A 55738-nucleotide genomic window follows, 5' to 3' on the forward strand; every position below is an offset into this window, starting at 1 on the left:
GGGGCGGGGCTGGTCGGCACGGCGGCGGCGGCCCGGGCCGTACGCGCGGCCGGCCGCCGGCGGCCGGGCACCAGCTCGGGCGGGCGCCCGGCGGCCACGTCCTCCACCCAGCCGACGAGCAGCGTGACCACCCCGACCAGGGCGAAGACCAGCACCACCCGGACGGCCAGTCCGAGCGGGTCCCGGGGGCCCCAGCCGACCAGGCCGACCAGCGGGGTGAGCGCCACCACGAAGGACATGTGCCAGAGGTAGACGGTGAGCGCCCGCCGGTTCACCACGGTCACCAGCCGGCCGAACGCGGCGGAGCGGTCCACCCAGGCGACGGCGGCCGGGGCCCGGCCGATCACGACGAGGATGAACGCCGCCGACCAGAGCGCGTTACCGAGCGGGATGTCGTTGAGGTCGAACCCGCGTGGGCCGGGGTGGGTGAGGATCCAGGCCGCCCCCGCCCCGCCGAGCAGCACCGCGGCCGGCACCACCACCCGGTTGGCGAGCCGGCGCAGCATCCCGTCGTGGTGGGCGAAGCCGAGCAGCCAGGCGCCGAAGTAGAGCCCGAAGTGCCGCAGCGCGGTGGACGCGGCCGGCAGGACGCCCAGCTCGATCGCGGCGAGCAGGGCGTACGGGGCCAGCAGAGTGGGCAGCGGGGCGCGCCGGAACAGCCAGAGCGCCGCCGGTGAGGCGAGCACGAACCAGAGGTAGTCGCGCAGGTACCAGATCGGGCTGAGCGCCATCGCCCCCCAGTAGTTGGCCGGCGGGTCGGCGATCGGGAAGAGCCAGAGCAGCACCTTCGAGGTCGGCGCGAGACCGGTGAGCAGCATGGCCGGCACGAAGACGGCGGCCACCACCCAGAGCGAGGGCAGCAGGCGACGCAGGCGGCGCAGCACCGCGGGCGGTCCGGACCGGTCCAGGGAGGCCGCCATCAGCGACCCGGCGAGGGCGAACATGATCGACATCGCCGGGAAGATCAGCGTCAGGGCGGCCAGTCCGGTGACGTGGTAGACGACGACGCGGACGATGGCCAGGAAGCGGAGCAGATCGAGGTATCGGTTACGCATCAGGCGGCATCTGTGTCGGGGGCGGGGAGGGTCGGTCCTCCCTACCCTCCGGCCCGACCTGGGGAAACCGTCACGCGGCCGGACGGGAAGTGAAACTTCCCATATGTCGGCCGGGCGAGCGCCCGAGGCTCAGCGGGCCTCGCCGAGCGGCCGGGTACAGAAGGACCCGCCGAGCAGCCCGGAGGCTCTCCGCTCGTCCTCGCTGGGCAGGTCCGCGCCGGCGTGCGCCTCGGCGTCGTCCCGCGGGTCGTACCCGATCTCCCGCCCCTCGGTCAGCGACCACCACCGCCGGGTGTTGGCGCTGACCCCCCAGATCACCCGGAAGCCGGTGACCCCGGTGGTCAGGCAGGCGGTGACCAGCCGCACGCAGTCGTCCGGGGAGAGCCACATGTCCAGACCACGCCGGCCGGGCGGGTCCGGGAAGCAGGCGCCGATCCGCAGGGCGAACACGGTCATCCCGAACCGGTCGGCGTAGAGGCTGCCGAGCGACTCCACGGCGGCCTTGCTCCAGCCGTAGTAGGTGTCCGGCCGGGGGAAGGCGTCGGCCGGGACGCCGTCGGGCCCGCGCGGGGCGGGCACGCCACCGGCAGGTCCGTCGGCCGCCGTCGGCCCCGCGGCCTCGTCGCGGTAGAAGCCGACCGCGTGGTTGGACGAGGCCAGGATCACCCGGGGTACGCCGGCGACCCGCGCCGCCTCCAGCAGGGTACGGGTCCCCTCGACGTTGACCCGCAGGATCTTCTCCCAGCTGTCCTCGCCGCTGAGGGCGGCCAGGTGCAGCACCGCGTCCACCCCAGCGCAGGCCCGGCCGACCGCCTCGGCGTCGCCCAGCCCGGCCCGGACGATCTCCACCGGCTCATCCGGCCCGGCCGGCTCCTGCTCCCGCTCGTCCAGCAGCCGCAGCGCCAGCCCCGGGCCCGCCAGCCGGGGCCGCAGCATCCGGCCGATCCGGCCGGCTGCGCCGGTGACCAGCACCCGGCGGGACGGGGTGTCCCCCGCCCGCGCGGACGCCGGTCCGGCCGCCATCAGAAGCCGAGCTTGCGCAACTGCTTCGGGTCCCGCTGCCAGTCCTTCGCCACCCGGACGTGCAGGTCGAGATAGACCCGGGTGCCGAGGAGCTCCTCGATCTCCTTGCGCGCCCGGGTGCCGACGTCCTTGAGCCGGCTGGCCCGGTGACCGAGCACGATCGCCTTCTGACTGGGCCGCTCGACGTAGAGGTCGGCGTAGATCTTCATGACCTGACCCTCGGGCATCATCTCCTCCACCACCACGGCGATGGAGTGCGGCAGCTCGTCCCGGACCCCCTCCAGGGCGGCCTCCCGGATCAGCTCGGCGACCATCACCTGCTCCGGGTCCTCAGTGAGCATGTCGTCCGGGTAGAGCTGCGGCGACGGCGGCAGGTAGCCGGTCATCACGTCGACCAGGATGTCCACCTGGTGCCCGGAGACCGCGCTCACCGGCACCACGGCGGCGAACTCGCCCAGCTCACTGACCGCGAGCAGCTGCTCGGCGAGCCGCTTCTTGTCGACCAGGTCGGTCTTGGTCACCACGGCGAGCACGGTGGCCTTCAGCTCGGCCAGCTCGCCGCTGATGAACCGGTCGCCCCGGCCCACCGGCTCGTCCGCCGGGATGCAGAGGCCGATCACGTCGACCTCCGACCAGGTCGACCGGACCAGGTCGTTGAGGCGCTCGCCGAGCAGCGTCCGGGGGCGGTGCAGGCCGGGGGTGTCGACCAGCACGAGCTGCGAGTCGGGGCGGTGCAGCACCGCCCGGATCACGTGCCGGGTGGTCTGCGGCTTGTTCGAGGTGATCGCGATCTTCTGCCCGACGATCGCGTTGGTCAGCGTCGACTTGCCCGCGTTGGGTCGCCCGACGAAGCAGGCGAAGCCCGCCCGGTACGGCCGCTCCCCGGTGCCGGTCACTCGACCACCGTGCCGAGGACGGTGCCGTCGGGGGCGGCCACGTGGATCGGCGCGTCCACCGCGAGGTCGCGCACCGCCGCGTGCCCGGCGCCGTCCAGCGTCGACGCCTCGGTCACCACCACGGCCGCCTCCAGGCGGCTCGCCCCGGCCGCGACGGCGGAGGCGACCGCGAGCTGCAACGCGGTGATGGTCAGCGAGGGCAGCGACACGCTCGCCGCGGCGTACGTCCGGCCGTCCTGGTCGCGGACCGCCGCACCCTCGACGGCGCCGACCCGGCCCCGGGCCCCTCGCGCCAGGACGACCAGCTTGCCGTCCTCCGCGCTCAGCTCGGCCGGGTCGGACGGGGTGGGCCGGGCGGCCGGCACGACGGGTGTATCAGGCATCGGCGGGTTGCCTCTCCTCGGTTCTGGTCTGGTTGTCACGGTCCTCGGCGGGGCCGGGGCGGGACGACTCGTCGCCCGACTCCACCCGGCTCACCAGCACGGTGTCTATCCGGTTGCGCCGGCCGGTGGTGCCCTCCGCCAGCAGGCGCAGGCCGGCCACGTCGGCGTACGCGCCGGGGATCGGCACCCGGCCCAGGTACTGGGCCAGCAGGCCGCCGACGGTCTCCACCTCGTCGGTGGGGAGTTCGGTGTCGAACAGCTCGCCCAGGTTCTCCACCGGAAGCCGGGCGGTGACCCGCACCGCGCCGTCCTCCAGGTGTTCCACCGGCGGGCGTTCGACATCGTACTCGTCGGTGATCTCGCCGACGATCTCCTCCAGGATGTCCTCGATGGTGACCAGGCCGCCCGTGCCGCCGTACTCGTCGACGACGATGACCAGGTGGTTGCGGGCCGCCTGCATCTCCGACAGCAGGTCGTCGACCGGCTTGGACTCGGGCACGAAGGTGGCCGGGCGCATCAGCTGGGCGACCGGCAGCTCCTCGGCGCGCGGGTCGCCGCCCTGGGTACGCCGGATCAGGTCCTTGAGGTAGAGCACGCCGAGCACGTCGTCGACGCTCTCGCCGATCACCGGGATCCGGGAGAAACCGGAGCGCAGGAAGAGCGCGAGCGCCTGGGAGAGGGTCTTGCTCTCCTCTATCCACACCATCTCGGTACGCGGCACCATCACCTCGCGGGCGATGGTGTCACCGAGGGCGAAGACCGAGTGGATCATCTGCCGCTCGCCGTGCTCCACGACGCCGCGCTGCTCGGCCAGGTCGACCAGCTCGCGCAGCTCGACCTGGCTGGCGAACGGCCCCTCGCGGAAGCCGCGCCCCGGGGTGACCGCGTTGCCGATCAGGATCAGCAGCGAGGCGAGCGGGTTGAGCGCCCGGCCCAGCCAGCGGACCAGCGGCGCGACCGACCGGCCCACCGCGTACGCGTGCTGCCGGCCGATGGTGCGTGGTGCCACGCCGACCACGACGAAGCTGACCACGGTCATCGCGCCGGCGGTGACCAGGGCGGCCCGCCAGCCGGCGCCGAAGCTGTCCACCGCGACCAGCGCCACCAGGGTGGTGGCGGTCAGCTCGGCGAGCAGCCGGAGCAGGAGCAGCAGGTTGAGGTGGCGCACCACGTCGCCGGCGACGACCTGGAGGGTACGCGCGCCGCGCACCCCGTCCCGGGCCAGCTCGGCGGCCCGGGCCGGGGAGACGGCGGCGAGCGCCGCCTCGGTCATCGCGATGAGGCCGGCGAGCACCACCAGCCCCGCCGCGAAGAAGATGAGCTGGATGTCGGGCAGGCCGGCGGTCGGGCCGGCCGCGAGTATGTCCATCACCGGGACCGGGTCGACCGCCAGCTGGCCAGCAGTCGGGCCTGGAGCGCGAACATCTCCCGCTCCTCCTCCGGCTCGGCGTGGTCGTAGCCGAGCAGGTGCAGCACACCGTGCACGGTGAGCAGGTGCAGCTCGTCGGCGGCGGAGTGGCCGGCCGCGGCGGCCTGCTTGGCGGCCACCTCCGGGCAGAGCACGATGTCACCGAGCAGGGCCGGCTCGCCGCCGGACGGGGAGCTCTCCCCCGGACCGTGGTCGACGCTGCCCTCGTCCATGGGGAAGGCGAGCACGTCGGTCGGCCCGTCCCCGCCCATCCAGCGGTGGTTGAGCTCGGTCATGTAGTCGATGTCGACCAGCAGCACGGAGAGCTCGGCGAGGGGGTTGACCCCCATCTCGTCGAGAGCGTGGCGGGCCACGGCGAGCACGGCGTCGGTGTCGACCTCGACACCGGACTCGTTGGCGATCTCGATGGACAACTGTCTTCCTCTGGTTTAGCGGCGCCGGCCGGCCCGGCCGCCCTGGGCGGTCCGCCCGGGCACGGCGTGCACGCTCTGCGCCTGCTGGTTCTCCCGCTCGTCCCAGCGGGCGTACGCGTCGACGATCTCCCCCACCAGCTTGTGCCGGACCACGTCCGCGCTCGAGAGCTGGGCGAAGTGCACGTCCTCGACGTTCTCCAGGATCTCCCGGACGACCCGCAGGCCGCTGGTCGTCCCACCGGGGAGGTCCACCTGGGTGACGTCACCGGTCACCACGATCTTGGAACCGAAGCCGAGCCGGGTGAGGAACATCTTCATCTGCTCGGGCGTGGTGTTCTGCGCCTCGTCCAGGATGATGAACGCGTCGTTGAGGGTACGGCCCCGCATGTAGGCCAGCGGCGCCACCTCGATCGTGCCGGCGGCCATCAGCTTCGGGATGGACTCCGGGTCGAGCATGTCGTGCAGTGCGTCGTAGAGCGGACGCAGGTAGGGGTCGATCTTCTCGTTCAGGGTGCCGGGCAGGAAGCCCAGCCGCTCCCCCGCCTCGACCGCGGGCCGGGTGAGGATGATCCGGTTGACCTGCTTGGCCTGGAGCGCCTGGACGGCCTTCGCCATCGCCAGGTAGGTCTTGCCGGTGCCGGCGGGGCCGATGCCGAAGACGATGGTGTTCTCGTCGATGGCGTCGACGTAGCGCTTCTGCCCGAGCGTCTTGGGGCGGATGGTGCGCCCGCGCCGGGAGAGGATGTTGAGTGTCAGGACCTCGGCGGGCCGCTCGGCGCTGCCCTGCTCGAGCATGCCGACGGTACGCCGGACGGCGTCAGTGGTCAGGGTCTCGCCTTTCTCGATCAGTTCGAGCAGCTCGCTGAAGAGGCGCTCGGCGAGAGCGTTGTCCGCGGGCGCGCCGGTGATGGTGATCTCGTTGCCGCGCACGTGCACGTCACTGTTGACCGAGCGTTCGACGAGTCGCAGGATCTCGTCGCCCGCGCCGAGCAGGTTGACCATGATCTTCGAGTCGGGGACCGTGATCCTGGTCTGCACCCGGGGCGGGCCGGGAGGTGGGGTGCCGGTCATAGATCGGGCCCGTCGGGCCCTGTGCCACCTGCTTCCGATCTCGGCGCCGCGCCCTGCCGGGGCGGCGTGCGGACGATACGGCCATCGTATCCGTTCAACACCGACGGCACCGCGCCCATTTCCCCGGCCCGGACCGCCCGGCACGGGCCGGACGCAACGGTCGGGACGGCGCTTTCCGGCGTACCGGGGACGGCCCGCGCGTCAGGTGCGGAAGTCGTACCGGTCGAAGGTCTCCTGGTGCCGGGTGAACCGGTAGGTCGCCCAGTGCAGCCCGACCACCGTCCCGGCCGGGTCCCGGGTCAGCCGGAGCAGCTCGCCCACCTCGCGGCCGGAGACCGTGCGGAACACATCCGAGGTGTCCGGCAGCGGCGCGAAGATCGCCGGCGGCTTCCCCGCCGGGTCGCCGGCGCCCCGGGCCCGCAGCGTCCCGTCGTGCCAGGAGAAGACGTACTCGAAGCCCTCGCCCCACCAACGCCCCAGCATGCCGCGCAGCGGCCCCGGCGCGGGCTCGCCCGGACGCCACGGCGCGACATCCGCCGGGTCGTGCTCGGCGGACGCGGCGAGCAGCTGGTGCGGCAGCTCGAAGACCTCCGCGGCCGTCCCCGACGAGCCGAGCACCGCGCAGCCCATCGCGCCGGCCGTGCCGTCGCCGCCGCGCCGCCCGTAGGCCGCGGCCAGGAAGCCCGGCATCGCGCCGTCGTGCCCGACGTGCACCACCCGGTCCGGGAACGGCAGCAGGATCAGGCCGAGGCCGAAGCCGGCCGCCCAGACCGTCTCGTCGGTGGGGGTCAGCGGCCAGCGCATCTCGTCCAGGGTGGCCGGGGCGAGCACCGCGCCGGCCGGGTCCAGCGCCGCCGGGTCGGCCAGGAACGCCGCCCACCGGGCCATGTCCGTCGCGGTGCTCCAGAGCTGGGCGGCCGGGCCCACCGCGCCGAAGTCGGTCGGCGGCTCCGGGTGCGCCTCGTCGGAGTACGCGTCCACGAGGAAGCCGGTCGCCGCGTCCGGCCCCGGCGTCACCGAGGTGTGGGCCAGCCCGAGCGGGCCGAGCACCCGCTCGGCGAGCACCTCCGCCCAGGTTCCCCCGCGCAACTGGCCGACCAGCCGGCCGAGCAGCGCCATCCCCAGGTTGGAGTAGTGGTAGCGGCGGCCGGTCGGCAGCACCTTCTCCACCCGGGCCAGGTCGGCGACCAGCTCGTCGACGGCCGGGGCGCGCAGGCTGTCCCAGACGTCCCCGTACGGCTCCCGTTGCAGGCCGGCGGTGTGCGAGAGCAGCCGGCGCACGGTCAGGTCGCCGTGCGCCGGCAGGTCGAGGTGCCGGTCGAGCGGGTCGTCCAGGTCCAGCAGCCCGTCGTCGCGGCACTGCATCACCAGCACGGAGGTGAACGTCTTGGTCACCGAACCGATCCGGAAGCGGGTGCCCGGACCGAGGTCGGTGTCGTTGCCGGTGCCGCCGACCTCGCAGGTCCACAGCGGCCGGTCGGCGCGGTGCAGGGCCACCGCGAGCGCCGGCACCCGGGCCTGCGCCTGGACCCGGCGGACCAGCCGGCCGAGCCGGTCGTCCGCTCCCGTCATGCCAGGTCCCGGGCCAGCATCGGGCCCAGCGGGGCACCGCCGAGCAGGTGCGCGTGGACGTGGAAGACCTCCTGGCCGCCGTACCTGCCGGTGTTGAACATCAGCCGGAAGCCGTCGCCGAGCAGCCCCTCGTCCTCGGCCACGGCGGCGGCCGTGGCCAGCACCTCGCCGGCCAGCGCCGGGTCGCCCTGCGCGAGCGTGGCCACGTCGGCGTAGTGCTCCTTGGTGATCACCAGGACGTGCACCGGGGCCTTCGGGCCGATGTCGCGGAAGGCGAGCGTGGTGGCGGTTTCCCGGACGATGGTGGCCGGGATCTCCCCGGCGACGATGCGGCAGAACAGGCAGTCGGATCCCATCGGGGCATGGTAAGGCGCGTCGGGCCGCTGGGGCATGATGTGCCCCGTGACTTCACGGGCGGTACTGGTGACGGGGGCCTCGCGGGGCATCGGGCGGGCGGTGGCCCGGGCGTTCGCCGCGGGCGGGGACCGGGTGGCGATCCACCACCGCGACTCGGCGGAGCTGGCCGAGCGGCTGCGGACGGAACTGCCCGGCGAGGGCCACGTCGTGGTCCGCGCCGACCTGGCCGACCCCGACGGGGTACGGGCCATGGTCGACGAGGCGGCCGAGCTGCTCGGCGGGTTGGACGTGCTGGTCAACAACGCCGGCGTGTTCGGCCCGGCGGACCCACCGCACCCGGTCTTCGAAAGCTCCTACGACCAGTGGCGGCAGCGCTGGCGCGAGGTCCTGGACACCAACCTGTTCGGGGCGGCGAACGTCTCCTGGTGCGCCGCCCAGCACATGCGCGACCGGGGCGGCCGGATCGTCAACGTCTCCTCCCGGGGAGCGTTCCGGGGCGAGCCGGCCAACCCCGCCTACGGAGCCAGCAAGGCGGGGTTGAACGCGATGGGGCAGTCCCTCGCGGTGGCGCTGGCGCCGTACGGCATCGCGGTGGCGACCGTCGCCCCCGGCTTCGTCGAGACCGACATGACCAACGAGCACCTGAAGTCGCCGCGCGGCGACGCCGTCCGGGCGCAGAGCCCGTTCGGCCGGGTCGCCCGCCCGGAGGAGATCGCCGCCGCGGTGCACTGGCTCGCCTCCCCGGCGGCCGAGTGGGCCTCCGGCACCGTCGTCGACCTCAACGGCGCCTCCTACCTGCGCACCTGAGCTGCACCGTTCAGCAAACTGCCAGCCGACCGGACGTGGCTGAACGACGCCCGGCGCGGTAACTGCCCAGGGCATGAACGACATCCCCACCCCGCTGGACCTCTCCGCCGACTACCGGGTGGACGCCGGGCACGACGACGACCCGGTGCTGCTGCGACCCGACGGCACCCCGGTGGACACCTGGCGCGAGGACTACCCGTACGACGAGCGGATGCCCCGCGACGAGTACGACCACCACAAGCGGCTGCTCCAGATCGAGCTGCTCAAGCTCCAGGACTGGGTCAAGGAGTCCGGCGAGCGGCTGGTGATCCTCTTCGAGGGGCGGGACGCGGCCGGCAAGGGCGGCACCATCAAGCGCTTCATGGAGCACCTCAACCCGCGCGGCGCGAAGGTGGTGGCGCTGGTCAAGCCGAACGAGCGGGAGGCCGGCCAGTGGTACTTCCAGCGCTGGCTGGCGCACCTGCCGGCGGCCGGCGAGATCGTGCTCTTCGACCGGTCCTGGTACAACCGGGCCGGCGTGGAGCGGGTGATGGGCTTCTGCACCCGCAACGAGTACCTGGAGTTCCTGCGCCAGGCCCCCGAGCTGGAACGGATGCTGGTCCGCTCCGGCATCCGGCTGGTCAAGTTCTGGTTCTCGGTGTCGCAGAACGAGCAGCGCACCCGCTTCGCCGTCCGCCAGGTCGACCCGGTACGGCAGTGGAAGCTCTCCCCGATGGACCTCGCCTCGCTGGACCGCTGGGACGAGTACACCGAGGCGAAGGAGGCGATGTTCTTCTGGACCGACACCGCCGACGCGCCGTGGACGGTGGTGAAGAGCAACGACAAGAAGCGGGCCCGGCTGGAGGCGATGCGGCACGTGCTGAGCCGCTTCGACTACACCGACAAGGACCCGGGCGTGGTCGGCGTGCCCGACCCGCTGATCGTCGGCCCGGCCGGCCTGGACCTGCGTCCGGAGGAGGAGCCGGTGCCGGTCTTCCCCCGGCCCTGAGCTTGTCGCCTACCAGCGTCCGAGGCGGGTGGCGAGCACGCTGAGCGCGGCGACCCCGGCGGTCGAGGTGCGCAGCACCGACGGACCCAGCCGGACCGGCCGGGCGCCCGCCTCGACGAACGCGGTCAGCTCCACCGGGGCGATGCCGCCCTCCGGCCCGACCACCAGCACGATCTCCCCGGTGCCGGGCAGCTCGGCCGTGGTCAGCCGCTCCTCGGCCTCCTCGTGCAGCACGAACGCCGTACCCGCGCCGGCGATCCGGCGGGCCACCGTGCCGGTCGACTCGTCCGGGGCGCCGGCCACCACCGGCAGCCAGGCCCGGCGGGCCTGCTTGGCCGCCTCCCGGGCGGTCGCCGCCCACTTCTCCCGGGCCCGTACGCCCCGGTCACCGCGCCACTGGGTGACCGAGCGGGACGCCGCCCAGGGCACGATCTCGTCCACCCCGACCTCGGTCATCGCCTGCACGGCCAGCTCGCCCCGGTCCCCCTTGGCGATGCCCTGCACCACGACGACCCGGGGCACCGGCGCGTCGACGTACCCCCGGGAGGTGACCCGGAGGTCGAGGACGCCCCGGCCGACGGCGGCGACCTCCGCGGCGGCCGTGCCGCCCCGGCCGTCGGCCAGCAGCAGCTCCTCGCCGACGCGCAGCCGCTGCACGTTCGCGGCGTGGTGCCCCTCCGGCCCGTCCAGGGTCAGCGAGTCGCCGGTGGGCAGCGCCTCGACCAGGAACAGCGGCGCCGACACCTCAGGCGTGCCCGTTGAAGGCGTCGCGCATCCGGGAGAAGAAACCGCCCTGCTTGGTCAGCTCGGCGACCTCCTCGCCCCGGGTCTTGGCGAAGTCGCGGAGCATCTTCTCCTGGTCGGCATCGAGCTTGGTGGGGGTCCGCACGTCGAGGTGGACGTACAGGTCACCGCGACCGGTGCCACGCAGGTGCGGTACGCCCCGGGCGCGCAGCCGCAGGGTGCTGCCCGGCTGGGTGCCGGCCTTGACGTCCACCGTCTCCTCGCTGTCGAGGGTCTTGATGGTCAGCCGGGTGCCGAGCGCGGCGGCGGTCATCGGCACCGTGACCCGGCAGTGCAGGTCGTCGCCCTTGCGGGAGTAGACGTCGTGCGTCCGCTCGTGGATCTCCACGTAGAGGTCGCCGGCGGTGCCACCGCCCGGGCCGACCTCGCCCTGCTGGGCCAGCCGGATCCGCATGCCGTCCTCGACCCCGGCGGGGATCTTGACGGTCAGCGAGCGGCGGGTGCGGACCCGGCCGTCACCGGCGCAGGTCGGGCAGGGGTGCGGGATGGTGGTGCCGTAGCCCTGGCAGACGGTGCAGGGGCGGGCGGAGACCACCTGGCCGAGGAAGGTCCGCTGGACCGACTGCACCTCGCCCCGGCCACCGCACGCCTCGCAGGTGGCCAGGTGGGTGCCGGCCGCGGTGCCCGCGCCCGAGCAGGTGGTGCAGAGCACGGCGGTGTCGACCGTGATCGGCGCCTCGACGCCGAAGGCCGTCTCGTGCAGGTCGAGTTCCAGCCGCAGGATCGCGTCGGCGCCCGGCCGGGTACGCGGCCGCGGACCCCGGGCGCCACCGCCGGCGCCGCCGAAGAAGGCGTCCATGATGTCCTGGAAGCCGACGAACGGCCCCGCCCCACCGGGCCCCCCAGGTCCACCGGCACCCCCGCCGCCCGGGGCGAGCGGGTCACCGCCCAGGTCGACGATCTGCCGTTTCCGGTCGTCCGAGAGGACCTCGTACGCGGCGTTGATGTCCTTGAACTTCTCCTGTGCCTCCGGGTCCGGATTGACGTCCGGGTGGAACTGCCGCGCCAGCTTGCGGTAGGCGCGCTTGATCTCGTCGTCGGAGGCCTCCCGGCTCACGCCGAGAATGCCGTAGTAGTCCCTGGCCACTGCGTTCGATGTCCTCATGTTCGTCTCGCGTTGCGCCGGTCGTCGGCCGGAGCCGGCCGCCGGCCCCTGCCTGGGTCAGTTCTGGGCCAGCAGCTCGCCCACGTAGCGTGCCACGGCCCTCACCGTGGCGATGGTGCCGGGGTAGTCCATCCGGGTGGGGCCCAACACGCCGAGCCCACCGAGCGCGGTCGCCCCCGGCCCGTACCCGGTGCTGACTACCGAGGCGGCCCGCAGGTTGTCGATCTCGTTCTCGTCGCCGATCAGCACTCGGGTGGTGGTGGACTCCGCCTCGCCGATCAGCTTGAGCATCACCACCTCCTCCTCCAGGGCCTCCAGGATGGGTCGCAGCGAGCCCTGGAAGTCGAGCAGGCCGCCCCGGGTGAGGTTGGCGGTGCCGGCCAGCGCGATCCGCTCCTCGTGCCGCTCGACCAGCGTCTCCAGCAGCACGGTCGACAGCGTGGTCATCGCCCCGCGCAGGTGCGGCGCGGCCTCCTCGACCAGTGCCTGGACCAGCGGCGGGGTCTCCGACAGCCGGCTGCCGACCAGCTTCTCGTTGACCAGCCGGCGCAGGTCGGTGACGTCCTCGGCGGGGATCGGCGTGGGCAGCTCGACCAGCCGCTGTTCGACCCGGCCGGTGTCGGCGATCATGACGAGCATCAGCCGGGTGGTGGAGATCGGCACCAGCTCCAGGTGCCGCACCGAGGAGCGGGCCAGCGAGGGGTACTGCACCACGGCCACCTGCCGGGTCAGCTGCGCCAGCAGCCGAACGGTGCGGTGCACCACGTCGTCGAGGTCGACCGCACCGACCAGGAAGCGCTCGATGGCCCGGCGCTCGGCCGGACTGAGCGGCTTGACCCGGGAGAGCCGGTCGACGAAGAGCCGGTAGCCGCGGTCGGTGGGCACCCGGCCGGCACTGGTGTGCGGCTGCCGGATGTAGCCCTCCTCCTCCAGCACGGCCATGTCGTTGCGGACCGTCGCCGGGGAGACGCCCAGCTGGTGCCGCTCGACGAGCGCACGGCTGCCGACCGGCTCCTGCGTGGCCACGTAGTCCTCGACGATCGCGCGCAGGACGGCCAGTTTGCGGTCGTCGAGACCCATCTCCCCACCTCCTGACGCACGTCGGCCCGGGCGGCTGCGCGCCGGGCGAGTGCTCTGGCACTCGTCTGTAGCGAGTGCCAGTCTACGTCGGCGGCCCCACTGACGCGATGATCAGCGGCGGACCGTCGGTGCGGCACCAGGGCCGATCAGCCGGACATCCCGGGCGATGTCGCTCTGGTGCCCCCTTGCCACCAGCCCCTACCGTGACGTCCATGACTGAACCACCTCGCCCTCCGGGCGCGGGCGACCCCGGCGCCCAGCCGGACCCGACCGCCCCCTCGGGCTCGTCGTACGAGCCCCCCACCGCACCACTGTCCGGAGCGGGCGGCTACCCCCCGCCCGGCGGCTATCCGCCACCTCCCGGGGGCCAGCCGCCGTCGGGCGGCTACCCCCCGCCCGGCGGTTACTCCGCACCCGGCGTCGGCTATCCGACCGGCGGCGCGTACGGCGCCCCGAGCGGCGGCTGGGCCAACAACGAGGACAAGACCTGGGCGCTGATCGCGCACTTCGGCGGCGCCGCGGCGATGTTCGTCAGCGGCGGTGTGCTCGGCTGGCTTCCCCCGCTGGTCGCCATGCTGGCCCGCGGCAACCAGTCGCCGGCCGTGCGGCAGCACGCCGTCGCGGCGCTCAACTTCCAGCTGCTCTGGTCGATCATCGGCCTGGTCGGCTGGATCCTGAGCTGCATCCTGATCGGGTTCGTCGCCGTCGGCGCGGCCGTCATCCTCGGCGTGGTCTTCGGCATCCTCGCCGGCGTCAAGGCCAACGAGGGCGAGCTCTACCGCTACCCGATGAGCATCAGCATGATCAAGTGAGCCGCCGGCCGGCCTCCGGGCCGGCCGGACGCTCCGCCCGCTCAGGGCAGCAGGTCGCGGACCACCGCGTCGGCGAGCAGCCGCCCGCGCAGGGTGAGCACCGCCCGCCCGGCGGCGAACTGCGCCGGAGCCAGCAGGCCGTCGGCGAGCGCCCGCTCGGCGCCCGCCCGGCCGGGCCCGTCCAGGGCGGCCAGCGGCAGCCCGGAGGCGAGCCGCAGCCGCAGCATCACGTCCTCCATGTGCGCCTCGTCGGGCGTCAGCAGCTCCCGGGCCAGGCCGGGTGACTCCCCCGCCGCAAGGCGCTTCGCGTACGCCGAGGGGTGCTTGACGTTCCACCAGCGCACCCCGCCGACGTGGCTGTGCGCGCCGGGGCCGAGCCCCCACCAGTCGGCGCCGGTCCAGTAGAGCAGGTTGTGCCGGCACCGGGCCGCCTCGGAACGGGCCCAGTTGGAGACCTCGTACCAGGAGAAACCGGCCGCGTCGAGGGCGGCCTCCGCGGCCAGGTAGCGGTCCGCCGCCACGTCGTCGGAGGGGTACGGCAGCTCGCCCCGACGCATCCGGGCGGCCAGCCGGGTGCCGTCCTCCACGATCAGGGCGTACGCGCTGACGTGATCCACCCCGGCCGCCACCACCCGCTCCAGCGAGGCGGCGAAGTCGTCGGCGCTCTCCCCCGGCGTGCCGTAGATCAGGTCCAGGTTGACGTGGTCGAACCCGGCGTCGCGGGCCTCCAGGGCGGCGGCGGTGGCCCGGCCGGCGCTGTGCTTGCGGTCGAGGATCGCCAGCACCCCCGGCGCGGCGGACTGCATGCCCAGCGAGATCCGGGTGTACCCGGCCGCCCGCAGCGTCCGCAGCGACTCGGGGGTGACCGACTCCGGGTTGGCCTCGGTGCTGACCTCCGCGTCGGCGGCCAGCCCCCAGGTCCGGTCGATGCCGTCCAGGATCCGCGCCAGGTCGTCGGCGGGGAGCAGGGTCGGGGTGCCGCCCCCGACGAAGACGGTGTCCACCCGCGGCGGCGGGGTGTCACCGAGCACCCGGGCGGCCAACGCCAGCTCGGCCAGCACGGTGTCGGCGTACGACTCGCGGTCGGCGCCCCCGCCCAGCTCCGCCGCCGTGTAGGTGTTGAAGTCGCAGTAGCCGCAGCGGCTGGCACAGAACGGGACGTGCACGTACACCCCGAAACCGCGCGCGCCGACCGAGGTCAGGGCGGCGGCGGGCAGCGAGCCGTCGACGGGGACGGTCTCGCCTTCTGGAAGGACGCCGGGCATGGCCACTAGTGTGCCCGGCATGACCTCTCCCGACGCGCTCGTGCGGGTCTCCACGGCCCGCGGGGTGACCACCCTCACCCTGGACAGCCCGCACAACCGCAACGCGCTCTCCACTCCCCTGATGACCGAGCTGCTGGCCGGGCTCGCCGACGCGGTCGCCGACGACACGGTCCGGGCGGTCGTGCTGGACCACACCGGCCCGGTCTTCTGCTCCGGGGCGGACCTGAAGGAGACCGCGGCCGCGTACGCCAGCGGCAGGGTGCCGGCCGGGATGCTCGGTGACGTGCTCGCGGCGGTCTGGGAGTGCCCGAAGCCGGTGCTCGCGAAGGTGGCCGGGCCGGCCCGGGCCGGCGGGCTGGGCCTGATCGCGGCGGCCGACCTGGCGGTCTGCGCCGAGGAGGCGACATTCGCCTTCACCGAGGTACGGATCGGGGTGATCCCGGCGGTCATCTCGGCCACCGTGCTCCCCCGGCTGCACCCCCGGGCCGCCGCCGAGCTGTACCTGACCGGGGACACCTTCGACGGTCGGCGGGCCGCCGAGATCGGCCTGGTGACCGCCGCGGTGCCGGCGGACGACCTGACCGCCGCCGTGGAGCGCTACTGCGCGTCGCTGGTACGCGGCGCCCCGGGGGCGTTGGCCGGGGCGAAGGAGCTGCTGCGCCGGCCGGCCGCGACCGACCTGCGCGCCGAGATCGCCGACCTGGCCGCCCTGTCCACCGGCTACTTCCTCTCCGAGGAGGGCCGCGAGGGCGTGCTCGCCTTTCGGGAAAAGCGATTAGCTCGATGGGTGGCCGCTCTGGGCGGTGGGCAGGCAGAGAACGCGAGGTAGTCGGAACTGGTCGCCCACGGTGACTGGTGCTTCGGGCGGTATTCCGGCCAGCCCAGGGAATGTGAACCGGTCGGCCGACCCGGCTCGCGTCTTCCGGGACGTACGCTTGGCGAACTGTCGAAAGGGAGGTGCGGGTGCGAACTCGGGCATTCGTGACAGCCGGTGTGGTCGTGGCGGTGGTCGCCCTGCTCGGGGTGTTCGTCGTCGTCCGCCAACTCGGCGGGCAGCTTCGGCTCCCGGTGGCCAGTCGCACCTGCACCGTCCAGGCCGACGGCACCGTCATCCTGGACGCCGACCAGATGGCGAACGCCGCGACCATCGCCGCGATCGGCATGCAGCGGCAGATGCCCGAGCGGGCGGTCGTGGTCGCCCTGGCCACCGCATACCAGGAGTCCGGCCTGCGCAACCTGCCCGACGGTGACCGGGACTCGATCGGCCTGTTCCAGCAGCGCCCGAGCCAGGGTTGGGGCACCCCCGAGGAGATCCGCAACGAGCGGTACGCGGCGGACCGGTTCTACGCCGCGCTGAAGAAGGTGCGCGGCTGGCAGGACATGGAGGTCACCGAGGCCGCCCAGGCGGTGCAGCGCTCGGCGTTCCCCACCGCCTACCAGAAGTGGGCGGACGAGTCGCAGGTGCTGACCCGGGCCCTGCTCGGCGACGCGACCGGCGCGGTGGCCTGCACGGTGGGCCGGACGCCGGCGATGCGCGGCGCGGCGGCCGCGGCCGCGCTCACCCGGGGCCTGACCCTCGACTGGGGCCTGCCGGCCGCCGCGACGGCGGCCGAGCTGACCGGGCTGACCGTGCCGGCGGCCGACGACCGCGACGGCTGGCGGTACGCGCACTGGCTGGTCTCCCACGCCACCGACCACGGGGTGAAGCGGGTCCGCTTCGGCGATCTGGAGTGGACCGCCCGGGGCGGCAACTGGGCCAGGGTGGCCGATGGCCGGCCGACCGGCGGCCGGGTGCTGGCGGAGGTCTTCGCCGCCGAGCAGTGAGGCGCCGGCCCGGTCAGTGGGTGTCGGCGAGCCGGCGGCGGATTCGGTCCCGCAGCGGCTCGGGCAGCTCGGGCGCGGCGAGCAGCCGGGGCAGCAGCTCCGGCTCCAGGCTCATCGCCCGGAACACCTCGCCGATGGTCACCCCGTGCGCGGGGCGGTCCACCACCTCGACCGGGTCACCCGCGCCGACCTCGCCCTCGCGCAGCACCCGCAGGTAGGCCCCCGGCGCCGCCCGAACGGTGAACCGCTTGATCAGGTCGGGTACGCCCCAGAAGCCGGCGAAGGTGGTGCACGGGGTGCGGGGCTTGGTCACCTGGAGCACCGCGGAGCCGACCGCCCACTGCTCGCCGATCACCGCGCCGGTGATGTCGATCGCCCAGGTGGTGAGGTTCTCGCCGAAGCCGCCGGGGCGGATGCCGGTGTCCAGTTCGGCCGCCCACCACTGGGCGTCCTCCTCGGCGTAGGCGTAGACCGCCTGGTCGGGGCCGCCGTGGTGGGCCCGCTCGCCGATGAAGTCGCCCTCCACGCCGTCGACCCGCAGCAGCACCGGCCCGTCCACCGGCCGCTTGTCGATGCCGGTGCGGCCGCTCGCGTCGCCCGCCCACTCCGCCTCGGTCACCACGCCGAGGTTCACCGCCGCCACCCTGCCAGTCATGGCGGTGAGCCTAGCCGCGGGCGAAGATCCGCGACAGCGACCGGGCTCAGCCCTTGACCGCGCCGGCGACCAGGCCGGAGACCATCCGGCGCTGCACCAGCAGGAAGAAGATGACCACCGGCAGGGTGAACAGCGTCGAGGCGGCCATCACCGAGCCCCAGGCGGTGTCGTCGCGGCCGAAGAAGAAGGTCATCGCCACCGGCAGGGTGTACCGGTTCTGGTCGTTGACGAAGGTCAGCGCGAAGATCAGCTCGTTCCAGGCGGTGATGAACGAGAAGATGCTCGTCGCCACCAGGCCGGGGGCGACCAGCGGGAAGAGGATCCGCCGGAACGTCTGCGCCCGGCTCGCCCCGTCGATCGCCGCGGCCTCCTCCAGCTCCTTCGGCACCGCCGCCACGAAGCCGCGCAGCATCCAGACCGCGAACGGCAGCGAGAAGCCGAGGTACGTGAGGATCAGGCTGGGCAGGGTGTTGTAGAGCCCGAGCCGCTGGATCATCAGGAACAGCGGGATGACCAGCGCTTCCAGCGGGATCATCTGGACCACCAGCAGCATGATCAGGAAGCTGGTCCGCAGCCGGAACCGGAACCGCGCCACCGCGGTCGCGGCCAGCAGCGCCACCAGCCCGCTGAGCAGGACCGTGCTCACCGCGACGAGCGCGCTGTTGAGGAAGAAGTCGGCGAAGGTCACGCCCGGGATCAGGTTGCCGGTGAGGATCTCCCGGTAGTGCTCCAGGGTCGGCTCGGCCGGCACCGGTCGGGGGGTCGCCGAGAAGATCTCCCGGCTCGGCTTCAGCGAGGTGGCGACCATCCAGTAGACCGGGAACGCCGCGAAGAGCGCCACCAGCAGGCCCGCCGCGTTGAGGGCGACCTTCTTCACGACTCGTCCTCCTGCCTGAGCACCATCCGGACGTACAGACCGGTCACCACCAGCAGGATCAGCGTGAGGATGACCGCGATCGCCGAGCCCACGCCGTACTTGGGCGGCGGCGAGAAGGCCTCGGCGTACGAGTAGATGGAGAGCATGAACGTCGGCCGGTCCTGGGTGCCGCCGGCCAGCACGAACTGCTGGGTGAAGACCTTGAAGTCCCAGATGGTGGAGAGCACGATCAGGATCCCGAAGACCGGCCGGAGCAGCGGGAAGGTGATCCTCCAGAAGACCTTCCACGGCCCGGCGCCGTCGACCCGGGCCGCCTCGTGCAGCTCGCTCGGCACGCTCTTCAGGCCGGCGAGCACGCTGACCGCGATGAACGGGAACGAGTGCCAGACCACCACCAGGGTGAGGATGGTGAAGAAGAGCAGCGGCGAGTTGAACCAGCCGTACCCGGTCCAGTCGCTGCGCCCGAAGAGCGCCGTCGACAGGCCGTCCGGCAGCTTGTTGAACAACCAGGTCACCAGGCCGGACGTGTCGTCGAAGATCCACTTCCAGACGATGGTGCCGGTCAGCGCCGGGGTGGCCCAGGCGAGCATCACGCAGCTGGCGACGAAGGTGGCCATCCGCTTGCCGAGCCGGTTGAGCAGCAGCCCCACCAGGGTGCCCAGGATCATCGTGAGCACCACGTTCGCCGCGGCGAAGAGCACCGTGTTGCGCAGCACCGTGCGGAAGAACGGGTCGCCGAGGATCTGGGTGTAGTTGGCCAGCCCCACCCACGGCCACTCGCGGTCGCCGCGCAACTGCCGGACGCTGTCCAGCTTGTAGAACGACATCGCCACCACCTGGCCGAGCGGCCAGAGCAGCAGCACCCCGATCACCACCAGGCAGGGCAGCAGGAGCAGGTACGGCAGGCGGTCCACGCGGGGGCGCCGCCGCGCGGGGGTCTCCCGCGCGGCGGCCGTCCCGGTGGGCTTGGTCAGTGTGCTCACTTGCTGTTCAGAATGCCTTCCATCTCGGCCGCCGCGTCGGCGGTGGCCTGCTCGACCGTCTTCTGGCCCTTGATGACCGAGCTGTTCATCGCCTGGGTCACGGTCTTGGTCCGGCTGACCTCGACCCACTTCGGGGTCAGCGGGGTGAGCTTGGTGTTCTGCATGGTGGTGGCGAACGCGCCCATCACCTTGTCGTTGGCGTAGTTGTTGCCGCCGACCAGGTCGGAGTAGACCGGGAAGAAGTTCAGGCTGCTGGCGAACTCCTTGTCCTTCTGCTTGCTGAGCAGCACGGTCAGGTAGTCCCAGGCCAGCGCCTGACGCTTGCTGTCCTTCCAGAGCGCGATGTCGGAACCGCCGGCGAAGGCCGGGGCCGGATTGCCGTCCGGGCCAGGGATGGGGAACGTGCCCCACACCTTCTCGATCTCCGGGTTGTCCTTCTTCATCGCGCCGCCCTGCCAGCTACCGGCGAACGCCATGGCGGCCTTGCCGGTGGCGAACTGGGTCCGGGCGTCGACCTCGTTCCAGCCGGCGGCGGCCGGCGGGGCGACCTTGTGCACGGTCACCAGGTCGGTCCAGAACTTGACCGCCTTCTGCGCCTCCGGCGTGTTGTAGCCGGACTTCCAGCTGTCACCCTGCTTGGTGGCGATCTCCCCGCCGGCGCCCCAGAGGAAGGAATAGAAGGGCAGCTCGGAGTTGCCGGGCAGGGCGATGCCGTAGGTGCCCGGCTTCTTGGCCTGCACCGCCTTGGCGACGGAGACCAGCTCCTCCCAGTTCGTCGGCGGCTGCATGCCGGCCTCGGCGAACCAGTCGGTGCGGTAGTAGATGGCCCGGACGCCCGCGTACCAGGGGACGCCGTACTGCTTGCCGTCGAGCTGGGCGTTCTTCACCAGGTCGGGAAGGATGTCCTTCCCCTCGGTCCAGCCGGCGAACTTGTCCGTGACGTCGGCGAGCGCCTCCTGGGCGGCCCAGCCCTGGGTCTCGGTGTTGCCCAGCTCGGTGACGTCCGGCCCCTCACCGCCGGCGAGGGCGGCCTGGAACTTCTTCGGCGCCTCCAGCCAGGGGATGTACTGGACGACCACGTCGGTGTCCGGATGCTTCTTCTTGAACTCGGTCTCGACGCCGTCGAGGAACGTCGTCTGGGCGTCGCCGCCCTCGCCCATCATCCAGACCGTCAGCTTGCTGTTGTCGGCGGTTTCGTCATCGCCGGAGCCCCCGCAACCGGCGAGCACCATCGCGGCCGAGGCCACGACGGCGGTGACCGGAGCCAGCCGCTTCCACCTGTTCACGCCACTTCTCCCTCGCGCCGTCTGGCATAAACCTTCTCTGCCGCACCCTAGTAGGAAAAATTCCTTTACAACAGGGGTGGCGACGGGCGAGGCGACCGTACCGCAGCTCGCAGGCGGCGGGGCAGGGCCGGACAGCGGCGGCGGAAGCCCGGCGGCGGGGCATACGCGAGCGGGCGCCCGACCCCTGAGGGGTCGGGCGCCCGCTGAGAATGCGGTGTGGCGGAATTACCGGTGGGTGACGCTGCGACGACGACCCACGCCGGCCACCAGGGCCACGCCGATCGCGGCGAGCAGGACCTGCAGCAGGAACTCACGCCAGTCGAAACCGGCGGTGTCGGCGAAGCCCGACGCGCGGGCGATGATCGTGCCCAGCAGTGCGGCGCCGACGCCGACCAGCATGTGCAGCCAGATCGGCATGTTCTGGCGACCCGGTACGACCAGGCGGCCCAGCGCGCCGACGATCAGGCCGACGACGATGGCGGTGATGATGCCCCAGACGGTGAGCTCCACGACCGTCCTCCTTCTCTAGGTATGTCACACGATGTGTGGTTGTTGGCGTTGATCGATAAGTTCCCGAACCCGCGATTTTCCAAACCGACTTTCGGGCCGATCGGGGATGGAATCTCGCTGGGCTGCGGAAACTTCCGAGAGATCTGGACCCGACGAAGGTGGGCGACCGGTCCATCCCGGCGGCGGCCGACCGGGCGGCCCGCCGTGGCGGTCCCTTCCGACTCACGGTCGACCCGGGCGGAGGCGGCCCGGTCACGTCACACGCGAGCGGGCGCGGCCCTCCGTCGACCGATGCGGGACACATGTCCGCCAACTGAGCTGCGACACCTCGGCGCGCTGATCGGGCAGAAGCGGATGTTCGGTCAGCGACCTCGACGGCGCGCCGTGAGGGGCACGAGGACGAGGACGGCAACGCCAAGTGTCGTGGCGCCGATAGCCCACCACCAGAAGAATCCCGAAAAGACCGAGGCGATCAGGAGCCCCATGCCGAGGCCGGCCAGCAGGCCGAGCGCGAACAAGGCTCGTGGGGGCAGGGCGAGGTAGGGCAGGCGCCGTACCACGAGCACTTCCAGCCAGGTGCCGCCCAACGCCAGCAGTGCTGCGCCGACCCCGTCTACGGCGGACAGTCCGTGACCTTCGCTGAGGGGCACGAGGACTTTGCCCTCGTCACCGTATCGCCGAACATCGAATGCCGGCGGTAATCGCCGGGTCTTGATACCGCGTTCCTCGCCCAACCTTGCGCGATCCGCCAGCACCGACCAGCGGCAAGAGAGGAACGTTCAACTCCTGTCCGGCTCAGCCAACGGAAACGTGGTCTGCCTGATCCAAGTGCCGCTGTCATCGGCCTGAGCGATGAGCGTCATCTTCCTGGCACGTCCCAGGATGGGCAGATGCTGTTCGAGGGCCCGTTCTGCAGCTTGCATGTCCTCCAAGTCGCCGCCATGAGCCACTGTCAGGTGAGGCACGACGTCGTCAAACTGCCCCTCGAACGGCGGGAAGTCCGGGAAGGCTGTGTGCACGAGCTCGGTGAGGATCCGGAAGGGCTGGGGATCCTCCGGCGCGAGCCACAGAACCTCGTCGCCAAACCATGCGGTGCGGGTCAGTCGAAAGTCGAACGCCGCGGTGTTGGCGAAGATCCGCCGAAGCTCAGCTACGACCACCAGGTCGATCTGAGCTGGAGGAACGAACGGGAACAGCACGGTGACGTGGGCCGGGACCCCTAGCCGGGCGCTGGCGTCGAGCACGTCACGGTGGCGTCCCACTGCCGCTTCCGCCTCGGGAACCTCGAGTATCAGACCACTTTGACGGAGTACCGCACCCATGGCCCGAGCCTAGATCTCGGCGTCGACCGGGGACGCACTGGACTCGGGACGCACGCGCTGACAGCGGCAGATGTGCGCGTTGGTACGGGCGGCGGACATTCGGCCTACCGAAGTCGGTCCGGGTGGTCATCGCGTGAGTGATGTCAGCATTTCCCGCAGCCAGGCGATCTCGGTGCGGCTGGTGGCGGTGGCGATGCGGAACAGCCCTCGGCGGAAGGGGTCGTCGGGAAAGTCGTCGGCGCGCAGCGGTCGGTCGCCGTCCCAGAAGAAGCTCGCCGGCTGGGTGAGGAAACTGAGCCGGCGGCGCAGCACGGCCCCTTGGGCTGCTGGATCGTCGAGATGGCGCAGGAAGGCCAGCAGCGTGAACCAGCGGTTCTCGTCGGTGATGAACAGCTCGTCGGGGGTGCGGAGCTGACGCAGCAGCTCCGCGTGTCCGGTCGGGCTCAGGATCAGCACGTGCCGTGGTGCCGCCACCTGGCCAGCCTGCACGTCGCGACGCAGCAAGCCCGCACGTTCCATCCGTTTGATCGTCGGGTACAGCGTCCCGTCCGCGATCGGCCGGACGTGGCCCGTGAGTGCAGCCACGCGTCTGCGCAGCTCGTACCCGTGCAACGGGGCGTCGGCCAGGAAGCCCATTATCGCGAACTCCAACACCGTGCTAGCTTACCTCGACAGCGTGATACCTCGAACACGAGGTACCGGTCAGGAGGTACGTGATGCGCGGGGCCCAGGTGCGACCAGATGGCACGACGATCCGCTGGGTGGAGCTTCCCGGCGCCGAACCGACTCGGGTCTACCTGCACGGGCTCGGCGCCTCTTCGCCGGCGTACTACGCGGCGGTCGCCACCAACCCCGCCCTCGCCGGACGGCGCAGCCTGCTGATGGATCTGCTCGGGCACGGCATCAGCGACCGGCCCGCCGACGCCTCGTACACGCTGGAGGAGCACGCCGACCTCCTCGCTACCGCGCTGACAGCAGCCGGGGTCGGCGCCACAGAGGTGATCGCACACAGCATGGGCGGCGCCGTCGCCATCGTCCTGGCCGTCCGCCATCCACACCTTGTTTCCGCACTGGTCCTCGTCGACGCCACCCTCGACCCGCAGCCTCCGGGCGTCGGCATCCACGCCCGCTACACCGAGGAGCAGTTCGTACACGGCGACGGCCGAGCCGAGACGCTCACCCGAGTCGGCACGGCCTGGGCGGCGACGATGCGACTCACTGGTCCGGAGGCGCTTTACCGCACTGCGGCACACCTCGGCCGCGGCACCACCCCCACCATGCGTGATCTGCTGCTCGAACTGCCCGTGCCGCGCACATACCTCCACCCGGCCGACAACGAACCGATCGGTGCGCGCGCCCTGACCGACGCCGGCGTGCGGGTGGTCGCCGTGCCAGACGCGGGCCACAACATCATGCTGGACAACCCCGACGGCTTCGTCGCGGCCACAGCTGCGGCATTGCGGGCGTAGCGCGAGCGTTCCAGCCGCAGCTCGGCAGTTGAGGACCTGTCAACCCGGCGACCGTTGCCGGCGCGACTCGCGGCAGGTGCGGGTGCTCAAGACCGCCGGTCGACCGCGGCGGTGCCCAGCGCCGAACGCCGGTAGCGGATCTCGTGCCGGTGGCGTTCGCCGATGATGAACCCGGCGTCGCGCAGCACCGTCAGGTGTTCCGAGACGGTGGCCGGGGCGAGAGCGTGCCGGTGGGCGAGCGTGGTCGTCGTCGCGGGTTCGGTCAGCCCAATCAGCAGCGCTGCCCGGGTCCGCCCGATCAGGCGACCCAGTGCGGCGTCGGGCGTGCCGCCGAACTGCTGCCAGAGCGTGCCGGATCCGCGGGCGGGATAGATCACGGTGGGCTGCCACGGCTCGTCCATCACGACGACCACCTGGTCCCACTTGAACGCGCTGGGCATCAGGACGAGTCCCGCACCGGCGAGGTCGCGGTGGTCGTCGTCGCCGTACTCGCGGATGAGGGTGTTGTCGTGCCAGCGCAGGGTGGGATGCAGTTCCGCGAAGAGCCGGTCGAGACCACCCTCCGCGAGCCGCCTGGTCTGAAAGCCCACGTCGGCGTCGAGCAGGGCACGCACGCGGGGCCAGCTGGGTTCGACGAGTTGGTGCCACGCGGTACGGATCAGGCCGGTCAGCGTCGCGAGGACCCCGACGGGATCACCGAGCAGGTATCGGCCGATCTCGCTGTCGGCCGCACCCGGAGTGTCGTGCAGGGATCGGGCGATCTCGGCGGCCACCTGGCTGGGCGGGGCGTCAGCGATCCGGGCCAGATCGTCCTCGAAGGTTGCGAGCGGCCCAGCTGGGGGCGGGGCCAGGAAGTCCGGGGTGTAGCCGCGTCGGGGCTGCAGCAGGGTGATCGGCCGCAGGTCGATTCCGGCGACCTGGCCGGCGACCGCGTCCAGCCAACGCCGGTGCTGCCCGGGGGACTCGGCCGGCAGGGTAAGCCGGATCGCCGACAGCGTTTCGAAGGCCGGCGAGATTGCGAAGCGGCAGCGCAGCACGTCGGCGACGCTGAATCGGAGGGTTGCCGCGATGGCGGGCTCCTCCCGCAAAGTCTAAGAGATTCGGTTGTGACCGAATCAGTGGTATCGAGTCTAGCGACTCTCCCAGGATGGGCGAGCGCGAGCCGACCGGCCGCCCGCAACGAGGGAGATCGCCATGCATGATGTGACCAGCCAGAGCGAGATCAGCGCTGACTGGGAGCGGCGGGTCGCCCAGGCGTGGGCGACGATGGACAGCTTCGCCGAGGACGACTTCGTCAGTCGGATCGGCGAACTCGCCGCTGAACTACCCGCCGACAGCGCGGTCGGCCTGTTCGAGCGCGCCTGCGCGTGGGACTCGACCGGGCACTCCGATCTGGCTGTCCCGCTCTACCGGCAGGCACTGCAGGCTGGGCTCACCGGGCTGCGGCGGCGCCGGACGATCATCCAGATGTCCAGCTCGCTGCGCAACCTCGGTCGCGCCGGGGAGAGCGTGGCGCTCCTGACGGCCGAACGGGACGCCGGTAGCGACGAGCTCGACGACGCGGTCGCGGGTTTCCTGGCTCTGGCGCTGGTCGACGTCGGGCGCGAGCGGGAGGCCGTCGCGCTGGCGCTGGGCGCACTCGCCCCCCACCTGGCGCGTTACCAGCGGTCGATGGGCAATTATGCCCGGCTGCTCGTCGAGGGGGACCCGGCTTAGCGGCACGGATGCGGCAACCGAATGGGCGTGCACATCCTCATCTCGGCTACGACCTGACAGGATGCTTCGTCGGCAGCAACCTGCCGCTAGGTCGCTGGATCTGTCGCACATCAGTCGACGGACATGTGTCACGGATCTTTTGTCGGATCACCACCGCGAGCGGGCGCCCGTACCCGAGGGGTACGGACGCCCGCTGAGCGTGCGATGTTGCGGAATTACCGGTGGGTGACGCCGCGACGACGACCCACGCCGGCCACCAGGGCCACGGCGACCGCGGCGAGCAGGACCTGCAGCAGGAACTCACGCCAGTCGAAACCGGCGGTGTCGGCGAAGCCCGACGCCCGGGCGATGATCGTGCCCAGCAGCGCGGCGCCGACGCCGATCAGCATGTGCAGCCAGATCGGCATGTTCTGGCGGCCCGGCACGACCAGGCGGCCCAGAGCGCCGACGATGAGACCAACAACGATCGCGGTGATGATGCCCCAAACGGTGAGCTCCACGGTCGCCCTCCTCCTGAATGTTCGAGTCGCACGGTGTGTGCGGTTCTTGTCGTGACCGGTAGATGCCCGAACCGCCGAAAAACCAAACCGACTCATCGGAACGGGCGTCGTCCCAGGTCGATGCCCGCCCGTCGCGTCGGTTCCCGAACGACATGTCCTCGCAGGTCAGGGCAGGCTCCCGGGCCCCGGCACGGGGTGACGGAACATCGAAAAATTCACCGGTACGACCCGGGCGCAGCGACGGAAACGGCCGGCATCCCGCCCGAGACAGGGATGCCGGCCGTCGTCGACGAAGGGTGGAGCTACTTCTTGCCGGGCGCCTTGCCGTCGCCCGAGTCGGAGGAGAGGGCGGCGATGAAGGCCTCCTGCGGGACCTCCACCCGGCCCACCATCTTCATCCGCTTCTTGCCCTCCTTCTGCTTCTCCAGCAGCTTGCGCTTACGGCTGATGTCACCGCCGTAGCACTTGGCGAGCACGTCCTTGCGGATGGCGCGGATGGTCTCCCGGGCGATGACCCGGCTGCCGATGGCCGCCTGGATGGGCACCTCGAACTGCTGGCGCGGGATCAGGTTGCGCAGCTTCGCCGCGATGCTGACCCCGTAGTTGTACGCCTTGTCCTTGTGCACGATGGCGCTGAACGCGTCCACCGGCTCGCCGTGCAGGAGGATGTCCACCTTCACCAGGTCGGACGCCTGCTCGGCGGAGGGCTCGTAGTCCAGCGAGGCGTACCCCTTGGTCCGGCTCTTCAGCTGGTCGAAGAAGTCGAAGATGATCTCGGCGAGCGGCAGCGTGTAGCGCAGCTCCACCCGGTCGGCGGAGAGGTAGTCCATGCCGAGCAGGCTGCCCCGACGCCCCTGGCACAGCTCCATCACCGCGCCGACGTAGTCGTTCGGGGTCAGCACGGTGGCCCGGACGACCGGCTCGTACACCTCGGCGATCTTGCCGGTGGGGTACTCGCTCGGGTTGGTCACCACGATCTCCTCACCGTCATCCGTGATGGCCCGGTAGACCACGTTCGGCGCGGTGGAGATGAGGTCGAGGTTGTACTCCCGCTCCAGCCGCTCCCGAATGATCTCCAGGTGCAGCAGGCCGAGGAAGCCGCAGCGGAAGCCGAAGCCCAGCGCCCCCGAGGTCTCCGGCTCGTAGTCGAGCGCGGCGTCGTTGAGCTTGAGCTTGTCCAGCGCCTCGCGCAGGTTCGGGTAGTCCGAGCCGTCGATCGGGTAGAGCCCGGAGTAGACCATCGGCTTCGGATCCTTGTAACCACCGAGCGCCTGGGTCGCCGGCCGGGAGTTGATGGTCACCGTGTCACCGACCCGGGACTGGCGGACGTCCTTCACGCCGGTGATCAGATAGCCCACCTCGCCGACGCCGAGCGCCTCGGCCTTCACCATCTCCGGCGAGATGACCCCGATCTCCAACAACTCGTGCACCGCGCCGGTGGACATCATCTTGATCCGGTCCCGGGCGCTGATCCGCCCGTCGATCACCCGGACGTAGGTGACCACGCCCCGGTAGACGTCGTACACCGAGTCGAAGATCATCGCCCGGGCGGGCGCGTCGGCGTCGCCGACCGGCGGCCTGAACTGCCGGACGATCTCGTCGAGCAGGTACGGCACGCCCTCACCGGTCTTGCCGGAGACCCTGATGCAGTCCGCCGGGTCGCCACCGATCAGGTGGGCCAGCTCCTCGGCGTACTTCTCCGGCTGGGCGGCCGGCAGGTCGATCTTGTTGAGCACCGGGATGATGCGCAGGTCGTTCTCGAGCGCCAGGTAGAGGTTGGCCAGGGTCTGCGCCTCGATGCCCTGGGCGGCGTCGACCAGCAGGACCGCGCCCTCGCAGGCGGCCAGCGACCGGGAGACCTCATAGGTAAAGTCGACGTGACCCGGGGTGTCGATCATGTTGAGCACGGCCTGCTCGCCGGCCCGCTCCCCCTCGCGGACGGTCCACGGCATCCGGACGGCCTGGCTCTTGATGGTGATGCCGCGCTCGCGCTCGATGTCCATCCGGTCGAGGTACTGCGCACGCATCTGCCGGGGGTCGACCACGCCGGTGAGCTGCAGCATCCGGTCGGCCAGGGTCGACTTCCCGTGGTCGATGTGGGCGATGATGCCGAAGTTCCTGAGGCGCGCCGGGTCGGTGGCACCAGGAGCGTTCGCGCCGGGATCGAGCGTCGGTGGCACAGCTGTCCGTTCTGGTCGGCTGACGTGAGCGGGCCGGCGCACGCCGGCCCCCTCTATGCTCCCACGTCGCCCGCGACGCGGTCCGATCACTCCTGGTGCCGCCCCACCGCCCGCGCTCACTCCTCGGGCGGCTCCACGAAGAGCGCGGCCAGCCGGGGCAGCCGACGGCGCGCCTCGTCCTCGTCGTCGAAGTCCCAGAAGTCGTTGAGGTCGGGTGCCTTGACCGGGTCGCGCTCCGCCGGCAGCTCGGTCGCGGTCGCCTTCCGGTACGCGTCCCAGGGCACCGTGAGCATCTCCGGGCAGCGGAACTCCTCGCCGCTGAGCGAGGCGGCCCGCACCCGGGGCAGCTCGGCCAGCACGTCCGGATCACCGACCGCCCTGGCGAAGACCGACCGGCCCTGGGTCATCAACCAGCCCCGGAAGTACTCGAAGTCGTCGTCGGAGGCGCCCCCGTTGATAAGGTAGGCCGCGCCCCAGAGGTCGACCTGGTAGGAGGCGGCGAGCACCCGCTGCTGGTGGCGGGCGTACCCGACGATGTCCTCCGGATCGCGCTCGGCCAGCAGGGCGGCCGCCCGGGCGGCGACCGCCGGCGCCTCACCGCCGCCACCGACCCGAGCCTGCTCGATCAACTGCCAGAAGTCGTCGGTCCTCATGGCCTGGCAGTCTCCCAGACCCACTCCCGTTCCCGGTCGGGCAGCGGGAACATCGCGGCGAGTCGTGGAGAGCCCAGTCCCCGCCGGGAACGCCGGGCGAGGCAGCATGGGAGGGGTGACCGCCAGCCCGCCGCCGTACCACGCCACCGCCGTACGGCCCGACTGGTCGGCGCTGCCCCGCGGGCTGCGCGACGCGGTGGCCGCCCGGCTCGGCGCGCCCGTGGTGTCGGCACGTACCGCCGGGGCCGGCTTCACCAGCGGGTTCGCCGCCGTGCTGAGCACCGCGGACGGCGGTCGGGCCTTCGTCAAGGCCGCCGACCTGACCCGGCAGCGCCACCTCGCCGACTGGTACGCCCGGGAGGGAGCGGTCCTGGCGCGGCTCCCCGCCGGCCTGCCGGTCCCCCGGCCGCGCTGGGCGCTCGCCGAGTCGGGCTGGTACGCGCTCTGCCTGGACGCGATCGACGGGCGGACGCCCCGGCTGCCCTGGGACCCGGCCGAGCGGGACGCCGTCCTCGCCGGGTACGCCGAGGTCGCCGCCGCGCTCGCCCGACCCCCCGGCGACCTGGTCGCCCTCGGGCTGCCCCGGCTGGCCGACCTGGCCCGCGACGACATCCTCTGGTGGGGTGAGGTGGCCGCCGGCCGCGAGCCGGCGCCGCCGCTGCCCGGCTGGGCCGGCGCCCGGCTGCCCGAGCTGGTCGCGCTGGAGTCCCGGCTGCCGGCGTACGCCGCCGCCGGCCACGGCCTGGCGCACGGGGACCTGCGGATGGACAACGTGCTCCTCGACGCCGACGGCCGGGCCTGGTTCTGCGACTGGACGTGGCTCTGTCAGGGCCCGGCCTGGTTCGACCTGGCCAGCCTCCTGATCACCGGGTACCGGGGCGGCACCCACCTGGACGCGGTCTTCGCCGGCCACCCGGCCACGGCCGGCGCCCCGCCGGACGCCCTGGACGTGACGCTGGCCGCCCTCGCCGGCTACCACCTCACCTCGGCGGCGGCCCCGGATCCGACGGTCGCGGGGGCGCCGCCGGCGTCCCCGCATCTGCGGGCGCACCAGCGGTTCAGCGGGGAGCGGGCGCTCGCCTGGCTGGCCGCTCGGCGGGGCTGGGTCTGAGCCGTTTTGGCTCGTCCCGGCCAACCTGGTAACCTGGCTCTTCGCGCAGCGATGACGCCTGTTCGTCGTCGCGCGCGGCATACAGACCATACCGAGCTATCAAGACGAGGCTGTCGCGTGGCGAACATCAAGTCCCAGATCAAGCGCAACCGGCAGAACGAGAAGGCCCGGCTGCGTAACAAGTCGGTCAAGTCGTCGCTGAAGACCGCCATCCGCAAGTTCCACGAGGCTGCGGAGGCCGGTGACGCCGAGAAGGCGGCCGTCCTCATGCGTGACGCCGCCCGCAAGCTGGACAAGGCCGCCAGCAAGGGCGTGATCCACGCCAACCAGGCGGCCAACCGGAAGTCGGCGATCTCCAAGCGCGTCGGCGCGCTCTCGGCCTGACCCCGAGCAACTTCAGACCTGACCGGAAGCCCCGGGCGGCGACGCCTGGGGCTTCCGGTTGTCCGTGTCTCGGCCGATCGTCCGGCGTCGGTCCGGTCAGTCGCCGACGTCGGGCCGGTGAGCCGGCGATCGGTCAGGAGCGCCCCGGCGGGCCCTCGGTGATCCACCCGGGGGCGTCACCCTCGGCGGTTGACGCCGGCCACTCCACCCGTCCGGCGTACGTCTCGGTGGTCACCACCACGCCCGGCACCGTCCGGGGCACCCGCGCCCGGCCGACCACCGGCTCCATCTGCCGCCGGAACCGGTCCCGTTCCTGCTCGGGCACGAGCGCCGCCGAGCGGACCACCATCTCGGCCACCATGTCGTTGAGCTTCACCATCAGGGCCACCACCGCCGGCAGGACCAGCACCGCCCACCAGCTCACCAGCTCGGCCAGGGCGAGCAGCACGGCGAGCGCGACGGCGCCCTCGAAGAAGAGGAAGCAGAGCACCCCGCCCGGGTTCACGAACCGCAGACCGAGCAGCCGGGCGTAGAGCGGGCGGTACCGCTCGTCCTCGCTCGGCACCGTCGTCCACGGCGTGCGGGCGGGGCCGGTCACCGGGCGCCGCCCCGTCGGGCGGCCGCGACCGAGAAGACCGCCTTCTCCAGCGCGTACGCCCGGTCGTCGGCGCCACCCTTGACCGCGGCGTTGCACTCCGCCGCGGCCCGCATCGCCTCGACCAGCCCTTCCGGGGTCCAGCCCCGAGCCCGCTGCTGGGCATTCTTGATCTTCCAGGCGGGCATGCCGAGGGTGCTGGCCAGCTGGTACGGGTCGCCCCGCCCGGCGGCGGCCACCCGGGCCACCGTCCGCACCCCGTCGGCGAGGGCATCGGCGATCGGCACCGGGTCGACCCCGACGTGCAGCGCCCAGCGCAGCGCCTCCAGCGCCGCCGGGACGTCGCCGACCATGGTGGCGTCGGCGACCGTGAAGCCGCTCACCTCGACCCGCCCCCGGTAGTAGCGGGCCACCGTGTCCGCGCCGATCCGGCCGTCGGTGTCGGCGATCAGCTGGGAGCAGGCGGCGGCCAGCTCGCGCAGGTCGGTGCCGACGGCGGCGATCAGCGCCTCGGCGGCGTCGTCGGTGCACTTCCCGCCGCCCCGCCGGATCTCGTCCCGGACGAAGGCGACCCGCTCCCGGTGCCCCTTGAGCTTGGCCGCCGGCACCACGGTGGCGCCCGCGGCCTTCAGCCCGTCGGCGAACGCCTTGCCCTTGGCCGCCCCGAGGTGCAGGACCACCAACTGGACATCCGGGTCGGGGTTCTTCGCGTACGCGAGCAGCGCGGCCACCAGATCCTTGCGGGCGTCCTGCGCGGCCCGCAGGACGAGCACCCGGCGACCGCCGAAGAGGGAGGGGCTGAGCATCTCGGCGATCTCGCCGACGGTGAGCGACCCGGCCTGGTACTCCCGGACGTCGACGTCCGCGTCGATGCTGCGGACCTTCGCCACGGCTTCGCTCACCGCGCGCGTGGCGAGCAGCTCCTCGTCGCCGAGGACGAGCAGAATGGGAGCGAGGCTGGGGGCGGTCACGCCGCCCATCTTGGCACGGCTCGCCGCGGGTGCGGGCCTGCTCGTGGTCCGCTGTGACGGCCCACCCCGCACTCAGCGCAAAAGCAGACATTTACCTCTATTGTTGGGCTGATGGCGCCAATCCGCCGCTATCTCCGAACTTTCCTCGGCCCACGCTCACCGCCGTCCCGGTGGCAGTCCCCGGGTCACCACCGCCAACCCGTGCGGCCCGACCACCACGGCCACGTCGCCGTCGGTGTCGGTCCGCAGGACCCGCGCCCCGCCCCCGGACAGCCGGGCCAGCACGGTCGGGCTCGGGTGGCCGTAGTCGTTGCCAGCCCCGACCTCGACCAGGGCGACCCGCGGCCGGACCGCGTCCAGGAAGGCCGGGTCCTGGTAGGCGCTGCCGTGGTGCGCGACCTTGAGCACCTCGGCGCGGAGCGCGCCGGCCGACACCCGGTCCAGCAGGGCCCGCTGCTCCTCGGTCTCCGCGTCCCCCGGCAGCAGCACCCGCACCCCGGCCACGGTGGCCCGCAGCACCAACGAATTGTTGTTCGGGTCGGAACGGGTGCCCCGCAGCGGGTACGGCGGCCCGAGCGCGACCAGTTCCACCCCGCCGGCCCGGTACGACCACCCGGCCGCCGGTACGCCGAGACCGGCCGAACCCGCCGCCGCGGCGGCCACCAGTTCCCGCCCGGCCGCCGGTTCGGGCAGTCCCGGGGTCAGCACGGCGGACACCCGCCGCCCCCGGAACACCCCCGCCACCCCGCCCACGTGGTCGGCGTGGAAGTGGCTCACCACCAGCAGCGGAACCTCCCGCACGCCGAGCCGCCGCAGGCAACCGTCCACGGCGGACGGCTCCGGACCGGCGTCGACCACCACGGCCCGCCCGGCGGCCACCGGGAGGACCAGCGCGTCGCCCTGGCCCACCGCACAGCCGACCACCAGCCAGCCGTCCGGCGGCCAACCGCCGGCGACCAGCCGGACCGGCAGCGTGCCGAGGACCACCGCGACGGCGCAGACGGCGACGAGCCGGCGGATGACCGGCCGGCGGGTGGCCACGAGCAGCCCCACGGTGAGCCCGGCCAGCAGCAGCGCGCCGGGCACCCCGCCCGGCCACGGCAGGGCGCCCGCCGGCAGCCGCGCCCCGACCCGGGCCACGGTCACCAGCCACCACGCCGGCCAGCTCGCCAGCCAGGCGGCGAAAGCGGCGCCGGCCGGCCAGAGCGGTGAGATCACGGCGGCCACCACCCCGAGCACCGTGGCGGGCGCGATCGCCGGCACCACCAGCAGGTTGGCCGGCACGGCCACCAGGCTGACCGTCCCCGAGATGCCGGCCACCACGGGCCCGCAGGTCACCTGCGCGGCCGCCGGCACCGCGAGCGCCTCGGCCAGCCCGGGCGGCACGCCCCACCGGCGCAGCGCGTCGCGCCACCCGGGGGCGAGCAGCAGCAGCCCGCCGGTGGCCAGGACGGAGAGGGCGAAGCCGGCGTCCCCGGCGAGGTCCGGATCCAGCAGCACCAGGACGGCCACCGCGGCCCCCAGCGCCGGCAGCGCCGCCCGGGGCCGGCCGGCGGCCAGCGCGGCCAGCCCGATCGCGCCCATGGTGGCGGCGCGGACCACGCTCGGCGAGGGACGGACCAGGACGACGAAGCCGACCAGGGCCAGCCCGCAGAGCACGGCGGCCAGCCGCGGGCCGGCGCGGGACCAGCGGGCGAGCAGCAGGACCGCGCCGACCACGATCGCCACGTTGGAGCCGGAGACGGCGTTGAGGTGGGTCATCCCGGTGGTCCGGAAGTCCTCCTCCACCGCGGCGGGCAGCCGACTGGTGTCCCCGACCACGAGTCCGGGGAGCAGGCCGCCCTGCTCGTCCGGGAGCGGCGCACAGGCCCGTTGCAGCCCGGCGCGGAGCGTACCGGCGGCCCGTTGGAGCCACGGCGGCGGTCCGAGCGGGACGGGCGGTCCGGCGGCGCTGAGCACGGCCGCGGTGAGATCGCCGCCCCGGGGCGCGCTCAGCCGCCCCTCGGTGGTGAGCCGCTGCCCCGGCAGCTGCCCCCGCCAGGCCGGATCGGTGGCGAGCACCAGGACACGGACCGGGGCGCGCAGCCGCGCGCCGCCCGGGCCGGTGAGGCGGATCAGCTCCCCCGCCACCAGCAGGGTGGCCGGGCGGCCCGGCGCGCCGCGGATCGGACGAGGGTCGTCCCGGACGACCAGCTCGGCGGTGACCCGGGCGCGCTGGTCCACCAGCGCGCGCAGGGCAGGGGCGTCGCGTACGTGCAGCCGGGCCGCGGTGGCGCTCGCGCCGCAGACCACGCCGATGAGCACCGCCACCGCGATCCAGCCGTACCGGCGGACCGGGCCGCTCGGCCGCCCGACGAGGCCGAGCAGGTGCCCGGCCCCGATACCGGCCAGGCCGGCGGCGGACGTGGCGAGCAGCGCCGCCGTCGGAGCGGTGAGGTGCAGGCAGGCCAGCGCGGTCAGCCAGGCGGCCACCGCCAGGCCGGCCAGCCGCAGGTCGGGGGCCTCGGGGGCGCGCTCCGGCGGTGCGCGGTGCGGACGGGTCGCCCGGCTCACACCGTCACCAGGTCCTTGAGCTGCTCGTACCGGGCGTCGCCGATGCCCTCGACCTGACGCAGGTCGCCCACCGAGCGGAAGCCGCCCTGCTGGTCGCGGTGGGTGAGGATCCGCTGGGCGAGCACCGGGCCGACGCCGGGCAGCGCGTCGAGTTGCGCCAGCGTCGCGGTGTTGAGGTTCAGCCGCCCGCCCGCCGTCGGGGCCGCGCCCCCGGCGGACGCGCCCGCCGGCCCGGCCTGACCGGGCGGGGCGGCGACGCCGACCAGGATGAGTTCCCCGTCGGCGACCTTGCGGGCGGGATTGAGCAGGGCGACGTCGACGCCGGGCAGCGCCCCGCCGGCGGCCTCGACGGCGTCGGCAACCCGAGCCCCGGCCGGCACCCGGACCAGCCCGGGACGGCGTACCTTGCCGGCGACGGCGACCACCAGCTCGCCGCCCGGATCCGCGGCCGGCACGGCGGCGGCCGACGGGCCCCCGGCGCTCGACGCGGCGCTCGCCGGCTCCGGCCGGACCGGCTCGGCCCGCGGTCGGGACCGCCACGACCAGAAACCGGCCCCGAGCACGACCAGCACGGCCACGACGGCGAGCGCCCGCACACCGCGCCGGCCGGGGTCGAACGCCCCGGGCCCGGGCAGCCGGGACACCGGCGGATCGGCCCTGTCCGGGTCGTCCTCGATGGCCGGCTGCTGGTCCTGCTCCCCCGCACCGCCCGGCCACGACGCGGACCGCCCGGTCGGCTCCGGCGCACCGGGCCACGGGGCGGGCCGCCGTGCACCGGCCCGGACGCGCCGGGTCGGGTCACCCACCCCGGGCGACGGCTCGCCGGGCACCCGGCTCGGGTGCGGCCACGTGACCGGCGGGTGCCCCTCCCCCGCCGGGTCGACCAGCCGGGACAACCGCCGCCGCACGATGGACTCCTCGTCGTCTGACACGGCGCGACGGTAGGGCCGTCCCGGCGTCGCGGTCAGCCCGTCGAGGGTCCGCTGTGGACAACGGGGTGGCCTGTGGACAACCGCCTGATCATGCCCCGGATCTGCTAGGGCAGCGCCTGCTGAGAGCTCAGCGCGCCTCGGGATCCAGGCCCAGCGCCGCCCGTCCGCCGTCCACCGGCAGCACCACGCCGTTCACGAAGCCCGCCCCCGCCAGCAGGAACGCCACCGCTTCGGCCACCTCATCGGCGCGCCCGATCCGGCCCACCGGGTGCAGCCGGGCCAGTTCCCGCTCGACCCGCTCCGCTGCGGCCGGTTCCGCCCCGGCCAGGAAGTCGGCGTGCCGCTCGGTGGCGATCGAGCCGAGCGCGACCGCGTTGGTCCGGATGCCCCGGGCGCCGTACTCCACGGCCAACGCCCGGGTCAGGCCCTCGACGGCAGCCTTCGCGGTGGCGTACGGCAGGCAGCCAGGCACCGGTCGACCCGCCTGATGGGAGGAGACGTTGACGATCGCCCCGCCGGTGTCGGCGGCGAGGAACCGGCGGACGGCGGTGGCCGAGCCGACCACCGCCGGGGCAAGGTTGAGCCCGATCAGCGCCAGCACCTCAGCGGCGGGCGCGGTGTGGACCGACGCGTCCCGGAACACCGCGGCGTTGTTGACCCAGCCGGCCAGCGGCGCGACGCGCTCGGCCAGGTCGGCGGCGTGCGCGGTGACCTGCTCGTCGGCGGCGTCGCCGATCACCGGCACCAGCCGGTCGGCGGCCGGGTGCGCGGCCAGCCAGGCCAGGGCGTCGGCGTCCCGCTCGACGACCACCACCGTGCCGCCGTCGTCGAGCAGCCGGTGCACCACGGCCCGCCCGACGCCCCGGCCGCCGCCGGTCACCACGTACGACATCCGGTCCCCCTTCCCCGGCGCTGACGCCCGGTCGGTCAGGTCAGTGGCCGGGCTGCTCCGGTGCCGGGCGTCGGTGCACCACCACGCTGGCCAGCCCCGGCCCGGCGTGCGCGGCGACCACCGCGCCCGCCTCGGAGACGTACGTGTCGTGCAGCCGGTCGCCGAGCCGGGCGGTGAGCGCCTCGACGAGCTGCGCGGCACGTTGCGGCGCGGCCAGGTGGTGCACCCCCAGGTCCACCTCGGCGTCGCCGGCCGCCTCGACGGCGAGGTCGACCAGGCGGGCCACGCCCCGGCTGGCGGTGCGCACCTTGTCCTTGAGCACGATCGCGCCGTCCGGCATGTGCATGATCGGCTTGACCGAGAGGGCGGTGCCGAGCAGCGCCTCGGCCGCGTTGATCCGGCCGCCCCGGCGCATGAACTCCAGCGTGTCGACGTAGAACCAGATGGTCGTCCGGTCGACGGCGGCGAGGGCCGCGTCGCGTACCCCGGACAGGTCGGCGCCGGCCTCCGCGGCGGCGGCCGCCGCGAGCACCGGGAAGCCCAGGCCCATGCCGGTGGAGCGGCTGTCGACCACGGTTACCCCGTCGCCGACCTCGGCGGCGGCGAGACGCGCGGCCTCGACCGTGCCGGAGAGTTCCGCCGACAGGTGTACGGAGACCACGCCGTCGGCACCGGCGTCGAGCAGTTCCCGATACGTCCGGGCGAACTGCTCGGGGGACGGCCGGGACGTGCTCACCGAGACCCGCCGGCCGCCGAGCACCCGGGTCGCGTCAGCCGGGAAGGTCTCCACCCCCTCCAGCCCCTCCGCGCCGTTGAGCACGACGGTCAGCGGCACCACGGTGAGCCGGTGCGCCTGCACCAGCTCGGGCGGAAGGTAGGCGGTGGAGTCGGTGACGACCGCGACGGGCATGCCCGGCACGCTAGCGGATCCGCGCGCCGGACGCCCGGGCCGGACGGCTCAGACTGGCTCGGCCGGCGCCGAGCGGGTGATCAGGCCGACATTGTGGGCGCGCAGGTGCCAGCCCGGGGCGGCACGCCGCGTCACGCCGTCGTCGTACCGCAACTCGGTCCAGTGGCAGTTGGCCAGCGACCCGAGGGAGCGCAGCACCGAGTGGTCCCAGCCGAGCAGATGACCGACGCCCTGCCGGGCGCCACCACCGTGGGTGGTCACCACGACGGTCCCGCCGTCGGCGAGGTCGGCGGCCTCCTGGAAGGCGGTGCCGAGGCGCTTGCCGAGGTCGTCGAGGTTCTCGATCTCGGCGCCCGGGTCGGGGTCGCCGGCCCGCCAGCGGGCGTACTCCTCGGGGAAGCGCGCGGCGGCCTCGGTGAGGGCGAGCCCCTGCCACAGGCCGAAGTGCCGCTCCCGCAGTCGCGGGTCGGTGCGGACCGGCAGGCCGGTGAGTTCGGCCAGGGCGTCGGCGGTCGCCGCGGCCCGGCTGAGGTCGGAGGCCACGATGACGTCGGGCCGCAGCGCCGCGAGCAGCGGCGCGGCGGCGCGCGCCTGCTCCCGGCCGAGGTCGTTCAGCGGCACGTCGGTCTGGCCCTGGACGCGGCTTGCGGCGTTCCAGTCGGTGTTGCCGTGCCGCCAGACGATCAGCCGGGTCATTCCGTGGCGGCGGAGGAGCCGGCCGCTTCGGCCTCGACCAGGTCGCGGTCGACGAACGGGATCGTCGGGCAGTCCTTCCACAGCCGGTCGAGCGCGTAGAACTCGCGCTCCTCGGTGTGCTGGACGTGCACCACGATGTCGACGTAGTCGAGCAGCACCCAGCGGCCACCCCGCTCGCCTTCGCGGCGGAGCGGCTTGGCCTTCTCCGGCAGCTCGAGCAGGCGCTCCTCGATGGCGTCGACGATGGCCAGCACCTGACGCTCGTTGGGGGCGGAAGCGACCAGGAACGCGTCCGTAATCGCGAGCTGATCGCCCACGTCGATGATGACGATGTCCTCGGCCTTCTTGTCGGCCGCGGCCTGGGCGGCAGCCATCGCCAGCTCGTGAGCGCGTTCGGAAACTGTCACCGTTCTCCTTCGATCAACCGTGCGACCCTCCAAGCGTCTCACACCCGGCGGCGCGACGACTTGTCAGTTCTGGTCCATTACGGGGACGAACGGCCCCAGAACGGGCGAATTCACGGCTGGTAGAGGCGCCGTTTCGCGATGTACTGCACCACACCGTCCGGCACCAGGTACCAGACCGGCTCACCCCGGGCGACCCGGGCGCGGCAGTCGGTGGACGAGATCGCCATCGCCGGCACCTGCACCAGGCTGACCGTGTCGGCGGGCAGGTGCTTGTCGGTCAGCTCGAAGCCGGGCCGGGTGACGCCGATGAAGTGGGCCAGCTCGAAGATCTCGTCCAGGTCCTTCCAGGAGAGGATCCGCTCCAACGCGTCCGCGCCGGTGATGAAGAAGAGCTGGACCTTCGGGCCGTACTCGTTGTGCAGGTCGCGCAAGGTGTCGACGGTGTAGGTGGGGCCACCCCGGTCGATGTCGACCCGGCTGACCTGGAACCGCGGGTTGGAGGCGGTGGCGATCACCGTCATCAGGTAGCGGTCCTCGGGCGGGCTGACCGGTTCGTCGGCCTTCTGCCAGGGCTGCCCGGTCGGGACGAAGACCACCTCGTCCAGGCCGAACCGGTCCGCCACCTCGCTGGCCGCCACCAGGTGCCCGTGGTGGATCGGGTCGAACGTGCCGCCCATGATCCCGATTCGCCGGATGTCTTCCTCCACCCGACGATCGTAGGCCGGGCACGGCCGGCGGCCCGTTGGGGCCGCCGCACCGTCCCGTCACCCACCCGTCAGGCGCCCGCCGCGGCCACCGCCGTCCTGGCCACCAGCGCCCGCCGCAGGTCGTCGGCCGCGTCGATGACCACCCGGCGCAGGCCCGGGGTCAGGTCGTCGCGGCCCAGCAGCGCCGCGGCCGAATCCAGGGTCGGCTGGGCCACCGCGTAGCGGGGGAAGGAGAGGCCGGCCACCCGGTCGGCCACCCAGGGGGTACGCCGCCGCGCGGCGTCCGGCATGTCGATGAAGTACCGCTCGACGTACGCCGCGGTCAGCTCGGCCTGCTCGGGCTGCCAGAAACCCTCGGCGGTCGCCTCGACCAGCCGGTTGGACAGCTCGGTGTTCCGGGTGATGATCTCCCAGGCCGCCTCCTTGGCCGGCAGCTCGGGCAGCGCCGCCCGGCACAGGGCGGCCCGCTCGGCACCGGTGGCGCTCGGGTCGGCGGTGGCCTCGGCGGCGATCTCGGTCTCGCCGGCGGCGCCCAGCACCACCATCCGGCGCAGCAGCGCCCAGCGAAGCTCGGCGTCGACCGCCAGTCCCTCCGGCACCCCGTGGCCGGCGAGCCAGCCGCGCAGCAGATCCGCGTCGGCGGTCGCGGTGATCAGGCCGCGCGCCGCCGCGAGCTGGAGCGAGCCGCCGGCGGGGGCGCCGTCGAGCAGCGTGGCGCAGGCCCCGGCGATCCGGAGCAGGGCGGCGTCCCGGGCGAACGGGTCGAGGTAGCGGTCGACCAGGGCGTGGCTGCGCCCGAGCACCTGCTCGGCGATCACCACCTCGGTCTCGGCGGGCAGCGCCGCGTCGATCAGTGCCACCACGCCGGCTACCGGGCGCTCCCCGTCGGAGGCCGCGTCGAGCGCCTCACCCCAGAGCAGCGCCCGGGCCAGCGGGTCGTCCAGCCCGGGCAGCACCATCGGCACCGCGTCGGCGGAGGCGGGGTCGAGACGGATCTTGGCGAAGGTGAGGTCGCCGTCGTTGGGCAGCAACAGCCCGGTGGCCGGCTCTCCCACCAGCGCGGCGAGGTCGGTGTGGCCCTTGTCGGCTTCGGGGTCGAGGTCCACCTCGAACCGGTGCGTCGCGGCCCCCGTGCCGTACCGGCCCACGCCGATGCGGTGCGGGCGCAGCACCGGGTACGCCTCGGGCGCGGTCTGCACCACCGCCGCCTCGGTCCACCGGCCGTCGGCGTCCACCGCGGTCCGCACCCGCAGCGTGTTGACCTGCGGCCGGCGCAGCCAGCGCTCCGCCCAGTCGGCGAGATCCCGGCCGCTGGCCGCGCTCAGGCTGGTCAGCAGGTCGGCGAGGGTGGCGTTGCCGAACCGGTGCGCGGCGAAGTGCGCGTTGAGCCCGGCCAGGAAGGCGTCGTCACCGAGCCACGCCACCAGCTGGCGCAGCACGCTGGCACCCTTGGCGTACGAGATGCCGTCGAAGTTGAGCAACGCCTGGGCCGCGTCGGCGACCTCCTCCGGGGCGACCGGGTGGGTGGATGGGCGCTGGTCGGCGGCGTAGCCCCAGGCCTTGCGGCGGATCGCGAACGTCGTCCACGCCTGGTCGAACCGGGTCGCCTCGGCGGTCACCCGGGTGCCCAGGTACTCCGCGAAGGACTCGTTCAGCCACAGGTCGTCCCACCAGCGCATGGTGACCAGGTCGCCGAACCACATGTGGGCCATCTCGTGGGCGATGGTGGTGGCCCGCAGCTCCCGCTCGGTGTCGGTGACCGCCGAGCGGAAGATGTAGTCGTCACGGAGGGTGACCAGGCCGGGGTTCTCCATCGCGCCGGCGTTGAACTCGGGCACGAACGCCTGGTCGTACTTGCCGAACGGGTAGCGCTCGGCGAAGAGCTGGTGGAACCGGTCCAGGCACTGCTTCGTGACGGTGAAGATCTCCTCGATGTCGGCGTCGAGGTGGGCCGCCAGCGAGCGACGGCAGTAGACGCCCAGCGGGATGCCGTCGTGCTCGTCGCGGCGGACGTGCCAGGGCCCGGCGACCAGCGAGACGAAGTAGGTGGAGAGCGGCGCGGTCGGGGCGAACTCCCAGCGGCCGGGTGCGGGGTTCGCGGCCAGGGCGCCGTTGGCCGCGACCGTCCACTCGGGCGGGGCGGTCACCGACAGGGTCACCGGGGCCTTGAGGTCGGGCTGGTCGAAGGCGGCGAAGATGCGCGGCGCGTCGTCCAGGAAGGACATCGCGTAGAGGTAGGTCTCGCCGTCGGCGGGGTCAACGAAGCGGTGCATCCCCTCGCCGGTGTTCGTGTACGCCATCTCGGCGGTCACGGTGAGGGTGTTCTCCGCGGCGAGGTCGGTCAGCGGGAGTCGGCCGTCGGCCAGCGCGCCCGGGTCGAGATCGCGGTCGTTGAGGCGTACCGCGCGCAGGGCCGCCGGCTTGACCTCGACGAATGTCTCGGCGCCGGGGGTGGCCCGGAAGCGGATGATGGCGGTCGAGCGGAAGCGCTCGCCACGGCCGGTCAGGTCGAGGTCCACCTGGTAGGACTCGACGGTGATCAGCGCGCGACGCGCGGTCGCCTCTACACGGGTCAGGCTCGGCATCCGCTTATCCTGCCCGACGAGGAGCCGGACCGGCTTCCCACGGCGCGTGGTGATGGAGGACGAACAATGGGTCAGCACCCCAAGGGCGATTTCGACCTGTCCCGGGCGGTCTGGCAGCGAGCCGAGGGCGACACCACCGACAGCGCGGTCGAGGTGGCCTTCGTCGACGACCTGATCGGCATGCGCAACTCGGCCGAGCCGGACGGCCCGGTGCTGGTCTTCACCCAGGCCGAGTGGGACGCCTTCGTGGCCGGCGCCCAGGACGGCGAGTTCGACCTCGACTGACCGCCGGGCCCGGCTCACCCGTCCCCCTCGCCCCAGCCGAGCCCGCCGGGGCCGGGGGCGTGATGGAAACCGGGATGGTCGGCGACGTCGGCGCAGCGCTCGCCGTCCGGGCCGACCGCGCCGCAGAAGAGCCGCGCCGCCCGGTGCCAGGCGTCGGCCGGCGAGAGCGCGGCCGCGCCGAGCGCCAGCTCCGGGCGGAGCAGGCTCAACGCCTCGGCGTACGCCACGGCGAGCTCGCGGGCCTGCTCCGGCCCGTCGGCCTCGAAGCCGAGGTGGGCGGTGAAGTGCCGGGGCGGCCGGGGCGACCGCCGGGGCGACCGGATGAGCGGGGCGTCCCCCGGCCGCGGGCCGGCCCCGCCCCGGCCACCGACGCCGTCCACCGCCCGCCGCTGCCGCCAGTACGGCGGCCTGTTCTCCCGCATCGGTCCTCCCCGTCGTCGACACCGGCCGGGCATCCGCCGCCCGCCCGGGAACGAGCCAACCAGGTTTCCGGCGTCCTGGGAGGGGCCAGCGAACGGCCCGTCCGCTGGCCCACACCCCGACCACCGGTCCCGCCGGCCTCTCGCGTCGGAGGGGATTCAGCCGCCTCGACCCGGGTAGACGCACCCGGCCGACCAGCTCGGCCGATCGTCGTCCGTGTCAGGAGCAGCCGATGGCCACCACCATCCCCGCCGACCGCAGCCCGGAGAGCACGCTGGCGTTCCTTCGCGAGGGATACCGCTACATCAGCTCCCGCTGCGACCGCTACGGCAGCGACATCTTCACCACCCGGCTGCTGCTGGAACCGACCATCTGCCTGCGCGGCCGGCCGGCGGCGGTGCTCTTCTACGACCCGGAACGCTTCGTCCGGGAGGGCGCCATGCCGGTACGGGGGCAGCGGACGCTGACCGGGCGCGGCGGGGTCCAGGGGCTGGACGGGCCAGCCCACCGCGACCGCAAGGGCATGTTCCTGTCGCTGATGACCCCGGCCGGGATCCGCGAGCTGGTCCGGCTCTTCACCGACGAGTGGCAGGCCCGCGTCCCGGCGTGGGAGCGGTCCGGCCCGGTGGGGCTCTACGACGAGGTGGGCCGGATCCTCACCCGGGCGGTCTGCGCCTGGTCCGGGGTGCCGCTGGCCGAGCCGGAGGTCGCCCGGCACACCGACGACCTGCACGCGATGATCGACGGTCCGGCCGCCGTCGGCCCCCGGCACTGGCGCGGGGTGCTCGGCCGCCGCCGGGGCGAGCGCTGGGTCGGCGACCTGATCGAGCGGGCCCGGGTCGGCACCCTGCCCGCCGCCGAGGGCAGCGCGCTGCGGACCATCGCCGAGCACCGGGACGGGCAGGGCCGCCTGCTGCCCCGCCGGATCGCCGCGGTGGAGCTGCTCAACGTGCTGCGCCCGACCGTCGCCGTCGACCGGTACGTGGTCTTCGCCGCGCTGGCCCTGCGCGACCACCCGTCCTGGCGGGAACGGGTCCGCGCCGGTGACGACGTCACCGAGTGCTTCGTCCAGGAGGTCCGCCGCTACTACCCGTTCTTCCCGGTGGCCGCCGCCCGGGTCCGGCGCTCCTTCGACTGGCGGGGGCACCACTTCCCGCAGGGTCGGCGGGTGCTGCTCGACCTGTACGGCACGAACCACCACCCGCAGCTGTGGCCCGAGCCGGAACGCTTCCGCCCGGAGCGCTTCACCGGCTGGCGGGACGACCCGTACGGCTTCGTGCCGCAGGGCGGTGGCGAGCACCTCGGCGGGCACCGCTGCGCCGGCGAGTGGATCACCATCGAGCTGATGAAGCGGGCGGTGACCCTGCTGACCGGCGCGATGCGCTACGAGGTGCCCCCGCAGGACCTGTCGCTGGACCTCAGCCGGATGCCGACGATGCCACCCAGCGGTTTCCTCATCGACGACGTCCGCCGCATCGACCAGGACGGCCACGTCGACTAGGACGACCTCAGTCGGCGACGACCAGGGCCTGCGGGGCGGCCTGCTTCATCCGGGTCCGCAGCCACTTCAGCTGGACGGCGGTCTCCCCCTCGCAGGTCCGCACCACCGCCAGCAGCTCCTCGTCGCGGGCGCCGTACGCGGCCTGCCCGACCACCGCCCAGCAGATGTCGCACTCGGCGGCCATCAGGTAGAGGTCCTGGAGGTCGCGCAGCAGCCCGATGCCGCCGGTACGCGTGCCGGAGAAGAGCTCCGAGTGCAGCCGGTCCGGCTCGGCGGGGGCGTCCTCGGCGTACCGGTGGGCGAAGGGAGCCAGCTTCTCCGCGTGCTGGCGGCACTGGGTGGCCAGCTTCTCGCAGGTGTGGAAGACGTCCGGTTCCTCCCGGTGCGCCTGGCCGACCTCGACGAACGCGTCGCCGAGCCGGTTCTGTGCCTTGTGCAGCAGGCCGAGGTAGTGGGCGAGGTGCATCTCAGGCCACCTCCGATCGGGCCTCGGCGGCCGGGCCGCCGACCGTGGCGGGGATGCCGGCGTCGTCCGGCGGGGCGCAGCCGCCCACGGTGGGCGCGGGCGCGGGACGGCCACCGGAGTCGGCTTCCTTCACTACCCGGACCGCGGCCACCTTGAAGATCGGCTGCTTGGAGACCGGGTCCCAGGCGGTGATGGTCAGCTCGTTGGCGGCCCGGGTGTGCCGGTCACCGGCGCCGGCCTTCCCGGGAGCGCCGGGGCCGGGCCCGGCGGGCTCGGCGGCGTCCCAGTAGCCGTAGTGGAAGGGGAGGAAGACCACGCCGGGGCGTACCCCGCAGATCCGGGCCCGGGCCCGGACGGCGCCGCGCGGCGACTCCACCCGGACCTGGTCGCCCTCCCCCACGCCGAGCCGGCGCGCGTCGTCCGGGTTGAGCTCCACCCAGACCTCCGGGGCGGCGTGCTCCAGCTGGGGGGCTCGGCCGGTCTTGGTCCGGGTGTGGAACTGGTAGACCGTGCGACCGGTGGTGAGCAGCATCGGATGCTCGTCGCTCGGCACCTCCGGCGACGGCTGGTACGGCGCCGCGTGCAGGAACGCCCGCCCGGCCGGCTGCTTCGCGCGGTACTCGTCGGGCAGCAGCTCGGCCCCGGTGGCCAGGTCGTGCCCGTACGTCTCGCAGTAGTCCGGGTCGGTGTGGAAGACCCCGTCGGTGTAGAGCCGCTCAGTGCCGTCCGGGTGCTCCTGCGTGCACGGCCACTGGATGCCGCCGCCACGCAGCCGGTCGTAGGTGATCGCGGTGTAGTCGCAGGGCCGCCCGCGGGAGCACTCCTTCCACGCCTCGAACACCTCCTCCGGCCCGGTCCACCGGATCAGCGGGTCGCCGTCGCGGTCCCGGAAGTCCATCCGGCGCGCGTAGTCCAGGAAGATGTCCAGGTCGGCGCGGGCCTCGCCGGGCGGGTCGACCGCCTTCTCCGACAGGTGCACCGTCCGGTCGACGTTGGTGAAGGTGCCGGTCTTCTCGGCCCAGGTCGCGGCGGGCAGCACCACGTCGGCCAGCTCGGCGGTCTCGGTGAGGAAGAGGTCCTGGACGACCAGGAACAGCTCCGGCTTCGTCAGGATCCGCCGGATCCGGGCCAGGTCGGGCAGGGACACGGCCGGGTTGGTGGCCGAGACCCAGAGCAGCTTGATCGAGCCCTGCTCGGCGTACCGGAAGATCTGCATGGCGTGGGTCGGCGGCGACCAGTGCGGGATGGTGTCCACCTCGACGTTCCAGAGCCGGGCCAGGTCGGCGACGTGGTCGGGGTTCTCCCAGTTGCGCAGCCCGGGCAGGTCGCCGTCGGCGCCGCACTCCCGGTTGTTCTGCGCGGTGGGCTGGCCGTTCATCTGGTAGATCCCCGCGCCCGGCCGGCCGATCATGCCGCGCACCAGGTGCAGGTTGTTGACCGCACAGGACGCCGCGGTGGCCTGGTTGGACTGGTAGAAGCCCTGGAGCACGGTGGAGAGCAGCCGGTCGGCGTGGCCGAGCAGCTCGGCGGCCCGCTCGACGTCCCGGGCCGGCAGGTCGCAGATCTCGGCGACCTTCGCCACCGGGTAGTCCTCGACCACCTGGCACAGCTCGTCGAAGCCGACCGTGTGCGCCCGCACGTACGCCTCGTCGTACCAGCCGCGGTGGATCAGCTCGCGGAGCAGGCCGTTGAGCAGGGCCAGGTTGGTGCCGGTGCGGATCGGCAGGTGCAGGTCGGCCTCCCGGGCCACCGGCGTGGCACGCGGGTCGACCGCCAGCATCGCCGGCGGGTTGGGCCCGCGCCGGCGGTCGAGCATCCGGGTCCAGAGCACCGTCTGGGTCTCCGCGACGTTGTGCCCCCAGAGCGCGATCGCGTCGCAGTGGTCCACATCGGTGTACGACCCGGGCTGCCCGTCGGTGCCGAAGCTCGCCTTGAGCGCCGCGGCGGCGGTGGCCGTGCAGAGCCGGGTGTTGCCGTCCATGTGCGGGGTGCCGATGCCGGCCTTCCCGATCACCCCGAGGGTGTAGTACTCCTCGAGGAAGAGCTGGCCACTGGTGTAGAAGCCGAAGTGTCCCCAGCCGCCCGGGCCGTCCAGCAGCTCCTTCGAGCGGGCCACGATCCGGCCCATCGCGGTGTCCCAGTCCGTCTCGACCAGCCGGTCGCCGTCGCGCACCAGCGGGTGGCGCAGCCGGTCCGGGCTGTGGTTGGCCTGCCAGCCGTAGAGGTCCTTGGGGCCGAGCCGACCGTGGTTGACCCGGTCGTCGGCCCGGCCGCGTACCCCGACGATCCGGCCGCCGGCCACCGCGATGTCCATCGCGTCCCCGTTGGAGTGCAGGATCGACGCGCTCGGCACCCAGCGCTCCACATCGGCCTCGGTACGCCCGGTGGCGAGGAAGCTGTCCACCCGTACCGGCCACTCCTCGCCCGGCCCGTACGGCGTGCGCGGACCCCACGGGTCGGCGATCCGGTCCACCATCTCTCAGTCCTCCTCCGACGACGAGCCCCACAGCGGCATCTGGCGGCCGGTGGCTCGGTTGAACAGCAGATCGACGACGGTCACCAGCAGGACCGCGCCGAACGCGATGATCAGTTGGGTGGGGTGTGCAGCAGGCCGAGGCTCACGATCAGCGTGGTCGCGCCGGCCGGCGGGTGCGCGGCGTTCAGCAGCACCAGCACCGCGGCGGTGACGGCGAGGGAGCCCGCGGCGGCGACGATGCGCGGCGCCGACACCCCCTCCACCAGCGCCGACGGGTGATCGGCCAGACCGGTCAGCTCGAGCAGGGCGTACCCGGCGAGCAGCGCCACCAGGTGGCCGATCACGGTGTTGCGCGGCGAGGACTCGGGCTTGCCGGGCTGCTCGACGTGGAGCATGACGGCCGGCCCGAGGCTGGGGAAGAGCCACGGCTGGCGGGTCAGCAGGGCGACCGTGCCGGCCACCACCAGGGCGACCGCGCTGCCGGTGAACGCCCGGGTCGCGGCACCGGCGCGGGGCGGCGTCTCATCGATCTCCGGTGTCATGACGGGTGCTGTACCCCGCCGCCGGTGGTCGAATCGACGCACGCCCCGCCGAACCGGTCAGGCGGTCGGATGCAGCACGCTACGCAGGCAGGCGTCCTGCTTCTTCTCGAAGATCTCGTAGCCGCGCACCCCGTCCTCCAGGGACATCGGGTGGGTGGCCAGGTAACCGGGGTCGATCTCCCCGGCGGCGAGCCGGTCCAGCAGCATCGGGATGTAGCGCTGGGCGTGCATCTGCCCCATCCGCAGCACCAGGGCCTTGTTCATGGCGGCGCCGAGCGGGAACTTGTCGACCAGCCCGCCGTACACGCCGACAATGCTGACCGTGCCACCCTTGCGCGCGGCCATGATGGCCTGCCGGACCGAGGTGGGCCGGTCGGTCTGGAGCCGGGCGGTCTGCTTGGCCTTGTCGTACGCGTAGATCGGGCCGACGTCGTGCGCCTCCATGCCGACCGCGTCGATGCAGGCGTCCGGGCCCCGGCCGGCGGTCATCTCACGCAGCGCCTCCAGCACGTCGGTCTCGGCGTAGTTGACGGTTTCCACGCCGAGCCGGTCGGCGGCGGCGGTGAGCCGCTCCGGCAGCCGGTCGACCATGATGACCCGTTCCGCGCCGAGCAGCTGGGCGGCGCGGGCGGCCATCTGGCCCACCCCGCCGGCGCCCCAGACGGCCACCACCTCGCCACCTTTCAGGCCGCAGAGGTCGGCGGCCATCCAGCCGGTCGGCATGGCGTCGGAGGCGAAGACCGCGGCGTCGTCCGCCACCCCGTCGGGCACCTTGAACGCGCCCACGTCGCCGAACGGCACCCGGATGTACTCGGCGTGGCTGCCGGAGTAGCCGCCGGCGGCGTGCGAGTAGCCGAGGATGCCGGCCGGCGAGTGGCCCCAGAGCTTCTCCGGGATGATCGGCTGCGGGTTGGAGTTGTCGCAGAGCGAGTACTGCTCGGTGCGGCAGTACCAGCAGCCGCCGCAGGCCACCACCGAGCCGACCACCACCCGGTCGCCGACCTTCAGCCGCTGCACGGCGGCCCCGGTCTCCACGACCTCGCCCATGAACTCGTGGCCGAGGATGTCGCCCTCCCGCATCGCCGGCAGGAAGCCGTTGATCAGGTGCAGGTCGGAGCCGCAGACGCTGCTGGCCCGGACCTTGACGACGATGTCGCCCTCGGCGCGGATCCGCGGCTCCGGCACGTCCCGTACCGCGAGCTTGCCGACCCCTTCCCAGCAGAGCGCCCTCACGGCCGTCCTCCCGTCGTCAACGCCTCTCGGACCTTGTCGGTCGCCGCCTCCTGCGCCGGGGTGCGCCCGGACGGGTCGTGCCGGGTCTCGATCATCTGGCCGCACTCGACCAGCGACTTGATCCGGCGCAGCGCGTCGCGCAGGCCCAGGTCCGGGTCGTGGCCGCGGGCCAGGCCGAGCGCCCGGCGCAGCGGCCCGCCCACCCGGTAGCGCAGCTCGGCGCGGATCTCCGTGCCCCGGTCCTGCGGGGCGGGGGCGAGGTCGACGTGGCCCTGCTGCCGGAACGGCCGGTCGGTGACCGCCCAGCTCAGCCGGCCCGGGCCGTCGACGGTGATCTCGGCACGCCACTCGGTGCCGCCCCCGGCCGGGTCGCGGGCCACGCAGCGCCACCGGTTGTCGGCGACCTGTTCCAGGGTGGCCCACTCGGCCAGGGCCCGGTCCAGCCGCTCCCGGTCGGTCCAGAAGCCGATGACGGCGTCCATCGGGCGGTCGACGGTGATCCCGCGCCGCACCACGTACCAGCCGTTCTGCCGGTCGGGCTGGTGGCGGCGGCGCCGGCGGGCCACCACCCGGCCGACCCCGACCGCGGTCACGGTGCTGGCGCCGAGCAGCGCCCACCTCGTTCCGTTGCTGGTCATCACGTCTCCTCCACCCGGGGCCCGGGGATGGACTCCCGCATCCACAGCCGCTACCCGTCGAGACGCCGTCGAAACGCCCCGGTTTGACCGATCCGATCGCGGGCATGCCGGGATCATTACCGAGCAGGGAGCCGTCGATGTCACTCCTCCGCGGCCGAAGCGCCCCCCGTACCGCACCCCGCGCGACCGCCCGCGCCGGTCACCGGCCGTCCGCCCCCGCCGGCGCCCCACCCGGCCGGCTCCCCGTCGAGTACGTCCTGCCGCTGCGCTGGCCGGACGACGAGGGCCTGCCCGAACTGACCGGCTACCTGCGCGACCTCGCCCGGCTGGTCGAGGTGACCGTGGTCGACGGCTCCCCGCCGGAGACCTTCGCCCGGCACGCCGAGGCCTGGCGCGGCCTGGTCCGGCACCTCGCCCCCGACCCGGCGGTCCGCGGGGTCAACGGCAAGGTCCGGGGCGTGCTGACCGGGGTGGCGGCCGCCCGGCACGAGCACGTGGTGATCGCCGACGACGACGTCCGCTACGACGAGGCGGGGCTGCGGGCGGCGCACCGGCTGCTGGGCGCGTTCGACCTGGTCCGCCCGCAGAACTACTTCGACCCGCTGCCCTGGCACGCCTGGTGGGACACCGGCCGGACGCTGCTCAACCGGGCCCTCGCCGCGGACTGGCCGGGTACCTTCGCCGTGCGCCGGAGCACCTTCCAGGCGATGGGCGGCTACGACCCGGACGTGCTCTTCGAGAACCTGGAACTGGTCCGGACGGTGCGGGCGTACGGCGGGACCGAGGTCGCCCCGCCCTGGCTGCACGTACGCCGACTCCCCCCGACCGTCGCGCACTTCCGCGGCCAGCGGGTCCGCCAGGCGTACGACGACCTGGCCCAGCCGGCCCGGCTGCTGGTCTCGCTGGCGGTGCTGCCCGGTGTGGCGGCCGCGGTCGTCACCCGCCGGTCGAGCCTGCTGCTGGCGGCCGCCGCGACGACCGTGGCGCTCGCCGAGCGCGGCCGGCGACGGGCCGGCGGCGCGGCGGTCTTCCCACCGGCGACCGCCCTGGCCGCCCCGCTCTGGCTGCTGGAACGCGGCGTCTGCGCCTGGATCGCGGTCGGTCGCCGACTGACCGGCGGGGTCCCCTACGCCGGCACCCGCGTCCCCCGCCCCGCCACCTCCCCACACACCCTCCGCCACCGCCACTCCCCCCGCCCACGCTGACCCCCTCCCCCGCCCACCCCCGCGATCTTGCACTTTCGGCCCCGGCGAAAAGTTCATAAGCGACATCTCGCGGACCACAACTGCAAGATCGCGGGGGTGGGGCGGGGTGGGGGCGGGGTGGGGCGGGGTGGGGGCGGGGTGGGGGCGGGGTGGGGTGGGGTGGGGGTGGGGTGGGGCGGGGTGGGGGTGGGGTGGGGCGGGGTGGGAAACAGCTCGCGGCCACGTCCCGGCGGATGCCGGGAGTGGCCGCGAGCTGCGGGTACGAGTGGTCCCGATCAGTACCGGACCTGTTCGCGCGACTGCTGCGCCGAGTCCTTGACGTCGTGCGCGGCGGACTTCGTGTCGTTCTTGACCGCGTGCACGGCGCCCTGCGCGGTGGACTTCACCGACTCGGTGGCGTGCTGCGCCGGCTCGCGCAGCTCCTCCTTGAGTTCGCTGGCCACCTCGCTCAGCTTCTCCTTGACGACGCCGCTGTGCTCGCCCGCCTTCTCCTTGACCTGCGTCGCGAGCTCCTGCTCGCGGCGGGTGGCCGGAACCAGCGAGGAGACCAGCATGCCGACGCCGAACGCGATCAGGCCGGCGGCAAGCGGGTTGCCCTCGGACTTCTGCCGGATCAGCTGCGGCGCCCGCTGGGCGGCGTCGCCGACCGTCGACGCGGCCGAGTGGGCCTTGTCGCTGACGGTGGAGGCCGCCGAGGAGGCGTGGCCGCCGGCGGCGTGGGCGGCGTGCCCGGTGCCGTGGCCGAGGTCGGAAGCGGTACCCATAACCTTGTCCCTCACATTCTGCAGCGCGTTGCGCGCCCGCTGCTTACGGTCGTCGACGATCCGGCCGGGGCTGACCTTGTACGCCAGCGCGTCCACGTCGGTGCTGAGGCTGTTGCGGGTGGCCTCGATCTCCCGGCGGATCTGGTCGGGGTCGGTGCTCATCGGGTGACTCCCTCCGGGTGCGGCTTGAGCGCGTCGGGGATCCGCTGCACGCTGTCGTTGGTCTGCTTGAGGCCGCGGATCCGCTCCGCGTTCTTCTTGGCCTTCGAGTAGAGGACTGCGGCGACCACGGCCCAGACGACGGCCACGATCAGCGCGGCCAGGCCCGAGTCCATGACGTTGTCCAGGAACTGCCACACGGCGATGGACACGAACAGCGCCACCATGTAGCCGCCGAAGCCGGCGCCGCCGTAGAAGCCGGCGGCCTTACCCGCCTTCTTCCCCTCCTGGCGGATCTCGGCCTTGGCGAGCTCCACCTCCTGCCGCATCAGGGTGGACAGGTCGGTGGTGACCGACCGCATCAGCTCACCGATGGAGCTGCCCCGCACCTCGTCCGCGGTGTACGGGGCACCTTCGGGGTGGTACCCGGAGTCCAGCCCGGACCCCTGCGTCGGCATGCTCATGCCGCCGCCTCCCTTCGGATGACTCGTACGCTCACGGACGGTTGGTGCCGCTGGACGGAACGCCCGGCAGCGGGTCGGTCTCGCTCACCGGCGGCAGCGGCTGGCCGGTGCCACCCACCGGGTCGGCGTAGCTGGTGGTGGTGCCACGGTCCGGGTAGGCAGCGCCCTGACCGGAGTAGCCCGGGTCCGGCTCGGCGTAGGTGCCGGGGGTCGGGTCCAGGTAGCCGCCCGCCGGGACGGCGTCCGGCATCGCGCGCGGGGCCGGCGGGGTCGGGATGACCGCCGTGGCGTCCGGGTCGGCGTAGCCGTTGGTGCCGGTCGAGCCGTACAGGCCGTGGCTGCCGGTCGAGCTGTCGCCCGCCGAGGTGATGCCCTTGGTCAGCCGGCCGGCGACGACACCCAGCAGGGCCGCGCCGACCAGGAAGGTGCCCGGGTTGCGGCGGGCGTAGGTCTTCACCTCGTTCAGGAGGTCGCCCGGCTCCCGCTCCTCCAGCCAGCCGGCGACGCCGTGCACCCGGTCGGCCGCCTGGTGGGCGAGCTCGGTCACCGGACCGCCCTGGCCGCTCTGCGCCATCGAGCGCACTTCGTCGGCCAGCGAGCGCAGGCCACCGGCGGCCCGGCGCTGCTGCTCCGAGGTCTGGCCGGCGAGCTGGTTGCGGGCCTCGCCGTAGAGGTTGCGCGCCTGGCGCTTGGCCTCGCCGACCACCTCGTGACCCTGCTCCTTGGCGGTCTGCGCGACCGCGCCACCTGCGTTGGCGGCGTCGGAGCCGACCTGGCGGGCCTGGTCCCGGACGCCGCCGCCGTTGCTCTGACCCTGCCCGTACGTGGAAGACGTGGGTGAAAGATCGTAGGTCATGATTTCCCTTCCGCTCGGACATTCGTCGCGGTTGTGCGCTTGGGGGATCCCGCCGACCGTTCAGGTCGGCGTGTCCAGATCCCTACCCCCAGTCGCGGAGTCCATGCCTGATTCGTCATTTCTCTGCGCGACCCACCCGTCCCGGTCACACAATGGAGGGTCGTCCGGCCCCGGCCGACAACCGCAGCACGGAGGTGACATCGATGGCGCGTGACGCGCGTGGACGCGCCGCGGCCGGACCGAAGCCGCGGATCCGGATGGTGGCCGCCGCGGTCGCCGCGGTGTTCGTCGCCATCGGTGTGCTCGGCTTCATCCCGGGGATCACCACCGGCTACGGCGACCTGACCTTCGTCGGTCACCACTCGGGGGCGAAGCTGCTCGGCCTGTTCCAGGTGTCGGTCCTGCACAACCTGCTGCACCTGCTCTTCGGCCTGGCCGGCCTGGTGCTGGCCCGTTCGGTCGGCGGCGCCCGCCTCTTCCTGGCCGGCGGCGGCGCCGCCTACCTGGGACTCTGGCTCTACGGCTTCGCCATCGACCGGGAGAGTGCGGCGAACTTCATCCCGATCAACGACGCGGACAACTGGCTGCACCTGGCGCTCGGCTTCGGCATGCTCGCGACCGGCCTGCTGCTCTCCAACGACGCGGGCACCGGCGGCCGGCTGGACACCCCGATCGACCGCCCCTGATCACATGGCACCTCGTGCGAGCTGCGCAGATGGCCCGGACTGTCGGAGTTTGACCAGGCAGCGGCCGGGGCATCGGAATCATTGCCAGGCACTGACGAGGAGGTCGTGATGCCCCGCTGGATCCGCACCAACGCGCTGACTGCCGCGATGCTGGGCGCGTTCGTCGTCTTCCTCGTCCTGCAGAGCATCTTCGGCTGGCAGACCCACAACGAGGAGCTGTCCGAGTACGGCGCACAACCGCTGAGCTGGCTGGCGTACCTCGGCAGCGGCCACTTCGCCGAGTCCGTCTTCGAGAACTGGGAGTCGGAGTTCCTCCAGATGGGCGGCTACGTGCTGCTCACCGCGTACCTGGTGCAGAAGGGCTCGGCCGAGTCCAAGCCGGAGGACCAGACCGACCGCCCCGAGGACGACGCGCGCCGGGCCAAGCCCGACTCCCCCTGGCCGGTCCGCGCCGGCGGGCTGCCGCTGGCGGTCTACCGCAACAGCCTCTCCCTGGCCCTGCTGCTGATCTTCCTCGGCTCGTTCGTCGGCCACCTGCTCGGCGGGGTCGTCGAGTACAACGAGGAGCAGGCGTTGCAGAGCGGCGCCGCCCCCATCAGCGCCTGGCAGTTCCTCGGCACCAGCGACTTCTGGTTCCAGTCGATGCAGAACTGGCAGAGCGAGTTCCTGGCCGTCGGGACGCTGATCGTGCTGAGCATCTTCCTGCGCCAGCACGCCTCGCCGGAGTCCAAGCCGGTCACCGCCGCGCACGCCGAGACCGGCGCCTGACTCCCGACGGGGCCGGCAGGAGCGCGGCTCAGGCCGCGACCGGCAGCCGCTTGGCGAAGCAGACGCTGTACGGGTTGTCGACGTACTCGCCGTACACCGGGATCGGCTGGTAGCCGCAGGACGTGTAGAGGCCGATCGCGGCCGGCAGGTAGCTCCCCGTCTCCAGGCGGAGCACCGAGTGCCCGCGCCGGAACGCCAACTCCTCCAGCGCGCCGAGCAACTGCCGGGCGATGCCCCGCCCCCGGTACGCCGGCCGGACGTACATCCGCTTCAGCTCGCCGGTCCCGGCGTCTAGCGCCTGGACCCCGCCGCAGGCCACCGCCCGGCCGGCGAGCACCACCGCGAGGTAGTGGATGTCGTCCTGGGTGACGGTGGCCTGGCCGTCCAGACCGCCGTCTGCCTCGCGCAACTCCCGCTGCTGGGCGACGACCAGGGCGCCGATCTCCGGGTCGTCAGCGGGACGGGACTCGATCAGCATCACCCCACGCTAGATCGCGCCGATTTCGCGGAGGTTTCCGGCGACCGACCCGGGCCGGGCCGGAATGGCCTATTCCCAGTCCTCGTCGTCGTCCGACACGTCGGCGTCCAGGCCGCCGGCCTCGATCTCGCCCTCGCCGTCGGGGCGCACCCGGCGCGCCTTGCGGGCGGCCAGCCGCTCGGCCGCTGAGAGGCGGTTCGACTTCTCCTCCAACCGGACGTCGGTGCCCCGGTTGCCCGGGACGAAGTCGACGCCCGCGTAGAGGGTGGGCTGCCAGTCGAACTCGCGCTCGCCGATGCGCACCAGGTCGCCCGGCTTGGCGCCGGCCTTGGCCAGCTTCTCCTCCACGCCGAGGCGGGCCAGCCGGTCGGCCAGGAAGCCGACCGCCTCGTCGTTGTCGAAGTTCGTCTGGCGGACCCAGCGCTCCGGGCGGGTGCCCCGGACGGTGAAGGAGCCGTCGGCCTCGGTCTCGATGGTGAAGCCGGCGTCGTCGACCGCCCTCGGGCGGATCACGATCCGGGTCGGCTCGGCCGGCGGCGCGGCCTTGCGGGACTGGTCGACCAGCTCCGCCATCGCGTACATGAGCTCCTTGAGCCCCTCGCGGGTGGCGGCGGAGACGTCGAACACCCGGAAGCCGCGCTCCTCCAGGTCGGGTCGGACGATGTCGGCGAGGTCCTGCCCGTCCGGCACGTCGACCTTGTTCAGCGCGACCAGGCGGGGCCGGTCGGCGAGGCCGCCGTACTCGGCCAGCTCGGCCTCGATGGTGTCGATGTCGGCGAGCGGGTCCCGGCCGGGCTCCAGCGTCGCGGTGTCGACCACGTGCACCAGCACGGCGCAGCGCTCGACGTGGCGGAGGAACTCCAGCCCCAGCCCCCTGCCGGTGGCCGCGCCCGGGATCAGGCCCGGCACGTCGGCGACGGTGAAGGTGTGGTTGTCGACCCGGACCACGCCCAGGTTCGGCACCAGGGTGGTGAACGGGTAGTCGGCGATCTTCGGCTTGGCGGCGGAGATCACCGAGA

Annotated in this window: 60 protein-coding genes (1 of these 60 cut by a window edge); 14 read left to right on the forward strand and 46 right to left on the reverse strand. The window is 73.2% G+C overall.

The features are described from left to right. The 9 genes from V6U81_RS18355 to V6U81_RS18395 form a co-directional block, all read right to left on the reverse strand. A partial coding sequence (locus V6U81_RS18355; RefSeq protein WP_334490917.1) for an acyltransferase family protein occupies positions 1–1055 on the reverse strand: 1055 nt, incomplete at its 3' end. Positions 1056–1184: 129 nt separating this feature from the next. Further along, a complete protein-coding gene (locus tag V6U81_RS18360) occupies positions 1185–2078 on the reverse strand; it encodes an NAD-dependent epimerase/dehydratase family protein (protein ID WP_334490918.1) in 894 nt (297 codons plus the stop codon). Then, entirely contained in the window at positions 2078–2974 is an 897-nt protein-coding gene (gene era / locus V6U81_RS18365; RefSeq protein ID WP_334490919.1) for a GTPase Era, read from the reverse strand. The genes V6U81_RS18360 and era overlap by 1 nt, the downstream gene beginning before the upstream one ends. Further along, positions 2971–3357, reverse strand: a complete 387-nt coding sequence (locus V6U81_RS18370; RefSeq protein WP_334490920.1) for a cytidine deaminase — start codon at positions 3355–3357, stop codon at positions 2971–2973. Before V6U81_RS18370 ends, era begins: the two co-directional genes overlap by 4 nt. Next, entirely contained in the window at positions 3350–4750 is a 1401-nt protein-coding gene (locus tag V6U81_RS18375; protein WP_334490997.1) for a hemolysin family protein, read from the reverse strand. The genes V6U81_RS18370 and V6U81_RS18375 overlap by 8 nt, the downstream gene beginning before the upstream one ends. Next, entirely contained in the window at positions 4726–5199 is a 474-nt protein-coding gene (gene ybeY / locus V6U81_RS18380) for an rRNA maturation RNase YbeY (protein WP_334490921.1), read from the reverse strand. The genes V6U81_RS18375 and ybeY overlap by 25 nt, the downstream gene beginning before the upstream one ends. Before the next feature lie 15 nt (positions 5200–5214). After that, positions 5215–6270, reverse strand: coding sequence for a PhoH family protein (locus tag V6U81_RS18385; protein ID WP_334490922.1), 1056 nt, complete (start codon positions 6268–6270; stop codon positions 5215–5217). A 201-nt stretch (positions 6271–6471) separates the two neighbouring features. Next, positions 6472–7842 (reverse strand): serine hydrolase domain-containing protein, encoded by a 1371-nt coding sequence (locus V6U81_RS18390; RefSeq protein WP_334490923.1) that lies wholly within the window; start codon positions 7840–7842, stop codon positions 6472–6474. Continuing rightward, a complete protein-coding gene (locus V6U81_RS18395) occupies positions 7839–8198 on the reverse strand; it encodes a histidine triad nucleotide-binding protein (protein ID WP_334490924.1) in 360 nt (119 codons plus the stop codon). The genes V6U81_RS18390 and V6U81_RS18395 overlap by 4 nt, the downstream gene beginning before the upstream one ends. Positions 8199–8244: 46 nt before the next feature. On the opposite strand from V6U81_RS18395, the gene V6U81_RS18400 reads away from it, so the two are divergent. Continuing rightward, positions 8245–9006: an SDR family NAD(P)-dependent oxidoreductase gene (locus tag V6U81_RS18400; RefSeq protein ID WP_334490925.1), complete on the forward strand. Its 762-nt coding sequence runs from the start codon at positions 8245–8247 to the stop codon at positions 9004–9006. 73 nt (positions 9007–9079) lie between these two features. Beyond that, positions 9080–9994, forward strand: coding sequence for a polyphosphate kinase 2 (gene ppk2, locus V6U81_RS18405; RefSeq protein WP_334490926.1), 915 nt, complete (start codon positions 9080–9082; stop codon positions 9992–9994). Positions 9995–10003: 9 nt separating this feature from the next. On the opposite strand, the gene V6U81_RS18410 is transcribed toward ppk2, so the two are convergent. From V6U81_RS18410 to hrcA, 3 genes are all read right to left on the reverse strand, one after another. Then, entirely contained in the window at positions 10004–10738 is a 735-nt protein-coding gene (locus tag V6U81_RS18410) for a 16S rRNA (uracil(1498)-N(3))-methyltransferase (RefSeq protein ID WP_334490927.1), read from the reverse strand. Between the two features lies 1 nt (position 10739). Beyond that, on the reverse strand, positions 10740–11885 hold the full coding sequence (dnaJ, locus tag V6U81_RS18415; RefSeq protein ID WP_334490998.1) for a molecular chaperone DnaJ: 1146 nt from the start codon (positions 11883–11885) through the stop codon (positions 10740–10742). A 75-nt stretch (positions 11886–11960) separates the two neighbouring features. Further along, positions 11961–12983, reverse strand: a complete 1023-nt coding sequence (gene hrcA / locus V6U81_RS18420; RefSeq protein WP_334490928.1) for a heat-inducible transcriptional repressor HrcA — start codon at positions 12981–12983, stop codon at positions 11961–11963. Positions 12984–13195: 212 nt separating this feature from the next. Between hrcA and V6U81_RS18425 the strand changes: the two genes are divergently transcribed. Then, the gene (locus tag V6U81_RS18425; protein WP_334490929.1) at positions 13196–13795 is read left to right on the forward strand and encodes a DUF4870 domain-containing protein; all 600 of its coding nucleotides are present in this window, start codon (positions 13196–13198) and stop codon (positions 13793–13795) included. A 41-nt stretch (positions 13796–13836) separates the two neighbouring features. Here V6U81_RS18425 and hemW read toward each other — a convergent pair whose 3' ends face one another. Beyond that, positions 13837–15060, reverse strand: a complete 1224-nt coding sequence (gene hemW / locus V6U81_RS18430) for a radical SAM family heme chaperone HemW (protein WP_334490930.1) — start codon at positions 15058–15060, stop codon at positions 13837–13839. A 19-nt stretch (positions 15061–15079) separates the two neighbouring features. On the opposite strand from hemW, the gene V6U81_RS18435 reads away from it, so the two are divergent. Then, entirely contained in the window at positions 15080–15889 is an 810-nt protein-coding gene (locus V6U81_RS18435) for an enoyl-CoA hydratase-related protein (protein WP_334490931.1), read from the forward strand. A 128-nt stretch (positions 15890–16017) separates the two neighbouring features. Further along, positions 16018–16884 carry a hypothetical protein gene (locus V6U81_RS18440; protein ID WP_334490932.1) on the forward strand — a complete coding sequence of 289 codons (867 nt, stop codon included), beginning with the start codon at positions 16018–16020 and terminating at the stop codon, positions 16882–16884. A gap of 13 nt (positions 16885–16897) precedes the next feature. Here V6U81_RS18440 and V6U81_RS18445 read toward each other — a convergent pair whose 3' ends face one another. The 8 genes from V6U81_RS18445 to V6U81_RS18480 all read right to left on the reverse strand — a co-directional run bounded on the left by V6U81_RS18445 (position 16898) and on the right by V6U81_RS18480 (position 23171). After that, on the reverse strand, positions 16898–17539 hold the full coding sequence (locus V6U81_RS18445; RefSeq protein WP_334490933.1) for an MOSC domain-containing protein: 642 nt from the start codon (positions 17537–17539) through the stop codon (positions 16898–16900). A 46-nt stretch (positions 17540–17585) separates the two neighbouring features. Further along, a complete protein-coding gene (locus V6U81_RS18450; RefSeq protein ID WP_334490934.1) occupies positions 17586–18416 on the reverse strand; it encodes a carbohydrate ABC transporter permease in 831 nt (276 codons plus the stop codon). Continuing rightward, positions 18413–19399, reverse strand: coding sequence for a carbohydrate ABC transporter permease (locus tag V6U81_RS18455; protein WP_334490935.1), 987 nt, complete (start codon positions 19397–19399; stop codon positions 18413–18415). The genes V6U81_RS18450 and V6U81_RS18455 overlap by 4 nt, the downstream gene beginning before the upstream one ends. Continuing rightward, positions 19396–20685: a sugar ABC transporter substrate-binding protein gene (locus V6U81_RS18460; protein ID WP_334490936.1), complete on the reverse strand. Its 1290-nt coding sequence runs from the start codon at positions 20683–20685 to the stop codon at positions 19396–19398. The genes V6U81_RS18455 and V6U81_RS18460 overlap by 4 nt, the downstream gene beginning before the upstream one ends. 225 nt (positions 20686–20910) lie before the next feature. Next, positions 20911–21195 (reverse strand): GlsB/YeaQ/YmgE family stress response membrane protein, encoded by a 285-nt coding sequence (locus V6U81_RS18465; RefSeq protein WP_334490937.1) that lies wholly within the window; start codon positions 21193–21195, stop codon positions 20911–20913. 362 nt (positions 21196–21557) lie between these two features. Beyond that, a complete protein-coding gene (locus V6U81_RS18470; RefSeq protein WP_334490938.1) occupies positions 21558–21929 on the reverse strand; it encodes a hypothetical protein in 372 nt (123 codons plus the stop codon). A 45-nt stretch (positions 21930–21974) separates the two neighbouring features. Next, a complete protein-coding gene (locus tag V6U81_RS18475) occupies positions 21975–22517 on the reverse strand; it encodes a 2'-5' RNA ligase family protein (RefSeq protein WP_334490939.1) in 543 nt (180 codons plus the stop codon). A 126-nt stretch (positions 22518–22643) separates the two neighbouring features. Then, positions 22644–23171, reverse strand: a complete 528-nt coding sequence (locus V6U81_RS18480; protein ID WP_334490940.1) for a PadR family transcriptional regulator — start codon at positions 23169–23171, stop codon at positions 22644–22646. Between the two features lie 62 nt (positions 23172–23233). On the opposite strand from V6U81_RS18480, the gene V6U81_RS18485 reads away from it, so the two are divergent. Beyond that, on the forward strand, positions 23234–23986 hold the full coding sequence (locus V6U81_RS18485) for an alpha/beta fold hydrolase (protein ID WP_334490941.1): 753 nt from the start codon (positions 23234–23236) through the stop codon (positions 23984–23986). Positions 23987–24072: 86 nt separating this feature from the next. Here V6U81_RS18485 and V6U81_RS18490 read toward each other — a convergent pair whose 3' ends face one another. Next, the gene (locus V6U81_RS18490) at positions 24073–25074 is read right to left on the reverse strand and encodes an ArsR/SmtB family transcription factor (RefSeq protein ID WP_334490942.1); all 1002 of its coding nucleotides are present in this window, start codon (positions 25072–25074) and stop codon (positions 24073–24075) included. A gap of 106 nt (positions 25075–25180) precedes the next feature. Between V6U81_RS18490 and V6U81_RS18495 the strand changes: the two genes are divergently transcribed. Next, on the forward strand, positions 25181–25702 hold the full coding sequence (locus V6U81_RS18495; RefSeq protein WP_334490943.1) for a tetratricopeptide repeat protein: 522 nt from the start codon (positions 25181–25183) through the stop codon (positions 25700–25702). Between the two features lie 215 nt (positions 25703–25917). On the opposite strand, the gene V6U81_RS18500 is transcribed toward V6U81_RS18495, so the two are convergent. From V6U81_RS18500 to V6U81_RS18510, 3 genes are all read right to left on the reverse strand, one after another. Further along, a complete protein-coding gene (locus V6U81_RS18500) occupies positions 25918–26202 on the reverse strand; it encodes a GlsB/YeaQ/YmgE family stress response membrane protein (protein WP_334490944.1) in 285 nt (94 codons plus the stop codon). 302 nt (positions 26203–26504) lie between these two features. After that, positions 26505–28382 (reverse strand): translation elongation factor 4, encoded by a 1878-nt coding sequence (lepA, locus tag V6U81_RS18505; protein WP_334490945.1) that lies wholly within the window; start codon positions 28380–28382, stop codon positions 26505–26507. 116 nt (positions 28383–28498) lie between these two features. Further along, positions 28499–29035 (reverse strand): DUF4240 domain-containing protein, encoded by a 537-nt coding sequence (locus V6U81_RS18510; protein ID WP_334490947.1) that lies wholly within the window; start codon positions 29033–29035, stop codon positions 28499–28501. A 106-nt stretch (positions 29036–29141) separates the two neighbouring features. Between V6U81_RS18510 and V6U81_RS18515 the strand changes: the two genes are divergently transcribed. Further along, positions 29142–30146, forward strand: a complete 1005-nt coding sequence (locus V6U81_RS18515) for a phosphotransferase family protein (RefSeq protein WP_334490949.1) — start codon at positions 29142–29144, stop codon at positions 30144–30146. A gap of 117 nt (positions 30147–30263) precedes the next feature. Continuing rightward, on the forward strand, positions 30264–30530 hold the full coding sequence (gene rpsT, locus V6U81_RS18520) for a 30S ribosomal protein S20 (RefSeq protein WP_334490950.1): 267 nt from the start codon (positions 30264–30266) through the stop codon (positions 30528–30530). Positions 30531–30663: 133 nt separating this feature from the next. Here the strand turns inward: rpsT and V6U81_RS18525 are convergent, their stop codons facing one another. The 10 genes from V6U81_RS18525 to pepN all read right to left on the reverse strand — a co-directional run bounded on the left by V6U81_RS18525 (position 30664) and on the right by pepN (position 41778). Then, a complete protein-coding gene (locus V6U81_RS18525) occupies positions 30664–31128 on the reverse strand; it encodes a hypothetical protein (RefSeq protein ID WP_334490951.1) in 465 nt (154 codons plus the stop codon). Continuing rightward, positions 31125–32105, reverse strand: a complete 981-nt coding sequence (gene holA / locus V6U81_RS18530) for a DNA polymerase III subunit delta (RefSeq protein WP_334490952.1) — start codon at positions 32103–32105, stop codon at positions 31125–31127. The genes V6U81_RS18525 and holA overlap by 4 nt, the downstream gene beginning before the upstream one ends. Before the next feature lie 147 nt (positions 32106–32252). Then, entirely contained in the window at positions 32253–34649 is a 2397-nt protein-coding gene (locus tag V6U81_RS18535; RefSeq protein ID WP_334490953.1) for a ComEC/Rec2 family competence protein, read from the reverse strand. Continuing rightward, a complete protein-coding gene (locus V6U81_RS18540; protein WP_334490954.1) occupies positions 34646–35581 on the reverse strand; it encodes a ComEA family DNA-binding protein in 936 nt (311 codons plus the stop codon). The genes V6U81_RS18535 and V6U81_RS18540 overlap by 4 nt, the downstream gene beginning before the upstream one ends. Before the next feature lie 127 nt (positions 35582–35708). Continuing rightward, on the reverse strand, positions 35709–36473 hold the full coding sequence (locus tag V6U81_RS18545; RefSeq protein ID WP_334490955.1) for an SDR family NAD(P)-dependent oxidoreductase: 765 nt from the start codon (positions 36471–36473) through the stop codon (positions 35709–35711). A 40-nt stretch (positions 36474–36513) separates the two neighbouring features. Beyond that, positions 36514–37383, reverse strand: a complete 870-nt coding sequence (locus V6U81_RS18550; RefSeq protein ID WP_334490956.1) for a DegV family protein — start codon at positions 37381–37383, stop codon at positions 36514–36516. 48 nt (positions 37384–37431) lie between these two features. Beyond that, positions 37432–38079 (reverse strand): histidine phosphatase family protein, encoded by a 648-nt coding sequence (locus tag V6U81_RS18555; RefSeq protein ID WP_334490957.1) that lies wholly within the window; start codon positions 38077–38079, stop codon positions 37432–37434. Then, positions 38076–38486, reverse strand: a complete 411-nt coding sequence (rsfS, locus tag V6U81_RS18560) for a ribosome silencing factor (protein WP_334490958.1) — start codon at positions 38484–38486, stop codon at positions 38076–38078. Before rsfS ends, V6U81_RS18555 begins: the two co-directional genes overlap by 4 nt. 110 nt (positions 38487–38596) lie before the next feature. After that, positions 38597–39193, reverse strand: a complete 597-nt coding sequence (gene nadD, locus V6U81_RS18565) for a nicotinate-nucleotide adenylyltransferase (RefSeq protein WP_334490959.1) — start codon at positions 39191–39193, stop codon at positions 38597–38599. A gap of 68 nt (positions 39194–39261) precedes the next feature. Next, positions 39262–41778: an aminopeptidase N gene (gene pepN / locus V6U81_RS18570; RefSeq protein WP_334490960.1), complete on the reverse strand. Its 2517-nt coding sequence runs from the start codon at positions 41776–41778 to the stop codon at positions 39262–39264. A gap of 66 nt (positions 41779–41844) precedes the next feature. Between pepN and V6U81_RS18575 the strand changes: the two genes are divergently transcribed. After that, positions 41845–42063 carry a DUF397 domain-containing protein gene (locus V6U81_RS18575; RefSeq protein ID WP_334490961.1) on the forward strand — a complete coding sequence of 73 codons (219 nt, stop codon included), beginning with the start codon at positions 41845–41847 and terminating at the stop codon, positions 42061–42063. Between the two features lie 14 nt (positions 42064–42077). Here the strand turns inward: V6U81_RS18575 and V6U81_RS18580 are convergent, their stop codons facing one another. After that, a complete protein-coding gene (locus V6U81_RS18580; RefSeq protein WP_334490962.1) occupies positions 42078–42485 on the reverse strand; it encodes a hypothetical protein in 408 nt (135 codons plus the stop codon). 230 nt (positions 42486–42715) lie between these two features. On the opposite strand from V6U81_RS18580, the gene V6U81_RS18585 reads away from it, so the two are divergent. Then, the gene (locus V6U81_RS18585; protein ID WP_334490963.1) at positions 42716–43984 is read left to right on the forward strand and encodes a cytochrome P450; all 1269 of its coding nucleotides are present in this window, start codon (positions 42716–42718) and stop codon (positions 43982–43984) included. 7 nt (positions 43985–43991) lie between these two features. Here V6U81_RS18585 and V6U81_RS18590 read toward each other — a convergent pair whose 3' ends face one another. The 5 genes from V6U81_RS18590 to V6U81_RS18610 all read right to left on the reverse strand — a co-directional run bounded on the left by V6U81_RS18590 (position 43992) and on the right by V6U81_RS18610 (position 49339). After that, positions 43992–44450 carry a hypothetical protein gene (locus V6U81_RS18590; protein ID WP_334490964.1) on the reverse strand — a complete coding sequence of 153 codons (459 nt, stop codon included), beginning with the start codon at positions 44448–44450 and terminating at the stop codon, positions 43992–43994. A gap of 1 nt (position 44451) precedes the next feature. Next, the gene (locus V6U81_RS18595) at positions 44452–46926 is read right to left on the reverse strand and encodes a molybdopterin oxidoreductase family protein (protein WP_334490965.1); all 2475 of its coding nucleotides are present in this window, start codon (positions 46924–46926) and stop codon (positions 44452–44454) included. A 110-nt stretch (positions 46927–47036) separates the two neighbouring features. Beyond that, positions 47037–47468 carry an HPP family protein gene (locus V6U81_RS18600; protein ID WP_334490966.1) on the reverse strand — a complete coding sequence of 144 codons (432 nt, stop codon included), beginning with the start codon at positions 47466–47468 and terminating at the stop codon, positions 47037–47039. Between the two features lie 57 nt (positions 47469–47525). Continuing rightward, on the reverse strand, positions 47526–48701 hold the full coding sequence (locus V6U81_RS18605) for a zinc-dependent alcohol dehydrogenase (RefSeq protein ID WP_334490967.1): 1176 nt from the start codon (positions 48699–48701) through the stop codon (positions 47526–47528). Continuing rightward, the gene (locus tag V6U81_RS18610) at positions 48698–49339 is read right to left on the reverse strand and encodes an SRPBCC family protein (protein ID WP_334490968.1); all 642 of its coding nucleotides are present in this window, start codon (positions 49337–49339) and stop codon (positions 48698–48700) included. The genes V6U81_RS18605 and V6U81_RS18610 overlap by 4 nt, the downstream gene beginning before the upstream one ends. A gap of 137 nt (positions 49340–49476) precedes the next feature. Here V6U81_RS18610 and V6U81_RS18615 point away from each other — a divergent pair, with 137 nt between their 5' ends. Continuing rightward, complete coding sequence (locus V6U81_RS18615; protein ID WP_334490969.1) at positions 49477–50544, forward strand: glycosyltransferase family 2 protein; 1068 nt, start codon at positions 49477–49479, stop codon at positions 50542–50544. Positions 50545–50819: 275 nt separating this feature from the next. Here V6U81_RS18615 and V6U81_RS18620 read toward each other — a convergent pair whose 3' ends face one another. Genes V6U81_RS18620 through V6U81_RS18630 form a run of 3 tightly spaced genes read right to left on the reverse strand, consistent with a single transcriptional unit; the run spans position 50820 to position 52787 of the window. Beyond that, positions 50820–51470 (reverse strand): DUF3618 domain-containing protein, encoded by a 651-nt coding sequence (locus tag V6U81_RS18620; protein WP_334490970.1) that lies wholly within the window; start codon positions 51468–51470, stop codon positions 50820–50822. Next, positions 51467–51931 carry a phage holin family protein gene (locus V6U81_RS18625; protein WP_334490972.1) on the reverse strand — a complete coding sequence of 155 codons (465 nt, stop codon included), beginning with the start codon at positions 51929–51931 and terminating at the stop codon, positions 51467–51469. Before V6U81_RS18625 ends, V6U81_RS18620 begins: the two co-directional genes overlap by 4 nt. Before the next feature lie 31 nt (positions 51932–51962). Beyond that, complete coding sequence (locus V6U81_RS18630; RefSeq protein ID WP_334490974.1) at positions 51963–52787, reverse strand: hypothetical protein; 825 nt, start codon at positions 52785–52787, stop codon at positions 51963–51965. 203 nt (positions 52788–52990) lie between these two features. Here V6U81_RS18630 and V6U81_RS18635 point away from each other — a divergent pair, with 203 nt between their 5' ends. Both V6U81_RS18635 and V6U81_RS18640 read left to right on the forward strand, forming a co-directional pair. Beyond that, positions 52991–53473: a DUF4383 domain-containing protein gene (locus tag V6U81_RS18635; protein ID WP_334490975.1), complete on the forward strand. Its 483-nt coding sequence runs from the start codon at positions 52991–52993 to the stop codon at positions 53471–53473. Between the two features lie 108 nt (positions 53474–53581). Further along, positions 53582–54241, forward strand: coding sequence for a DUF6766 family protein (locus tag V6U81_RS18640; protein ID WP_334490976.1), 660 nt, complete (start codon positions 53582–53584; stop codon positions 54239–54241). A gap of 28 nt (positions 54242–54269) precedes the next feature. Here V6U81_RS18640 and V6U81_RS18645 read toward each other — a convergent pair whose 3' ends face one another. Both V6U81_RS18645 and obgE read right to left on the reverse strand, forming a co-directional pair. Beyond that, positions 54270–54719: a GNAT family N-acetyltransferase gene (locus V6U81_RS18645; RefSeq protein ID WP_334490978.1), complete on the reverse strand. Its 450-nt coding sequence runs from the start codon at positions 54717–54719 to the stop codon at positions 54270–54272. Positions 54720–54788: 69 nt separating this feature from the next. Further along, on the reverse strand, positions 54789–55738 hold the 3' portion of the coding sequence (gene obgE / locus V6U81_RS18650) for a GTPase ObgE (protein ID WP_334490980.1). It continues 526 nt past the right edge of the window; the window shows 950 of its 1476 coding nt (coding positions 527–1476); the start codon falls outside the window, past its right edge; it ends in the stop codon at positions 54789–54791.

Source organism: Micromonospora lacuserhaii (assembly GCF_036902735.1).
Classification (GTDB): domain Bacteria; phylum Actinomycetota; class Actinomycetes; order Mycobacteriales; family Micromonosporaceae; genus Micromonospora.

Coding starts and splice junctions, on each gene's coding strand:
- hemW (WP_334490930.1), bottom strand. CDS start 15,060: ATGCCCGGCGTCCTTCCAGAAGGCGAGACCGTCCCCGTCGACGGCTCG.
- V6U81_RS18585 (WP_334490963.1), top strand. CDS start 42,716: ATGGCCACCACCATCCCCGCCGACCGCAGCCCGGAGAGCACGCTGGCG.
- V6U81_RS18395 (WP_334490924.1), bottom strand. CDS start 8,198: ATGGGATCCGACTGCCTGTTCTGCCGCATCGTCGCCGGGGAGATCCCG.
- V6U81_RS18580 (WP_334490962.1), bottom strand. CDS start 42,485: ATGCGGGAGAACAGGCCGCCGTACTGGCGGCAGCGGCGGGCGGTGGAC.
- V6U81_RS18635 (WP_334490975.1), top strand. CDS start 52,991: ATGGCGCGTGACGCGCGTGGACGCGCCGCGGCCGGACCGAAGCCGCGG.
- V6U81_RS18625 (WP_334490972.1), bottom strand. CDS start 51,931: ATGAGCATGCCGACGCAGGGGTCCGGGCTGGACTCCGGGTACCACCCC.
- V6U81_RS18495 (WP_334490943.1), top strand. CDS start 25,181: ATGCATGATGTGACCAGCCAGAGCGAGATCAGCGCTGACTGGGAGCGG.
- V6U81_RS18425 (WP_334490929.1), top strand. CDS start 13,196: ATGACTGAACCACCTCGCCCTCCGGGCGCGGGCGACCCCGGCGCCCAG.
- V6U81_RS18555 (WP_334490957.1), bottom strand. CDS start 38,079: ATGACCCGGCTGATCGTCTGGCGGCACGGCAACACCGACTGGAACGCC.
- holA (WP_334490952.1), bottom strand. CDS start 32,105: ATGGGCGGCGTGACCGCCCCCAGCCTCGCTCCCATTCTGCTCGTCCTC.
- V6U81_RS18645 (WP_334490978.1), bottom strand. CDS start 54,719: ATGCTGATCGAGTCCCGTCCCGCTGACGACCCGGAGATCGGCGCCCTG.
- V6U81_RS18485 (WP_334490941.1), top strand. CDS start 23,234: ATGCGCGGGGCCCAGGTGCGACCAGATGGCACGACGATCCGCTGGGTG.
- hrcA (WP_334490928.1), bottom strand. CDS start 12,983: ATGGGTCTCGACGACCGCAAACTGGCCGTCCTGCGCGCGATCGTCGAG.
- ppk2 (WP_334490926.1), top strand. CDS start 9,080: ATGAACGACATCCCCACCCCGCTGGACCTCTCCGCCGACTACCGGGTG.
- V6U81_RS18630 (WP_334490974.1), bottom strand. CDS start 52,787: ATGACCTACGATCTTTCACCCACGTCTTCCACGTACGGGCAGGGTCAG.
- V6U81_RS18370 (WP_334490920.1), bottom strand. CDS start 3,357: ATGCCTGATACACCCGTCGTGCCGGCCGCCCGGCCCACCCCGTCCGAC.
- V6U81_RS18590 (WP_334490964.1), bottom strand. CDS start 44,450: ATGCACCTCGCCCACTACCTCGGCCTGCTGCACAAGGCACAGAACCGG.
- V6U81_RS18360 (WP_334490918.1), bottom strand. CDS start 2,078: ATGGCGGCCGGACCGGCGTCCGCGCGGGCGGGGGACACCCCGTCCCGC.
- V6U81_RS18545 (WP_334490955.1), bottom strand. CDS start 36,473: ATGTCGTACGTGGTGACCGGCGGCGGCCGGGGCGTCGGGCGGGCCGTG.
- pepN (WP_334490960.1), bottom strand. CDS start 41,778: ATGCCGAGCCTGACCCGTGTAGAGGCGACCGCGCGTCGCGCGCTGATC.
- V6U81_RS18475 (WP_334490939.1), bottom strand. CDS start 22,517: ATGGGTGCGGTACTCCGTCAAAGTGGTCTGATACTCGAGGTTCCCGAG.
- V6U81_RS18510 (WP_334490947.1), bottom strand. CDS start 29,035: ATGAGGACCGACGACTTCTGGCAGTTGATCGAGCAGGCTCGGGTCGGT.
- V6U81_RS18515 (WP_334490949.1), top strand. CDS start 29,142: ATGGGAGGGGTGACCGCCAGCCCGCCGCCGTACCACGCCACCGCCGTA.
- V6U81_RS18435 (WP_334490931.1), top strand. CDS start 15,080: ATGACCTCTCCCGACGCGCTCGTGCGGGTCTCCACGGCCCGCGGGGTG.
- V6U81_RS18445 (WP_334490933.1), bottom strand. CDS start 17,539: ATGACTGGCAGGGTGGCGGCGGTGAACCTCGGCGTGGTGACCGAGGCG.
- V6U81_RS18385 (WP_334490922.1), bottom strand. CDS start 6,270: ATGACCGGCACCCCACCTCCCGGCCCGCCCCGGGTGCAGACCAGGATC.
- V6U81_RS18620 (WP_334490970.1), bottom strand. CDS start 51,470: ATGAGCACCGACCCCGACCAGATCCGCCGGGAGATCGAGGCCACCCGC.
- V6U81_RS18575 (WP_334490961.1), top strand. CDS start 41,845: ATGGGTCAGCACCCCAAGGGCGATTTCGACCTGTCCCGGGCGGTCTGG.
- V6U81_RS18390 (WP_334490923.1), bottom strand. CDS start 7,842: ATGACGGGAGCGGACGACCGGCTCGGCCGGCTGGTCCGCCGGGTCCAG.
- V6U81_RS18600 (WP_334490966.1), bottom strand. CDS start 47,468: ATGACACCGGAGATCGATGAGACGCCGCCCCGCGCCGGTGCCGCGACC.
- V6U81_RS18550 (WP_334490956.1), bottom strand. CDS start 37,383: ATGCCCGTCGCGGTCGTCACCGACTCCACCGCCTACCTTCCGCCCGAG.
- V6U81_RS18640 (WP_334490976.1), top strand. CDS start 53,582: ATGCCCCGCTGGATCCGCACCAACGCGCTGACTGCCGCGATGCTGGGC.
- V6U81_RS18595 (WP_334490965.1), bottom strand. CDS start 46,926: ATGGTGGACCGGATCGCCGACCCGTGGGGTCCGCGCACGCCGTACGGG.
- V6U81_RS18615 (WP_334490969.1), top strand. CDS start 49,477: ATGTCACTCCTCCGCGGCCGAAGCGCCCCCCGTACCGCACCCCGCGCG.
- V6U81_RS18610 (WP_334490968.1), bottom strand. CDS start 49,339: ATGACCAGCAACGGAACGAGGTGGGCGCTGCTCGGCGCCAGCACCGTG.